Annotated in this window: 53 protein-coding genes, 5 tRNA genes and 2 riboswitches (1 of these 60 running past the window's edge); of the genes, 51 read left to right on the forward strand and 7 right to left on the reverse strand. The window is 30.1% G+C overall.

What is annotated here, in order from left to right; all coding sequences use genetic code 11:
• The 24 genes from VLM92_RS00615 (at nt 1) to fabZ (ending at nt 19,282) form a co-directional block, all read left to right on the forward strand.
• Nucleotides 1-76, forward strand: a tRNA-Val gene (locus tag VLM92_RS00615).
• A 6-nt stretch (nt 77-82) separates the two neighbouring features.
• Nucleotides 83-159, forward strand: a tRNA-Asp gene (locus tag VLM92_RS00620).
• 11 nt (nt 160-170) lie between these two features.
• A tRNA-Asn gene (locus VLM92_RS00625) sits at nt 171-246 on the forward strand.
• Nucleotides 247-323: 77 nt separating this feature from the next.
• Nucleotides 324-398, forward strand: a tRNA-Gly gene (locus VLM92_RS00630).
• A gap of 10 nt (nt 399-408) precedes the next feature.
• Nucleotides 409-485: transfer RNA gene (locus tag VLM92_RS00635), tRNA-Arg, on the forward strand.
• Between the two features lie 138 nt (nt 486-623).
• On the forward strand, nt 624-1,466 hold the full coding sequence (gene cdaA / locus VLM92_RS00640) for a diadenylate cyclase CdaA (protein ID WP_325274419.1): 843 nt from the start codon (nt 624-626) through the stop codon (nt 1,464-1,466).
• Nucleotides 1,463-2,647: a CdaR family protein gene (locus tag VLM92_RS00645; RefSeq protein ID WP_325274420.1), complete on the forward strand. Its 1,185-nt coding sequence runs from the start codon at nt 1,463-1,465 to the stop codon at nt 2,645-2,647. The genes cdaA and VLM92_RS00645 overlap by 4 nt, the downstream gene beginning before the upstream one ends.
• A gap of 455 nt (nt 2,648-3,102) precedes the next feature.
• Nucleotides 3,103-4,005 carry a phosphate butyryltransferase gene (ptb, locus tag VLM92_RS00650; protein ID WP_325274421.1) on the forward strand — a complete coding sequence of 301 codons (903 nt, stop codon included), beginning with the start codon at nt 3,103-3,105 and terminating at the stop codon, nt 4,003-4,005.
• Nucleotides 4,006-4,025: 20 nt separating this feature from the next.
• On the forward strand, nt 4,026-5,120 hold the full coding sequence (buk, locus tag VLM92_RS00655; protein WP_325274422.1) for a butyrate kinase: 1,095 nt from the start codon (nt 4,026-4,028) through the stop codon (nt 5,118-5,120).
• 69 nt (nt 5,121-5,189) lie between these two features.
• Entirely contained in the window at nt 5,190-5,867 is a 678-nt protein-coding gene (locus tag VLM92_RS00660; RefSeq protein ID WP_325274423.1) for an ATP-binding protein, read from the forward strand.
• Between the two features lie 44 nt (nt 5,868-5,911).
• The gene (locus VLM92_RS00665; protein WP_325274424.1) at nt 5,912-6,127 is read left to right on the forward strand and encodes a 4Fe-4S binding protein; all 216 of its coding nucleotides are present in this window, start codon (nt 5,912-5,914) and stop codon (nt 6,125-6,127) included.
• 24 nt (nt 6,128-6,151) lie between these two features.
• A complete protein-coding gene (locus tag VLM92_RS00670) occupies nt 6,152-7,228 on the forward strand; it encodes a 3-methyl-2-oxobutanoate dehydrogenase subunit VorB (RefSeq protein ID WP_325274425.1) in 1,077 nt (358 codons plus the stop codon).
• A complete protein-coding gene (locus VLM92_RS00675; protein WP_325274426.1) occupies nt 7,228-7,983 on the forward strand; it encodes a thiamine pyrophosphate-dependent enzyme in 756 nt (251 codons plus the stop codon). Before VLM92_RS00670 ends, VLM92_RS00675 begins: the two co-directional genes overlap by 1 nt.
• A 1-nt stretch (nt 7,984) precedes the next feature.
• Nucleotides 7,985-8,527, forward strand: coding sequence for a 2-oxoacid:acceptor oxidoreductase family protein (locus tag VLM92_RS00680; RefSeq protein ID WP_325274427.1), 543 nt, complete (start codon nt 7,985-7,987; stop codon nt 8,525-8,527).
• A 176-nt stretch (nt 8,528-8,703) separates the two neighbouring features.
• Nucleotides 8,704-10,050 carry a phosphoglucosamine mutase gene (glmM, locus tag VLM92_RS00685; RefSeq protein WP_325274428.1) on the forward strand — a complete coding sequence of 449 codons (1,347 nt, stop codon included), beginning with the start codon at nt 8,704-8,706 and terminating at the stop codon, nt 10,048-10,050.
• 276 nt (nt 10,051-10,326) lie between these two features.
• Nucleotides 10,327-12,156, forward strand: coding sequence for a glutamine--fructose-6-phosphate transaminase (isomerizing) (gene glmS, locus VLM92_RS00690; RefSeq protein ID WP_325274429.1), 1,830 nt, complete (start codon nt 10,327-10,329; stop codon nt 12,154-12,156).
• A gap of 237 nt (nt 12,157-12,393) precedes the next feature.
• On the forward strand, nt 12,394-13,263 hold the full coding sequence (locus VLM92_RS00695) for a 4Fe-4S binding protein (protein ID WP_325274430.1): 870 nt from the start codon (nt 12,394-12,396) through the stop codon (nt 13,261-13,263).
• An 84-nt stretch (nt 13,264-13,347) separates the two neighbouring features.
• Nucleotides 13,348-14,085: a YwmB family TATA-box binding protein gene (locus VLM92_RS00700; RefSeq protein WP_325274431.1), complete on the forward strand. Its 738-nt coding sequence runs from the start codon at nt 13,348-13,350 to the stop codon at nt 14,083-14,085.
• Nucleotides 14,086-14,106: 21 nt separating this feature from the next.
• Nucleotides 14,107-15,360: a UDP-N-acetylglucosamine 1-carboxyvinyltransferase gene (gene murA, locus VLM92_RS00705; protein ID WP_325274432.1), complete on the forward strand. Its 1,254-nt coding sequence runs from the start codon at nt 14,107-14,109 to the stop codon at nt 15,358-15,360.
• Between the two features lie 75 nt (nt 15,361-15,435).
• A complete protein-coding gene (spoIID, locus tag VLM92_RS00710; RefSeq protein ID WP_325274433.1) occupies nt 15,436-16,464 on the forward strand; it encodes a stage II sporulation protein D in 1,029 nt (342 codons plus the stop codon).
• Between the two features lie 189 nt (nt 16,465-16,653).
• Nucleotides 16,654-17,328 carry a M23 family metallopeptidase gene (locus tag VLM92_RS00715; protein WP_325274434.1) on the forward strand — a complete coding sequence of 225 codons (675 nt, stop codon included), beginning with the start codon at nt 16,654-16,656 and terminating at the stop codon, nt 17,326-17,328.
• Between the two features lie 97 nt (nt 17,329-17,425).
• Complete coding sequence (gene spoIIID, locus VLM92_RS00720) at nt 17,426-17,692, forward strand: sporulation transcriptional regulator SpoIIID (RefSeq protein WP_325274435.1); 267 nt, start codon at nt 17,426-17,428, stop codon at nt 17,690-17,692.
• 126 nt (nt 17,693-17,818) lie between these two features.
• A complete protein-coding gene (gene mreB / locus VLM92_RS00725; protein WP_325274436.1) occupies nt 17,819-18,838 on the forward strand; it encodes a rod shape-determining protein MreB in 1,020 nt (339 codons plus the stop codon).
• 15 nt (nt 18,839-18,853) lie between these two features.
• Nucleotides 18,854-19,282 carry a 3-hydroxyacyl-ACP dehydratase FabZ gene (gene fabZ / locus VLM92_RS00730; RefSeq protein ID WP_325274437.1) on the forward strand — a complete coding sequence of 143 codons (429 nt, stop codon included), beginning with the start codon at nt 18,854-18,856 and terminating at the stop codon, nt 19,280-19,282.
• A gap of 197 nt (nt 19,283-19,479) precedes the next feature.
• On the opposite strand, the gene yyaC is transcribed toward fabZ, so the two are convergent.
• Nucleotides 19,480-19,989 carry a spore protease YyaC gene (gene yyaC, locus VLM92_RS00735; RefSeq protein WP_325274438.1) on the reverse strand — a complete coding sequence of 170 codons (510 nt, stop codon included), beginning with the start codon at nt 19,987-19,989 and terminating at the stop codon, nt 19,480-19,482.
• A gap of 333 nt (nt 19,990-20,322) precedes the next feature.
• A riboswitch (SAM riboswitch) is annotated at nt 20,323-20,429 on the forward strand.
• 226 nt (nt 20,430-20,655) lie between these two features.
• Between yyaC and metK the strand changes: the two genes are divergently transcribed.
• The 9 genes from metK to VLM92_RS00780 all read left to right on the forward strand — a co-directional run bounded on the left by metK (nt 20,656) and on the right by VLM92_RS00780 (nt 34,697).
• Nucleotides 20,656-21,849, forward strand: a complete 1,194-nt coding sequence (gene metK / locus VLM92_RS00740) for a methionine adenosyltransferase (protein ID WP_325274439.1) — start codon at nt 20,656-20,658, stop codon at nt 21,847-21,849.
• Between the two features lie 154 nt (nt 21,850-22,003).
• A complete protein-coding gene (locus VLM92_RS00745) occupies nt 22,004-24,226 on the forward strand; it encodes an ATP-dependent RecD-like DNA helicase (RefSeq protein ID WP_325274440.1) in 2,223 nt (740 codons plus the stop codon).
• A 2-nt stretch (nt 24,227-24,228) separates the two neighbouring features.
• Nucleotides 24,229-25,011: a ComF family protein gene (locus VLM92_RS00750; protein ID WP_325274441.1), complete on the forward strand. Its 783-nt coding sequence runs from the start codon at nt 24,229-24,231 to the stop codon at nt 25,009-25,011.
• Nucleotides 25,012-25,744: 733 nt separating this feature from the next.
• Entirely contained in the window at nt 25,745-26,296 is a 552-nt protein-coding gene (gene hpf, locus VLM92_RS00755) for a ribosome hibernation-promoting factor, HPF/YfiA family (protein ID WP_325274442.1), read from the forward strand.
• Nucleotides 26,297-26,486: 190 nt separating this feature from the next.
• Entirely contained in the window at nt 26,487-29,159 is a 2,673-nt protein-coding gene (gene secA / locus VLM92_RS00760) for a preprotein translocase subunit SecA (RefSeq protein ID WP_325274443.1), read from the forward strand.
• A gap of 15 nt (nt 29,160-29,174) precedes the next feature.
• Nucleotides 29,175-30,285, forward strand: a protein-coding gene (prfB, locus tag VLM92_RS00765; protein WP_325274444.1) for a peptide chain release factor 2 whose coding sequence is annotated in 2 segments (ribosomal slippage) — nt 29,175-29,249 and nt 29,251-30,285 — 1,110 coding nt in all. Because the reading frame shifts where the segments join, the coding sequence is not laid out codon by codon here.
• Nucleotides 30,286-30,386: 101 nt separating this feature from the next.
• A complete protein-coding gene (locus VLM92_RS00770; protein WP_325274445.1) occupies nt 30,387-32,528 on the forward strand; it encodes a Tex family protein in 2,142 nt (713 codons plus the stop codon).
• A 23-nt stretch (nt 32,529-32,551) separates the two neighbouring features.
• A complete protein-coding gene (locus VLM92_RS00775) occupies nt 32,552-33,709 on the forward strand; it encodes an amidohydrolase (protein ID WP_325274446.1) in 1,158 nt (385 codons plus the stop codon).
• 125 nt (nt 33,710-33,834) lie between these two features.
• A riboswitch (FMN riboswitch) is annotated at nt 33,835-33,953 on the forward strand.
• A 126-nt stretch (nt 33,954-34,079) separates the two neighbouring features.
• Nucleotides 34,080-34,697, forward strand: coding sequence for an ECF transporter S component (locus VLM92_RS00780; protein WP_325274447.1), 618 nt, complete (start codon nt 34,080-34,082; stop codon nt 34,695-34,697).
• Nucleotides 34,698-34,773: 76 nt separating this feature from the next.
• Here the strand turns inward: VLM92_RS00780 and VLM92_RS00785 are convergent, their stop codons facing one another.
• Nucleotides 34,774-35,097 (reverse strand): hypothetical protein, encoded by a 324-nt coding sequence (locus VLM92_RS00785; protein WP_325274448.1) that lies wholly within the window; start codon nt 35,095-35,097, stop codon nt 34,774-34,776.
• 383 nt (nt 35,098-35,480) lie between these two features.
• Here VLM92_RS00785 and tsaE point away from each other — a divergent pair, with 383 nt between their 5' ends.
• From tsaE to tsaD, 4 genes are read left to right on the forward strand one after another with little or no spacing between them, the layout of a single operon-like run.
• A complete protein-coding gene (gene tsaE / locus VLM92_RS00790) occupies nt 35,481-35,933 on the forward strand; it encodes a tRNA (adenosine(37)-N6)-threonylcarbamoyltransferase complex ATPase subunit type 1 TsaE (RefSeq protein ID WP_325274449.1) in 453 nt (150 codons plus the stop codon).
• Complete coding sequence (gene tsaB / locus VLM92_RS00795; RefSeq protein ID WP_325274450.1) at nt 35,933-36,649, forward strand: tRNA (adenosine(37)-N6)-threonylcarbamoyltransferase complex dimerization subunit type 1 TsaB; 717 nt, start codon at nt 35,933-35,935, stop codon at nt 36,647-36,649. Before tsaE ends, tsaB begins: the two co-directional genes overlap by 1 nt.
• On the forward strand, nt 36,639-37,094 hold the full coding sequence (gene rimI, locus VLM92_RS00800; RefSeq protein WP_325274451.1) for a ribosomal protein S18-alanine N-acetyltransferase: 456 nt from the start codon (nt 36,639-36,641) through the stop codon (nt 37,092-37,094). Before tsaB ends, rimI begins: the two co-directional genes overlap by 11 nt.
• A 2-nt stretch (nt 37,095-37,096) precedes the next feature.
• Nucleotides 37,097-38,113: a tRNA (adenosine(37)-N6)-threonylcarbamoyltransferase complex transferase subunit TsaD gene (gene tsaD / locus VLM92_RS00805; RefSeq protein WP_325274452.1), complete on the forward strand. Its 1,017-nt coding sequence runs from the start codon at nt 37,097-37,099 to the stop codon at nt 38,111-38,113.
• A gap of 69 nt (nt 38,114-38,182) precedes the next feature.
• Here tsaD and VLM92_RS00810 read toward each other — a convergent pair whose 3' ends face one another.
• Together VLM92_RS00810 and VLM92_RS00815 are read right to left on the reverse strand one after the other, a co-directional pair.
• Nucleotides 38,183-39,559, reverse strand: coding sequence for an MATE family efflux transporter (locus VLM92_RS00810; RefSeq protein WP_325274453.1), 1,377 nt, complete (start codon nt 39,557-39,559; stop codon nt 38,183-38,185).
• Nucleotides 39,560-39,682: 123 nt separating this feature from the next.
• Nucleotides 39,683-41,596: an ABC-F family ATP-binding cassette domain-containing protein gene (locus VLM92_RS00815; RefSeq protein ID WP_325274454.1), complete on the reverse strand. Its 1,914-nt coding sequence runs from the start codon at nt 41,594-41,596 to the stop codon at nt 39,683-39,685.
• A 134-nt stretch (nt 41,597-41,730) separates the two neighbouring features.
• Here VLM92_RS00815 and VLM92_RS00820 point away from each other — a divergent pair, with 134 nt between their 5' ends.
• On the forward strand, nt 41,731-42,360 hold the full coding sequence (locus VLM92_RS00820) for a redox-sensing transcriptional repressor Rex (RefSeq protein ID WP_325274455.1): 630 nt from the start codon (nt 41,731-41,733) through the stop codon (nt 42,358-42,360).
• Between the two features lie 60 nt (nt 42,361-42,420).
• Here the strand turns inward: VLM92_RS00820 and VLM92_RS00825 are convergent, their stop codons facing one another.
• Nucleotides 42,421-42,591 (reverse strand): DUF362 domain-containing protein, encoded by a 171-nt coding sequence (locus VLM92_RS00825; protein WP_325274456.1) that lies wholly within the window; start codon nt 42,589-42,591, stop codon nt 42,421-42,423.
• A gap of 349 nt (nt 42,592-42,940) precedes the next feature.
• Here VLM92_RS00825 and VLM92_RS00830 point away from each other — a divergent pair, with 349 nt between their 5' ends.
• From VLM92_RS00830 to nagE, 11 genes are all read left to right on the forward strand, one after another.
• The gene (locus VLM92_RS00830; RefSeq protein WP_325274457.1) at nt 42,941-43,762 is read left to right on the forward strand and encodes an ATP-binding protein; all 822 of its coding nucleotides are present in this window, start codon (nt 42,941-42,943) and stop codon (nt 43,760-43,762) included.
• Between the two features lie 137 nt (nt 43,763-43,899).
• Nucleotides 43,900-45,201, forward strand: a complete 1,302-nt coding sequence (locus VLM92_RS00835) for a Glu/Leu/Phe/Val dehydrogenase (protein ID WP_325274458.1) — start codon at nt 43,900-43,902, stop codon at nt 45,199-45,201.
• Nucleotides 45,202-45,743: 542 nt separating this feature from the next.
• Nucleotides 45,744-46,856 (forward strand): NlpC/P60 family protein, encoded by a 1,113-nt coding sequence (locus VLM92_RS00840; RefSeq protein ID WP_325274459.1) that lies wholly within the window; start codon nt 45,744-45,746, stop codon nt 46,854-46,856.
• Nucleotides 46,857-47,022: 166 nt separating this feature from the next.
• Nucleotides 47,023-47,988, forward strand: a complete 966-nt coding sequence (gene pyrB / locus VLM92_RS00845) for an aspartate carbamoyltransferase (RefSeq protein ID WP_325274460.1) — start codon at nt 47,023-47,025, stop codon at nt 47,986-47,988.
• Between the two features lie 41 nt (nt 47,989-48,029).
• A complete protein-coding gene (locus tag VLM92_RS00850; RefSeq protein WP_325274461.1) occupies nt 48,030-48,722 on the forward strand; it encodes a dihydroorotate dehydrogenase electron transfer subunit in 693 nt (230 codons plus the stop codon).
• The gene (locus VLM92_RS00855) at nt 48,715-49,617 is read left to right on the forward strand and encodes a dihydroorotate dehydrogenase (protein ID WP_325274462.1); all 903 of its coding nucleotides are present in this window, start codon (nt 48,715-48,717) and stop codon (nt 49,615-49,617) included. Before VLM92_RS00850 ends, VLM92_RS00855 begins: the two co-directional genes overlap by 8 nt.
• 76 nt (nt 49,618-49,693) lie before the next feature.
• Nucleotides 49,694-50,278, forward strand: coding sequence for an orotate phosphoribosyltransferase (gene pyrE / locus VLM92_RS00860; protein ID WP_325274463.1), 585 nt, complete (start codon nt 49,694-49,696; stop codon nt 50,276-50,278).
• Between the two features lie 249 nt (nt 50,279-50,527).
• Entirely contained in the window at nt 50,528-51,262 is a 735-nt protein-coding gene (locus tag VLM92_RS00865) for a GntR family transcriptional regulator (RefSeq protein ID WP_325274464.1), read from the forward strand.
• A 15-nt stretch (nt 51,263-51,277) separates the two neighbouring features.
• Nucleotides 51,278-52,414: an N-acetylglucosamine-6-phosphate deacetylase gene (gene nagA, locus VLM92_RS00870; protein ID WP_325274465.1), complete on the forward strand. Its 1,137-nt coding sequence runs from the start codon at nt 51,278-51,280 to the stop codon at nt 52,412-52,414.
• Between the two features lie 15 nt (nt 52,415-52,429).
• Nucleotides 52,430-53,179 carry a glucosamine-6-phosphate deaminase gene (gene nagB, locus VLM92_RS00875; RefSeq protein ID WP_325274466.1) on the forward strand — a complete coding sequence of 250 codons (750 nt, stop codon included), beginning with the start codon at nt 52,430-52,432 and terminating at the stop codon, nt 53,177-53,179.
• 61 nt (nt 53,180-53,240) lie between these two features.
• Nucleotides 53,241-54,668 carry an N-acetylglucosamine-specific PTS transporter subunit IIBC gene (gene nagE, locus VLM92_RS00880; protein WP_325274467.1) on the forward strand — a complete coding sequence of 476 codons (1,428 nt, stop codon included), beginning with the start codon at nt 53,241-53,243 and terminating at the stop codon, nt 54,666-54,668.
• 180 nt (nt 54,669-54,848) lie between these two features.
• Here the strand turns inward: nagE and VLM92_RS00885 are convergent, their stop codons facing one another.
• On the reverse strand, nt 54,849-55,502 hold the full coding sequence (locus tag VLM92_RS00885; protein ID WP_325274468.1) for a deoxynucleoside kinase: 654 nt from the start codon (nt 55,500-55,502) through the stop codon (nt 54,849-54,851).
• Nucleotides 55,502-56,158: a deoxynucleoside kinase gene (locus tag VLM92_RS00890; RefSeq protein ID WP_325274469.1), complete on the reverse strand. Its 657-nt coding sequence runs from the start codon at nt 56,156-56,158 to the stop codon at nt 55,502-55,504. The genes VLM92_RS00885 and VLM92_RS00890 overlap by 1 nt, the downstream gene beginning before the upstream one ends.
• A gap of 179 nt (nt 56,159-56,337) precedes the next feature.
• On the opposite strand from VLM92_RS00890, the gene VLM92_RS00895 reads away from it, so the two are divergent.
• Nucleotides 56,338-57,213, forward strand: coding sequence for a DNA-3-methyladenine glycosylase family protein (locus VLM92_RS00895; protein WP_325274470.1), 876 nt, complete (start codon nt 56,338-56,340; stop codon nt 57,211-57,213).
• A gap of 18 nt (nt 57,214-57,231) precedes the next feature.
• Nucleotides 57,232-57,671, forward strand: the beginning of a protein-coding gene (gene cls / locus VLM92_RS00900; RefSeq protein WP_325274471.1) for a cardiolipin synthase. 1,051 nt of this gene lie beyond the right edge of the window; only the first 440 of its 1,491 coding nucleotides appear in the window; the start codon lies at nt 57,232-57,234; its stop codon lies off the right edge, out of view.

The following is a 57,671-nucleotide window of genomic DNA, read 5'->3' on the forward strand; positions in this document are numbered from 1 at the left end:
GGGACTATAGCTCAGCTGGGAGAGCACCTGCCTTACAAGCAGGGGGTCACAGGTTCGAGCCCTGTTAGTCCCACCATTATGCGGCCTGGTAGTTCAGCTGGTTAGAATGCCAGCCTGTCACGCTGGAGGTCGAGGGTTCGAGTCCCTTCCAGGTCGCCAATTAAATATGCGGGAATATGGCTCAGTTGGTAGAGCAATTGACTGTTAATCAATGGGTCACAGGTTCGAGTCCTGTTATTCCCGCCAATATAATAGTATGGATCATTAGTGTGCCATGTTGGAAGACGATGATTTGAGTCCTTTTTAGATTTTAAAAATTAAATGCGGGAATAGTTCAGTGGTAGAGCGCAACCTTGCCAAGGTTGAAGTCGCGAGTTCGAATCTCGTTTCCCGCTCCATATTAAATATGGGTGCATAGCTCAGCTGGATAGAGCAACGCCCTTCTAAGGCGTGTGTCCGGGGTTCGAATCCCTGTGCGCTCACCAATAAAAAAAGTTTCACTTTAGTGAAACTTTTTTTTTATATAATTATGGACATTATAAATAGTTTGTATATAGTTAGATTAATATAGTATAATACATAGTGTAAATAATCAAGAACTTATCAAACAGGAGGATAAAACTGTGTTGGATATAAATTCTTTTTTAGGTGATTTTTTTGACATAATTTTTAGAATGACTATAAATGATATAGTTGATATATCTATAGTTGCATACATCTTTTATAAGATATTTATGTTTATAAAAGATACAAGAGCAGAGCAGGTTTTAAAAGGAATATTATTTTTATTAGTAGCAACCCAAATAAGTGAAACTTTTAAATTACATACTCTTTATTGGATATTAGTCAATGCTCTTGAATTTGGAGTTATAGCTGGTCTTATAATTTTTCAACCAGAACTTAGAGCAGGGCTTGAGCATATAGGTAGAGCTAAATTTAATTTCTTTATGAAAAACGGTCCCAATATATCAGAAGAAGCGATTACTAAAACAATAGAAGAAATAGTTGAAGCTTTATATTCATTATCAAGGCAAAAGATTGGCGCTCTTATTATTATGGAAAGACAGACTAAGATAGGGGATATAATAAATACAGGGACTAGTATAGATGGTGAAGCATCAAGGCAGTTATTAATAAATATATTTATCCCAAATACTCCATTGCATGATGGTGCGGTTGTTATAAGAGATTCACAAGTAAAGGCAGCAGCATGTTTCTTGCCATTAACTGAGAGTAAAGACTTGAGCAAGGATTTAGGGACTAGGCATAGGGCTGGAATAGGTGTTAGTGAGGTTTCGGATTGTATATCACTTATTGTTTCAGAAGAAACAGGAGATGTATCTATAGCTAAAGCAGGGAAGCTATATAGAAATATATCCAAAGATAGAATGACAAATATACTAAGAAGTAATCTAAAAACTAAAACAGATGATAAAAACTTTTTTAAAGGTGGTATATTCAGATGATAGATAAATTTGAAAATAATACCAAGATAAAATTAATATCCCTGTTAAGTGCCATTGTATTATGGTTATATGTTATGGCAGTAGTTGATCCAGAAGAAACTAAATTATTTGAAGATATTCCTATAACTATAAATAATATGAACCAGTTAAACGAAAAAAATCTTGTGATTTATCCGGATACTGAGTTAACTACAGATATATATATATCTGGAAAATTGTCAAATATTAAGAAAGTTAAGAAGGAAAATATACATATATATGGTCAAATAAATAATCCTATAGAGGGTAAAAATGAGATATATTTAAAAGCAAGCACATCTGAAAGGGTTACGCATGAATTTAAAAATAGCGTTATGATAGTTAACTTAGAGAAAGTAGTAACAGAAAAAAGAAGCATAGATATACAAGTAGAAGGTAAATCAAAAATAAATATAGATAAGGTAAGCATTGATAAAGGTCAAGATAGTATACGTATATCAGGACCAAGAAGTTTAGTTCAACAAGTTCAAATGGTTGTAGGTATACTAGATGTAGGTTCAAAGACAAATGGATTTTCCGCTGAGATAAGTTTAAGGCCTATAGATGAAGATGGCGATGAGGTAGAAGGTGTGGAATTAGAACAATCATCAGTTATAGTAAATACAACTTTATTGAAGGAAAAAAATGTTCCTATAAAAATAAAATTTGCTGAGGGAAACAATCCTGAAACGAATTTAAAAGATTATACATTAAGTCAGAATAATATAACTATAAAAGGCAAAAAAGAGATTATAGATAAAATTGAATATATAGATACGCAAGTAGTAGATATAAAGGATATAGCTAATAATACTTCAAAAGATATATATTTGAATATTCCAAAAGGTGTAATTGTAGAGAATGAGTATATTACTATAAAGCTAAATACAGTAAGCACAATTAAAGAAGAGTTTGTATATACATCAAAAGAAATTGAAATAAGAAATAATGAAAATAATATAGATATAGCAACTATAAATATACCAACTAGCGTTAAGGTTAGTATTGAGTACTTAGAGAGTGTAAGTAATATAACAAAATCAGATATAGTATTATATATAGATTTATCCCAAGAAATTGCTGAAAGTGAGACATATGATATAAAGTATGATTTAAAATATGAGGTTAAAAATATAGTTGTTAATCCAAATCAAACATTATAATATAAAAAATTTTAAGTAAAGATGCAATAAAAAATATCGTTTTATGTAAAAAAAATGATATTTCTATTGCATCTTGTTTAATTTAGTAATATTATAAAGATAAAGGTAAGTTGTGAATGAATAATCTGAAAAGTTAAAAAAATTTCAATAGACTAGGAAAACGTTGCTAAAACATGTATAATCTAAGTATAAGAATATAAAGTGTAACAATTACATTTAGATTATTAGATTGTTAAAGTATTATGAATACAATGTGCTCTAAATTTAATTGATTGTCAGCATATAGCTACATCCTAAAATAATAAATAAATTATATCTTATAAGAATCTTATACAGATAGGAATATAAGAGATGAATATAATTATTTAAATAATTAAATTATATATTAATTAGTACTTATAAGTAAAAAGTATAAAGATATTTTTTACTAGATGTCAAAAATGAGGTGGGAGTATATGAGAAACTTTGAAGAAGTAATAAAATTTGCAAGGGAAAGAGGCCCTAAAACTATATCAGTAGCATGCTGCCAAGATAAAGAAGTTTTAATGGCTGTTGAAATGGCAAGGAAAGAGAAAATAGCTAATGCTATTTTAGTAGGAGATATAGAAAAAACAAGGGAAATAGCAAGTAGTATAAATATAGATCTTAATAATTATGAATTAATAGATGTACAAGATTTATCAGAAGCATCTCTAAAATCAGTTGAATTAGTATCACAAGGTAAAGCCGACATGGTAATGAAGGGATTAGTAGATACATCTATAATATTAAAAGCAGTGCTAAATAAAGAAGTTGGTTTAAGAACTGGAAATGTATTAAGTCATGTTGCAGTATTTGATGTACAAGGGTATGACAGGTTATTTTTAGTAACTGATGCAGCAATGAATTTAGCACCAGATGTAAATATTAAAAAACAAATCATAGAAAATTCATGTACAGTAGCACATTCATTAGATATAGAAAAACCAAAGGTAGCTGCATTATGTGCTAAAGAAAAAGTAAATCCTAAAATGCAAGATACAATAGATGCAAAAGAATTAGAAGAAATGTGTGAAAGAGGGGAAATCGAAGGGTGTATAGTAGGTGGACCTTTCGCATTAGATAATGCTGTATCATTAGAAGCTGCAAATCATAAAGGTATAAATCATCCAGTAGCAGGTAAAGCAGATATATTATTAGCTCCAGATATAGAAGCTGGAAATATATTATATAAGTCATTAGTATTTTTCTCAGAATCAAAAAATGCAGGACTTATAGTTGGTGCTAAAGCACCTGTAATATTAACTTCAAGAGCTGATAATGAAGAAACTAAGTTAAATTCAATAGCTTTAGGTGTATTAATGGCGGCTAAAGCTTAATATATTAGGGGGTAAGACATATGAATAATGTATTTAGAATATTAACAATAAATCCTGGTTCAACATCAACTAAAATAGCTGTATTTGATAATGAGGATTTAGTATTTGAAAAAACTTTAAGACATTCTTCTGAGGAAATAGGCCAATTTGAAAAAATATCAGATCAATTTGAATTCCGTAAGAAAGTAATAGAAGAAGCATTAGATGAGGGTGGAGTAAAAATATCTGATTTACATGCTGTAGTAGGTAGAGGAGGACTTCTTAAGCCTATACAAGGTGGAACATATGTTGTAAACGAAGCAATGATAGAAGATTTAAGAGTTGGTGTGTTAGGTGAACATGCATCAAACTTAGGTGGAATTATAGCTAAACAAATAGGGGATGAAGTTAATATACCATCATATATAGTAGACCCTGTTGTTGTTGACGAAATGAATGAATTAGCTAGGGTATCAGGAATACCTGAAATAGATAGAAAAAGTATATTCCATGCATTAAACCAAAAAGCTACAGCTAGAAGAGCTGCTAACGAACTAAATAAGGAATACAGTGATAGCAACTTTATAGTAGCTCATATGGGTGGAGGAATATCTGTAGGAGCTCATGAAAAAGGTAAAGTAATAGATGTTGCAAATGCTCTAGATGGGGAAGGACCATTTTCTCCAGAAAGAAGTGGTGGTTTACCAGTTGGAGACTTAGTAAAAATGTGCTTCAGCGGAAAATATACTCAAGATGAAATTAAAAAGAGAATAAAAGGTAATGGTGGATTAGTAGGATACTTAAACACTAATGATGCTAGAGAAGTAGAAGAAAGAATAGCTAATGGTGATGAAAAAGCTAAATTAGCTTATGAAGCTATGGCTTATCAAGTAAGTAAAGAAATAGGTGCATGTGCATCTGTACTTAAAGGAAATGTAGATGCAGTGTTATTAACTGGTGGAATAGCTTATTCTAAGTTATTTACAAGTATGATAGAAGAAAGAGTTAAATTTATCTCTGAAGTTAAAGTATATCCAGGTGAAGATGAAATGATAGCATTAGCACAAGGAGGACTTAGAGTTCTAAATAAAGAAGAAGAACCTCAAGTATATGGTTGCAAGGTAGAGTGCATATAAAAATATAGACAAGGACATTAAACAAATAACATATATGAATTTAATTATATGACTTAATAGGTGAGATTGATGATAACTAATGATAATAGAATAAGAATCATGATAGGACATTATGGAAGTGGAAAAAGTGAATTTGCTATGAACTATGTTACTAAGCTAAGAAGTGAAGTAGATGGGAAAGTCGCTTTATCTGATTTAGATGTAGTAAATGTTTATTTTAGAACAAGAGAGAAAAAAGATTTACTAAAATCTCTAGATATACTTCCTATAGATAGTTGTATAGATGCTCCAACTCTAGATTTACCAGCAATATCAGCGCAAATTGCAACACCAATAAATGATAAATCTTATAATTATGTCATGGATGTTGGTGGAGATAATGTAGGTGCTAGGGTTGTAGGAAGATTTAATCATTTAATAGAAGAAAATGATTATGATATGTTTTGTGTAGTAAATGCAAATAGAGAGCAAACTCAGACTGCTGATAGAGTCATTGATCATATAAGAGCAATAGAAAAATCTTCAGGACTTAAGGTTACAGGTTTAGTAAATAATACACATCTTATTAGATCAACTACTGTAGATGATGTATTAAAAGGTCAAGCATTGGTATCAGAAGTATCAAAGCTATGCAACATACCAATTAAGTATGTTGTATGTATGGAAAACCTTATACCACAGTTACCGACAGATTTAGAAGGGGAAGTATTCCCTATTCAGCTTTATATGAGAGAAGCCTGGATGTAATTTGAGCTCAAATATATAGAAAGATTTTAAGGGGGCATAGAAAAATGGCTAAAGGAAAAGTATTTTTTGATCAAGACCTTTGTAAAGGTTGTGGATTATGCGTAGAAGCCTGTCCAGTGAAAATTGTATCGATGGATAATAGTAAAATTAATAAAAAAGGATATAATCCAGCAACAGTTGCTGATATGGATAAGTGTATAGGATGCACAAATTGTGCTACTATGTGTCCAGATTCAGTTATAACAGTAGAAAGAGACTAATTACAAATAAAGGGGGCAATTTTAATGGCTAAGATACTTATGAAAGGTAACGAAGCATTTGGAAAGGCAGCGATAGAAGCTGGATGCAAATATTTCTTCGGTTACCCAATAACACCACAAAATGAATTACCAGAATACATGTCTAAAGAGTTACCTAATGTTGGAGGAGTATTCGTTCAAGCAGAATCAGAAGTTTCTGCTATAAATATGATATATGGTGGAGCAGGAACAGGAGCTAGAGTTATGACTTCTTCATCTTCTCCAGGGATAGCGTTAAAACAAGAAGGTATAACTTATGCTGCAGGAGCTGAACTTCCTTGTGTTATAGTTAATGTAATGAGAGGTGGTCCAGGATTAGGTGGAATACAACCTTCTCAAGCTGACTACTTTATGTCTACAAGAGGTGGAGGAAATGGAGATTACAGAACTCCAGTTTATGCACCAGCTACTGTTCAAGAAGCCGTTGATATGATAATGGAAGCTTTTAATGTTGCAGATTTCTATAGAACTCCAGTTATGGTAGTTGCAGATGGTATGATAGGACAAATGATGGAGCCAGTAGAATTTAAAGCTCCTAAGACTAGAGAATTACCACCTAAAGATTGGGCAAGTGTAGGAACTAAAGGACAAAGAAAGCCTAATGTAATAAATTCATTATACTTACAACCAGATGAATTAGAAAAACACTGTATAAAGCTAGAAGCTAAGTACAAAGAAATAGAAAAAAATGAAGTAGATTACGAAATGTACCAAACAGAAGATGCTGAATTAGTATTTGTAGCTTATGGTACTACAGCAAGAATAGTAAAAAATGCTATAGATATATTAAGAGCTGAAGGAATAAAAGCTGGTCTTATAAGACCTAAGACTTTATGGCCATTCCCATTCGAAGCATTCAATCAGATACCAGCAGCTAAAAACTTATTAACAGTTGAAATGAGTATGGGTCAAATGGTAGAAGACGTAAGATTAGCAGTTGAAGGAAGAATACCAGTACACTTCTACGGAAGAACTGGAGGAATGATACCAGATCCAGAAGGAATAGCTAACAAAGCTAAAGAAGTAGTAGAATGTGAATTAGCTGTAGGAGGTGCTAGATAATGTCAGTTGTATTTAAGAAAACTCAAGGTTTAACAGATGCTCAAACTCATTACTGTCCAGGATGTACTCACGGTATAATCCATAGATTAGTAGGGGAAGTATTAGAAGAATTAGATGTGCTTGGAGATACTATAGGAGTTGCTCCAGTTGGATGTTCAGTTTTAGCGTATAACTACTTTAACTGTGATATGCAAGAAGCATCTCATGGTAGAGCACCAGCTGCTGCTACAGGAATAAAGAGAATTCTACCTGATAAAACAGTATTCACATATCAAGGAGATGGAGATTTAGCTTCAATAGGTACAGCTGAAATAGTTCATGCTGCAGCTAGAGGAGAAAAATTCACTACTATATTCGTAAATAATGCTATATACGGAATGACTGGTGGACAAATGGCTCCAACTACATTAGTTGGACAAAAAGCTACTACAGCTCCAAGAGGAAGAGAAATAGATAAACAAGGTTTCCCAATAAAAATGAGTGAAATGTTATCTACATTAGACGGAGCAGTATTTGTAGAGAGAGTTTCTGTAGATACACCTGCTAATGTTAGAAAAGCTAAAAAAGCTATAAAGAAAGCTTTCCAAGTTCAACAAGCAGGATTAGGATTTGGTATAGTAGAAGTATTATCTACATGCCCAACTAACTGGGGAATGGCACCAAATGATTCACTACAATGGTTAAGAGACAATATGATGCCATACTATCCTTTAGGGAATATAAAAGATATTGATCTTAATGGGGAGGTGAAGTAATATGTCTACAGCTAGAGTAATATGTGCAGGATTCGGTGGTCAAGGTGTTATGTCTATGGGACAATTACTTACTTATGCAGGAATGCTAGAAGGTAAGGAAGTTTCTTGGTTACCATCATATGGACCAGAAATGCGTGGAGGTACAGCTAACTGTGCAGTAACTGTATCTGATAAACCAGTTGGTTCTCCTCTTATAACAGGAGATGCTACTTGTGCAATAGTTATGAACTTACCATCACTTGATAAATTTGAAGCAGAAGTTAAGCCAGGTGGAAAAATATTAGTAAACAGCTCTCTTATAGAAAGAAAAGTAGAAAGAGATGATGTTGAAGTTCACTATATACCAGCAAATGAGATAGCTTTAGAATTAGGAAATCCTAAAGTTGCAAATATGATAATGTTAGGAGCTTACTTAAAAACAAATCAAACAGTAGAAGTTGAATCAGTTTTAGAAGCTTTTAAAAAGGTATTTGGACCTAGTAAAGAAAAGTTTGTACCATTAAACAAGGAAGCTTTACAAAAAGGTGCAGAGGCTATAAAATAGTATTAAAATTATATAAAAAATTACAAAAAAAGGACAATAGAAATAATTCTATTGTCCTTTTTGATTATATATATTAAAATGTCTTTATGGAATAAACTAGAGAATCAAGAACATTTATATGTATATAATAATATATTATAGTTTGATGAGCTTTTCGTTATGGAAGGAGATTTTTAATGAGAAAATATTTTGGAACAGACGGAGTAAGAGGTATAGCTAATACAGAACTTACTTGTGAATTGGCATATAAATTAGGGAGAGCTGGAGGTTATGTCTTAGCTCAAGGGAAAGAAAAAGTTAAAGTAGTAGTTGGAAAAGATACAAGGATATCTGGAGATATGTTAGAAGCTGCTTTAACAGCAGGGCTTATGTCTGTTGGGTGTGATGTAATTACAGTTGGAGTAGTTCCAACACCTGCAGTTGCATATTTAACAAAAAAATATGAAGCTGATTGTGGGGTAGTTATATCAGCATCACACAACCCAGTTGAATACAATGGTATTAAATTCTTTAACAAAGATGGATATAAGTTAGATGATGAAGTTGAATTAAATATAGAAGAATATATAGACAATATAGAAAAAGTAGAGCATCATCCAGTTGGAGATAAAGTTGGTAAGAAAATACACATGCATGATGCACAAAGAGATTATATAGATTACTTAAAATCTATAATAAATGTAGATTTTAAGGGATTAAAAGTAGTTTTAGATTGTGCAAATGGGGCAGCATATAAAGTTGCACCAATAGTATTTGATGAACTAGGTGCAAGTGTAGTAACAATAAATAGTGAACCAGATGGCAATAATATAAATGATAAGTGTGGATCAACACATCCACAAAAGTTACAAGAAGCTGTTTTGGCACACCAAGCTGACTTAGGTCTTGCATATGATGGAGATGCTGATAGACTAATTGCTATTGATGAGAATGGAACCATTGTTGATGGAGATCATATAATGATACTAAGTGCTATATATTTAAAAAAGAAAAATAAATTAGCACAAGATACATTAGTAGTTACAGTAATGAGTAACATAGGACTTACTATAGCAGCTAAAGAGCATGGAGTAAAACTTGCTACTACTGCTGTAGGAGATAGATATGTTTTAGAAGAAATGAAAAATAGTGGATACAATTTAGGTGGAGAGCAATCAGGACATATGATATTCCTAGATTACAATACAACTGGTGATGGTGTTTTAAGTTCATTAGTACTTGCTCAAATAGTACTAGAAGAAGAAAAGAAAATATCAGAACTAGCAGCAGTAATGACTCAGTACCCACAAGTACTAATTAATGCTAGGATAAAGAATGAGAATAAGAATAGATATATGGAGTATGAAGATATAAAAAGCGAAATAGAAAGAATAGAAAACTTACTAGATGGGTGTGGAAGGGTTTTAATAAGACCATCAGGTACAGAGCCGTTAGTAAGAGTTATGCTAGAGGGTAAAGAGGAAGGTCAAATAAAAGAATTAGCTACAAACTTAGCTAACCTTATACAAGAAAAACTATCGTAATTTAAAAGTGAATACTAAGACAACAAAGTATATCTTAGCATTCACTTTATAAGCGCCAGAACTTAGTAATCAAATAGATATTAGATAACATTAGTACTGAGTTGACGAGGTCAGAGTTTATCGAATTATCGGCGGATGCTCTGCGGTGTGTTTACCATCGTGAGGACTTCCTTAAATCATAGAAGTAATTTTATGGACAAAGGGAAGTTTAAGTGAACAATATGACCTAACTCTAAAAATATATAAAATAATAATATTTTTAGGAGGAATTTTAATATGTGTGGAATAGTTGGATATTTAGGACACAGACAAGCAACAGAAGTTTTAATAGAAGGACTTTCTAAGTTAGAGTACAGAGGTTATGATTCTGCAGGAGTTGCAGTTAACGTTGGAAATGAATTAGAAATAAGAAAGTTCAAAGGTAGATTAGCAATACTAGCAGAAGATTTAGAAAAGAATCCAATAGAAGGTGGATTAGGTATAGGGCATACTAGATGGGCAACTCATGGAGAACCATCTGATGTAAACTCTCACCCTCATTTTAATATGGCTAGAACAATAGCTGTTGTTCATAATGGTATAATAGAAAACTACATGGAATTAAAAGAAGAATTACAAGCAGAAGGTGTTGTATTTTTATCTCAAACAGATACAGAAGTAGTAGCTCATTTAGTTGATAAGTATTATGAAGGAAACTTACTAGATGCTGTTTACAAGGCGACTGAAAGATTAAGAGGAGCATATGCACTAGGTGTTGTATGTAAGGATAATGCACAAGAATTAGTATCTGTAAGAAAAGACAGCCCATTAGTAGTTGGTTTAGGTGAAGGTGAAAACTTCATAGCATCAGATATACCAGCTATATTAAAGTATACTAGAAACGTATACTTCTTAGAAAATGGTGAGTTTGTTCATATAATAGGGGATAAACTAACTGTTTTAAATGAAAATAGAGAAGTTGTTGAAAAAGAAGTTACTGAAATAACTTGGGATGTTGAAGCTGCATCTAAAGGTGGATATGAACACTTCATGTTAAAAGAAATATATGAACAACCAAATGGAGTTAAAGAAACATTAATAAGAAGATTAAATGATAACGAAGAAATTCAGTTAGATGATATAAAAATGACGAAGGAAGACTTGGAAAAAATAAATAAAGTATATATAGTTGCATGTGGTACTGCATATCATGCAGGTCTTGTTGGTAAATTTGCAATAGAAAAGTTTGCTAAAATACCAGTAATAACTGACATTGCATCTGAATTTAGATACAGAGATCCATTTGTAGATGAAAATACATTATTAATATTAGTAAGTCAATCAGGTGAAACTGCAGATACTTTAGCATCTTTAAGATATGCTAAAGAAAAAGGAGCTAGAATATTATCAGTAACTAATGTTGTGGGTTCTTCTATAGCTAGAGAATCAGATGATGTATTCTATACATGGGCAGGGCCAGAAATATCTGTTGCATCAACTAAGGCATACACAACGCAATTAGTATCATTCTATATGATAGCATTGGATTTTGCTATAAAGAAAGGTACTATAACTAGAGAGTTCTACAATGATATGATAGAAAAGCTAAAAGAAATGCCTGAAAAGGTAGAAAAAGCTTTAGAGCAAGAAAGTTATATCAAAGAAGACGTTGCTAAGACATTAAAAGATGCGAGCAGTGCATTCTACTTAGGTAGAGGATTAGATTATAACTTAGCTATGGAAGGTGCTTTAAAGATAAAAGAAATATCTTATATTCATGCAGAAGCTTTCGCAGCTGGAGAATTAAAGCATGGTACAATAGCACTAATAGAAAAAGGAACTCCAGTAATAGCTATAGCAACTCAAGAAGAGTTATTTGAAAAAATGGTATCTAATATGGAAGAAGTTAGAGCTAGAGGAGCATATGTAATAGCTATTGCTCAAGAAAAAAATAAAGAAGTTGAAAAATCTGCGGATAAGGTAATATATATACCAAATGTAGATGATATATTATCAAGTATATTAACAGTTTTACCACTTCAATTATTATCTTACTATGTTGCAGTTGAAAGAGGCTGTGATGTAGATAAGCCAAGAAACTTAGCTAAATCAGTAACAGTTGAATAATAAATATTGATAAAAAGCCGTATATTTATAAAATGTACGGCTTTTTTATAGTAGAAAATTTCATTATGATTAAATTATTGTGCATATTTTGGTAGTTGATGTTTATTTTTTATAATTAAGATAATTAATGGTATCTATAATAAGATTTAATATATAAAATGGATAAATACGGTAGATGATAAAATTTAAGTATGATAACCTATAAGTAAAAATATATATTTGAATAGGGGTGCAGATGTGATAAGTAAAGATGAGATATCAAGACTAAAGGGAGAAGGAATATTAGCACAAAAACAAGAGGGTTATTTTTCTATAAGAATATTAAGTAGAGCAGGAAATTTTACAGCAAAGCAATTAAATGATTTAGCCCAATTATCACAAAAATATGGAAACGGATATTTAGGTGTAACAACTAGGCTTGCAATAGAAATTCCTTGGATTAAATATGAAGATATCGAAAATCTAAAGGCTGATTTAAAAGAAGCTAAATTAGCTCATGGTGGTACAGGAAAGAAAGTTAGACCGCTAGTTGCATGTAAGGGAACTGTATGTCAACATGGTACATATGATACGCAAAAACTTTGTAGTAAATTACATGACAAGTATTTTGGATATAATTTACCTTCAAAAACTAAAATAACATTAGTAGGATGTCCTAATAACTGTGCAAAGGCAAATACAAATGATATTGGTATAGTTGGACAAGTTTATGTTAAATTTAATGAGGATAAATGCAAAAATTGTGGACTATGTACTAAACCATGTAGACAAAAATCTGTTAAGATTGTAGACAAAACATTAGTATGGGATAAAGATGAATGTGTAAACTGTGGAAAATGTGCTCAAGTTTGTCCGTTCGGAGCTATGGAAGTTGATAAGCAAGGAATGGCAATTTATCTTGGGGGAAGAATGGGAAGAGGATATAGATTTGGAGATAAGTTAAATAATTTATATCAAGAAGAAGAAATAGTAGAATTAGTACAAGATATATTAGATACATATAAAGAGTTAGGTAATCCTGAAGAAAGAATATGCAAGGTTATAGATAGAATTGGATTTGATGCATTTGAAAAAGCATTAATGGATAAGAAATGTATAAATGAATAAAAACTAAAGAGTATATAAAGTATATCCTCCTTAAAATTGTCAATAATTCAAGTATAAGTATGATAATTTTAAGGGGGATTTTTTATGAAATTAGTAAAATTAACTATAAGCTTTTTTTTATTGATGTTAGCAGGAATGTTAATATCATATGCAGACATTAAATCGAATAATGAATACTATAAACTTATAGAAACTTTCAATGATACACAAGCAAATTTTAAATTTTATAATATAAAAGCTAACGGAGCCATAAATTATAATATATCAAAAAATGATATGAGAGATATTTGTATAGAAATAATTAATAATCTTGGATTAGAGGAAAGTAATATAAAGTGGGAAGAAAATTGGAATAAGAAAGAAAATCAAATATATGCTCAAGTAAAAACAGACAAGGAAACCATTTCTATAATTGGTATTAAAAAAAATAATACAGAGTCCTATATAATAGTTGACATATTAGAAAATAAAGTATATAAAAATATAGTGGACATTTATACAGTTCTTGAAAATACTCTTAATAAGCATACATATCAATTAGATATAAATACCTGTATATCTGGAGAATACACAAAAAAGTTACAAATAAATAAATATGATGATATTTTGCAGAAAATATTATATAATATGAATGCTGAAGAAATAGATAGAGTAGAGGAAGAAAATTTTGTATCAATAACAGCATATAGTGAAATTTTAAATGAAAATTATTTGGAATATTTGGGAAATAAGACGAATTTGAATATAGGAATGAGGTATAGTGAAGATGATGATAAAACGCTCATCTATATTGCTACACCCATTATAAAATTAGATTATTAATAATGAGGAGAGGTCAATGAGATGTCAAAAATATTAGTTAAGAAGAGTAACCCACTTAAAGGTAGTGTTAAAATAGATGGAGCAAAAAATGCAGTATTACCAATCATAGCAGCAACTTTGCTAGCTAACGGAAAGTCTACTATAAAATGTGTACCTAATTTAAGAGATGTGCATGTTATATCTGATTTATTAAGACACTTAGGAGCAGAAGTAGATTATACAGATAATACATTAACAGTAGATGCGAGTAACATAACTACATGTGAGGCTCCATATGAGCTTGTAAGAAAGATGAGAGCATCTTTTTTAGTTATGGGACCGTTACTTGCAAGATTTAATCATACTAAGATATCTATGCCAGGAGGTTGTGCTATAGGAACGAGACCTATAGATTTACACTTAAAAGGATTTAAGTATCTAGGTGCTACGGTAGAAATGGATCATGGATTTGTAGAAGCTACAACGAAGGGATTAACAGGAGCTAAGTTATACTTAGATTTCCCGTCAGTTGGAGCTACTGAAAATATAATGATGGCAGCTGCTCTTGCAGAAGGAACTACAATAATAGAAAATGCAGCAGAAGAACCAGAAATAGTAGATTTAGCTAACTTTTTAAATGAAATGGGCGCTAACATAAAAGGTGCAGGAACAAACACTATAAAGATAAAAGGTGTGAAAGAATTAAAAGGTGCAGAACATACAGTAATACCTGATAGAATAGAAGCAGCTACGTATATGGTTGCAGCAGCTATGACAAAAGGTGATATAACTGTAGAAAACGTACTACTGGAACACTTAAAGCCAGTAGTAGCTAAGTTAAAAGAAGCTGGTTGTGAAATAGTAGAAATGGATAATGCTGTTAGAGTAATAGGACCAGAAATATTAAAACCAATAGATATAAAAACTTTACCGCATCCAGGATTCCCAACGGATGTCCAAGCTCAATTTATGGCAATGCTTACAATAGCTAATGGAACAGGTGTAGTTACAGAAACAGTATTTGAAAATAGATTTATGCATGTTGCTGAGTTCAATAGAATGGGAGCTAACATAAAAATAGAAGGAAAGAGTGCTATCGTTAACGGAGTACAAAAATTACATGGTGCTAAAGTTAATGCAACAGATTTAAGAGCAGGAGCTGCGCTTATATTATGTGGGCTTATAGCTGAGGGAGAAACTCAAATAGGAGAAATATATCATATACAAAGAGGTTATGTAGATATAGATAATAAAATAACTGCATTAGGCGGAAATATAAGAATAGTAGAAGACTAAAAAAATAGTAGTGCTAAAAGAACAGGGTTGTTCATATACTTTAAGGACAAGGATTAAACCAAGGAGGAAAAGTATATGAAGAACCCGTTAGTAGTTTTGGCAAGTATAGTGGCTTGTTCTATAACTATACCTATACTCATAAGTATAGTATCTTATGATGGGATAGAGGCAACACCTCAAAATCATAAAAAGACCGTTATAAGTGAGAATGTAAATAAAGTGATAAATTATCAAAAAGTAGATAAAAAATCACCAATTATAAATGTATATAATCATAAATTAGGTAAAACTCAGCAAATGGATATTGAAGAATATTTGTGTGGTGTAGTAGCAGGAGAAATGTCTACAGAATTTAATATAGAAGCTCTTAAGGCTCAAGCTGTAGCAGCTAGAACTTTTGTAATGTATAAACAAAAACAAGGAAATTCAAGTAAACATAAAGATGCTGTAGTTTGTACTGATTATAGACATTGTCAAGAATATAAAAGCTATGAGGAATTGAAGAAAAAAAATGGAAGTGAATGGATGAAAAATTCATATTCTAAAATTCAAAGAGCTGTAAAAGAAACTAAAGGGAATATTATAACTTATGATAATGAGCCAATACTTACTTTATATTTCTCAACATCATCAGGTAAAACAGAAAATTGTGAAGAAGTATTTTCACAATCGCAGCCGTATCTAAAGTCAGTTGATAGTCCTTATGATAAAAATTATTCACCTAAATATGTATCTACATTAAAAATTAGTAACAAAGACTTCGTAAATACTTTAAAAAGAAGCTACGGTGGTATACAAATAAGTGAGAATAATTTAAGTAGCCAAATTAAGATACTTGAAACAAGTGATGCAGGTTCTGTAGAAAAAATAAAGATAGGTAATAAAGAAATTAAAGGAACTGATGTAAGAAGTATACTAAATCTAAATTCAGCTAATTTTGATATAATCTTCAATGACAATTACCTAGATTTTATAGTAAAGGGATATGGGCATGGTGTAGGAATGAGTCAATGGGGAGCAGAAGGTATGGCTGAAGAAGGATATAAATATTATGAAATATTAGCTCATTATTATACAGGAACTCAAATAAATGACTTATATTAATATAGAAAAAATAAACTCTATAACTTATATTATCTAATATAAGTTATAGAGTTTATTTTTGTATTATAAACATAGTAAATAAATTAAACAGAGCTTCTATATATAAAATTTCAAAAAAAAACATAAATTGTATAAAAATAGAAATTAAAGATAACAATATAAATACATAAATATATTTGGAGGTGCTGTATGAAGAAAAAGCTATTAGAGAGAGATGGTTTTTACTTAGCATTATTTGCATGTATTTGCTTAGTAGCAGTTGGAGGAGTTTGGTTTACAAAGAACAATGTAGATGAGTTAGCCTCTAATAATGGATTTGTAAATAATACTGATAACAATAGCAAAAATGATGACGAATTGCATTTAATAAAGAAAGAAAATAATGATGCCGTTCCAACTACAACGGATTCAGAACAAAACTTACAACAAGCTAAAGAAAAGGAAAAACAAAAAGAAAGTGACTCTAAATTAAATTTCTTAGGAAAACAAGTTACAAGAGAATACTCAGATAAAGAACCTAGTTATTCAAAAACATTAAACGTATGGGAAATACACAAAGGTTTAGATGTGAGTAATGATAAAGGGCAAGAGATAAAATCTTTATTAACAGGAAAAGTAGTTGATGTATTTAAAGATGATGCTTATGGAATGTCAGTAAAAGTTAAAAGTGATAATGATATTATGGTAGTATACTCTAACTTAGGTGAAAAAATTAAAGTTAAAAAAGGCCAAGAAGTTAAAGAAGGTGAATCTCTAGGTATTGTAGGAGATACATCTACAGTCGAAAGTGAAGAAGGAACTCATGTACATATAGAAGCATTTAAAGGAAAAGAAGCAATAGATCCAATGAGTTTAATGAAATAAAAATATAACAGACTTAATCAAATTTGATTAAGTCTGTTATATTTTTTTGTAAGCTCACATATATATGATTAAGGCTAGTATGTGAGGAGGGGAAGTCTTGAGATCTCATATAGAGGAACGAGCAATCGTTGTAGCAAAATATATACTAGAAAAAAACACCACTGTACGTCAAACAGCGAAAACATTCGGAGTGAGTAAAAGTACGATTCACAAAGATGTAACAGAACGATTAGAGGAAATAAATCCATATTTAGCTAAAGAAGTTAAAATGGTTTTAGAAAAGAATAAATCTGAAAGACACATAAGAGGAGGCATGGCTACTAAGCTTAAATATGAGAAAGATTTAAAAAAAGATGTAGGTTAAAACCTACATTTTTTTATATTATTCTTGACTAAAACAATGTTTTTGTATATTTTGTATTATAGGAGTGTTTTGCAAAAAATAATGAATCGTTTAAATATAGAATATAATACAAAAGGAGTTGGAAAAATGGCGAGAGCTGATATAGGTATAGACTTGGGAACTGCTAATGTACTTGTATATGTTAGCGGAAAAGGAATTGTGTTAGAAGAGCCATCTGTTGTAGCAATAGAAAAAAGGACAAAGTCTGTTTTAGCAGTAGGCGAAGAAGCTAGAAAGATGATAGGTAGAACGCCAGGTAATATAGTTGCTATAAGACCATTGAGAGATGGTGTTATTTCGGATTATGATGTAACTGAAAAAATGCTTAATTATTTCATAAACAAAGTTGTAGACAAAAAAGGTTTTGGAAGATTCTTTATGCCTAGAATAATGGTATGTGTTCCAACTGGAGTTACAGAAGTAGAAAAAAGAGCTGTAGAAGAAGCTACACGACAAGCTGGAGCAAGAGAAGTATATATTATAGAAGAACCTATAGCTGCTGCCATAGGAGCAGGAGTAGATATATCTAAACCAAATGGAAGTATGGTTATAGATATAGGTGGAGGTACAGCAGATATAGCTGTAATTTCCTTAGGAGGAGCTGTAGTAAGTGAATCTATAAAAATAGGTGGAGATAGATTTGACGAAGCCATAGTAAGATATATGAGAAAACAACATAACCTTCTTATCGGAGAAAGAAGTGCTGAAAAAATAAAGATAGAAATAGGTACTGCATATAGGAGAGAAGAAGAAAAAAGTATGAAAATAAGCGGTAGAAACTTAGTTACAGGATTACCAGAATCTATAACTATAAATTCTTCAGAAATGTTAGATGCACTTGATGAATGTGCAGAGCAAATAGTAATAACGACACTTGCAGTATTGGAAAAAACACCACCAGAATTAGCTGCGGATATAAGTGATGCAGGGATAATAATGACAGGCGGAGGTTCATTATTATACGGATTAGATAAAAGAATAGAAGAAAGAACACGAATTAAAGTTATAGTAGCGGAAGATCCATTATCTTGTGTAGCTAAAGGAACAGGAAGTGCACTAGGTTCTTTAGACTTGCTTGAAACAGGAGGTACCTTTAAAAGAAGATAATAGGGAGGTATTTTTATGTTAAACATAGATCAAATAAAAGAGTTAATACCACATAGGTATCCATTTTTATTAGTAGATAAAGTAATAGAGTTAGAAGAAGGAAAAAGAGCAGTAGGAATAAAAAATGTTACAGTGAATGAGCCATTTTTCCAAGGTCATTTTCCAGATTATCCTATAATGCCAGGTGTTTTAATTATAGAGGCTATGGCACAAGTTGGATGTGTAGCCATGATGTCTATAGATGAGAATAAAGGAAAATTGGGTGTATTTGCAGGAATTGATAAAGTTAGATTTAAAAAAGAAGTTAGACCCGGAGATACATTAACTATGGAAGTAGAAATGATATCTTTAAGAAGAAATATTGGAAAAGCTACAGCTAAGGCCTTTGTTGGAGAAGAACTTGCATGTAGTGCAGAGTTAATGTTTGCTCTTGTTCAAAAGTAAACAAAAAAGTCCTAGTGATAGGACTTTTTTTGTTTGAAATTTACAAATTTAGAAGTTATAAAATATTTTTCATTAAAAGGAACTAATAATCTATGTAAGTCAATAGGTGAACAAAGGAACTACGCTCGCACAAAGAGTAGAAGTTTATGTGAAAATATAGTGCGAGGCTGATCCTTCATATAAATAGGAAAAAGAATTTACGTAGAAAGTAATAAGGCTAATGAAATTATTTCTGCTAGCTCTAATATAAAGCTAAGTCTTACATTGTTAAAAGAAAACCTATTATTTTCATCTATCTTATCCACAATTCCTACAATAGAATAATTTCCTATTTGAGGGAGTTTTTTTCCAACACCTTTTCCAGGAAGAATAGGACCTTTTCTAATCTGTATATTACCTATACTACTTTTTGATCCTAAACATGCATCTATAGCCAAGAAGTTTCCATTTGGATGAGTCGTTTTGATATGTTCAATAGATTCGTATATATTTAAAGCATGAATAGGGTTATCTAGTGTTCCGTAAACAGGGTATTTAAAGTCGCTATTATTTAGCATGGTTCCAACTAAAGGACCAAGGGCATCACCTATAGCCCGATCTGTTCCTATACAAACCACAACTATGTTCTCATCAACTAAATCTTTAAGTGTTGAACTTAATGCCTGAATAACATTTTCTTTTTTATAATTTACCTTGGCTAAATACATAGGAACACCCCCCTTAAAAAGAAATATATGAAATTTCGGTCTAAAAAAGACCTATATTAGAGTAGATAAGATATAATATGAAATTAAGTTAAGATAGGATACTATCTAGTTTTATAAGACAAGCAAAAAAATTGAAGTAAAGATATAAAGCTAGTAATTCTAAGGTTTATAATTTTAATATCTAATGAAAAATAAATATAAAAAGTCAAAATTATGGGCAAAATTTGAAAAATGAAAAATAAATATAAAAAATCATTGACATAGTTTTATAAAAATAGTAATATATAAACCAGTGAGACATTTAACATTAAGAACTTAATAACTTTCTTGATTACCTTATCAAGAGCGGCGGAGGGATAGGCCCTGTGAAGCCCGGCAACCACCCATTAGGGAAAGAGGTGCTAAATCCTACAAGACCATGTGGTCTTGATAGATGAGGTTAGTTAATTAACGTATTGATATACTAATTAACCTCTTCTTATATAAGAAGAGGTTTTTTAATTCAATAATGATTACTAAACTATTGCTTTTTAAGATATAATTAAGATTTTAAAATAGACTAGTTTTTATAAGCAAAAACGATTGTTCAAAGTATAAGTAAAAAAGCTTATACAAAATGAAATTTAAAATAAGATAATATGTTATTAATTAAGGAGGAAACAAAAGATGGCAAGACATTTATTTACGTCGGAATCAGTAACAGAAGGGCATCCAGATAAAATCTGTGACCAAATATCAGACTCAATATTAGACGCATTATTAGCAAATGATCCTTTATCAAGAGTAGCTTGTGAAACTACAGTTACTACAGGATTAGTATTAGTAGCAGGTGAAATAAGTACAAATACTTATGTAGATATCCCTAAATTAGTAAGAGAAACAGTAAGAGAAATAGGATATGATAGAGCTAAATATGGATTTGACTGTGACACTTGTGCAGTTATAACTTCTATAGATGAACAATCAGGAGATATAGCAATGGGTGTTGACGAAGCTTTAGAAAATAGAGAAGGTGCAACAGCTGAAGACGAAATAGAAAAAGTAGGAGCTGGAGACCAAGGTATAATGTTCGGTTTTGCTTGTAATGAAACTGAAGAATTAATGCCTTTACCAATATCATTAGCTCATAAATTAGCTAGAAGATTAACTGAAGTTAGAAAGTCAGGATTATTAGATTACTTAAGACCAGACGGAAAAACTCAAGTTACAGTTGAATATGATGGAGCTAAAATAGTTAGAGTTCATACTATACTTATATCAACTCAACATGGAGAAGAAGTTGATAATGATACAATAAGAAGAGATTTAATAGAACATGTTATAAAGGCTGTTATACCAGCAGAATTACTTGATGAAGAAACTATAATATACATCAACCCAACAGGAAGATTCGTTGTAGGAGGACCACAAGGAGATACTGGTCTTACAGGAAGAAAAATAATAATAGATACTTACGGTGGATACTCAAGACACGGTGGAGGAGCATTCTCAGGGAAAGATCCAACAAAAGTTGATAGATCTGCTGCATATGCTGCAAGATACGTAGCTAAGAATATAGTTGCTGCAGGACTTGCAGATAAGTGTGAAATAGAATTAGCTTACGCAATCGGTGTTGCTAAGCCATTATCAATATTTATAGATACTTTTGGAACAGGAAAAGTTTCACAAGAAGTATTAGTAGAATTAGTAAACAAGCACTTTGATTTAAGACCAGGTGCAATAATAAGAGACTTAGAATTAAGAAGACCTATATACAAGCAAACAGCTGCTTATGGACACTTAGGAAGAGTTGATATAGATTTACCATGGGAAAAAACTGATAAAGCAGAATTATTAAGAAAAGAAGCATTAGGACAATAATTTAAGATATATTAAATATTTAAACCCCTTAGAGTATAAACAGGAAAATACCTGTAAAAGATTACTTTAAGGGGTGATTTTATTTTATATAAAAGGTATAATAATTACAACTTAAGTGAAGGATAGAAATATTATTTGTTGTAGGAGAATAAGTATGGAAAGAATAGAAGGAATGGTAAGTGATATAGTATTTAAAAATGAAGATAATGGTTATACAATAGCTCATTTAGCAAATGCAGAGAATGAAGTTGTAATCGTAGGATGTATGCCAACTCTATCTATAGGAGAAAGTATAGAAGTTGAAGGTAAGTGGATAAATCATAAAACTTATGGAACTCAATTTGAAGTAAATAAATTTATGCCAGTAACGCCATCATCGCTAGAAGGAATTTATGTGTATTTATCATCAGGAATAATACATGGCATAGGTGAAAAAATGGCTAAGAGGATAGTGGATAAGTTTGGAGTCAATACTTTAGATATAATTCAAAATACGCCAGAAAGATTAAAAGAAGTAGAAGGTATAGGAAGTAAAAAAATAGATCAAATAGTAAAAAGTTACGAAGAAAATAGAGAGCTTAGAAACATAATTATAGAGTTATCTCCATATGGAATTACGCCTAATTATTGTATGAAAATATATAAGAAATATAAAAATAAAGCCATTGATGTTATAAATAAGAATCCGTATAAACTTGCCGAAGATATAAGAGGAATAGGGTTTAAAATAGCTGATAATATAGCTAGCAAAATAGGAATAGAAAAAAATTCTAAAGATAGAGTATCTCAAGGAATTTTGTATGCATTAAATCAATCTTTAAGTAGCGGACATACTTACCTACCTGAACATATTTTAATACAAGAGGCAGTGAAATTATTAGAAGTAAAATCACCTATCGTTGAAACTTGTATAATGGAACTAGCATATGACCAAAAAGTTCACATAGAGAAAATGAATGGAGTAAATCTAATATACTTAATCCCATACTATTTATCTGAAAATGGAGTTTGTAAACAAATAATAAAATTATCCCAATGCGAATTTAAAGATTTAAATATAGATATAGAAAAAGAAATCATAGTTGTAGAAGAACAAGATAATATTAAATTAGCTGAGAATCAAGCACTAGCAGTTAAAGAAGCTATAGAAAGCGGAGTAGTAATAATAACTGGCGGTCCAGGAACAGGTAAAACTACAACCATAAATACTATAATAAAAATATTTGAAAATAATAACCAAGAAGTAGTACTAGCAGCTCCCACGGGAAGAGCAGCAAAAAGGATGAGCGAAACGTCTGATAAAGAAGCTAAAACTATACATAGGCTACTAGAAATGGGATATACAACTGACAGTGATGAACTTCAGTTTATGAAAAATGAAGAAGAGCCTATTAAAGCAGATGTAATAATTATAGATGAGGTATCTATGGTAGATATTTTACTTATGTATAGCTTACTAAGAGCAATAAAGCCAGGTACTAGAGTAATATTAGTTGGAGATAGTGACCAGCTACCATCAGTAGGGGCAGGAAATGTACTAAAGGATATGATTGATTCTAGTGTAATAAATGTGGTTAGATTAAATGAAATATTTAGACAAGCTCAAGAGAGCATGATAGTAGTAAATGCCCATAAAATAAATAATGGAGAGCCGCTACATTTAAATTCTAAGGGAAAGGATTTCTTTTTCATAAAAAAAACAACGAATGAAGAAATTCTAAAAGAAATAGTTGGGCTAGTACATGAAAGATTACCCCAATTTTATAATTTAGATAAATTAAAGGATATACAAATACTTTCATCAATGAGAAAAGGGGATTTAGGAGTAACTAATCTTAATATTGAATTACAAAAATACCTTAATAAATCTGAAAAATTTAAAGTTGAAGAGAGTTTTCAAAAAAGGCTTTTTAGAGTTGGTGACAAGGTTATGCAAATAAAAAATAACTATACTAAAAAGTGGGAAAATGAAGATAGAAGTGATAGTGGAGAAGGTATATATAATGGAGACATTGGATATATATATCATATAGATAAAGATAAAAGAACTATATATGTAATATTTGATCAAGTTAAAATAGTTGCATATAAATATGATGAATTAGATGAACTGGATCATAGTTTTTGTACAACTATACATAAAAGTCAAGGAAGTGAGTTTCCGGTAGTAGTAATACCTATAACTTGGGCACCTCCAATGTTACTTAGCCGTAATTTATTATATACAGCAGTAACAAGAGCTAAAAAACTAGTTGTATTAGTAGGGGATGTAAAATACTTAGAGTACATGATAAAAAATAATAGGACAAATGATAGATATTCCAATCTAGATTATAAATTAAATAAGTTTAAGGAAGAGGGGCTTTTAGTTAAGTAAATATGAAAAGTTATTTAAATGAAAAGTATAGCATATTTAAAAATATAACTAATATACTCTTAGAATTTATATATCCAGAGAATATAAGCTGTATCATATGTAATAAACCTATAAATAAAAATAATACATATTCAATGTGTAGAAGTTGCTTTATGGAGTTGAATTTTATATTGGACGGTTGCATTAAATGTGGAAAGCCAATAATAAATCATTGTTTGGAAAAACAAGATATAAGTGGATGTAGTTATTGCTTTAGTAAAAGTTTTTATTTTGATAAAGCGATCTCCTGTATAGAATATACTGAGTTTAGTAAAAAAATAATATTTGGCTTGAAATATAATAATAAGACTTATATGAGTAGGTATATAGCTAATATAATGAAGGAAAAATTAGAAATAGAAAATATAAAATTCGATTATATACTGTTTGTACCTTTGCACAAAAAGCGTCTTAAAAAAAGAGGTTTTAACCAAGCTCAAAAGATAGCTAAATATTTAGGAGAATTGATGGATTTACCTGTCATAGATAAAATATATAGGAAAGATTACACAAGAAGATTATATAAACTTAGTAAGGAAGAAAGAAAAATAGAATTAAAAAACGTATTTATATTAAAAAATTCTAGCTATGATTTGAAAAATAAAGATATTCTTATTATAGACGATATATTCACAACAGGATTAACTGTAAATGAAATATCTAAATTGCTTAAGCTAAATGGTATAGGTAAAATATTTATTATGACATTCTTAACAAGAAGTAATGATTGTTATGTTACGGAATAATTTTCTATTGACATATTAATCTTAAAATATTAAAATGGATAAGTGATATTTAGGTCTGTGGTTGAAAGTCCAAGCCAGTCGCAGGCAAAGGGATCCACGTAAGTTAACACTAAAAATTGGGTTAATGATCATGGTGCGGCTTAGAAGTAAGACCTACCGGTATAAAATCGAGAGAGCTAGTAGTGCGGCGAACCCAAGCGAACCCTCCAGTAGGCGAGTGTGGGGTCAAAAACCAGGTCAGCTAAATATCCTAAAGTACCTTTATAGGTGCTTTTTTTATTGTAAAAAATTAACGTAATTATAAATACTTAATAAAAAATATTTATAATTAAAACATATAAATTATATATTTAATAACAGGATGTATAAAATATAAATGAAATATATAAAAAAATTTTACAATAAAAAGATAGATAAAGTGTGAAATTATGACATTAATTCACAAATTAATAACAAGAGTTGTTGATATTTGTGGATATATATATGTGTATAAATAGCTTTAAATACACAAAAACATGAGTTATTAACAAAACTATCCACATTATCCACAAGGACGATGTTGATAGTAATCCACACAGAATATACATAAATTAATTTGAAATTAATCTTATTTTAGTTGAATATAATAAATTATAAAAGCTAACAATAAAAATAAAGGATTCTATAATTTAAAATAGAATATATTATTAAGTATAAAAAATTTATACTGCTATAACTGAAGGGAGATGTTCTTATGAATATAATAATATCTGGAAAACAAATGGAGCTAACAGACGGAATAAAAGGTGCAATAGAAGAAAAAATCGGAAGATTAGACTACTACCTTCATCCTGAAACAGAAGTAAAAGTAACGGTTAGTGCAAAAAAAGCTAGACAGAAAATAGAAGTAACAGTAATCCCTATAAGTGGACCAATAATTAGAGCTGAAGATATAGAAGAAAATCTATATGCAGCTATAGATGTTGTGTATGATAAATTAAATAAACAATTAAGAAGATATAAAAATAGATTACAAGATAGACATCAAAATCATGAAAGTATAAGGTTCCATGGAGAAAATTCATCAGAAGTAGAACCTGACTTTGATGGTGAAGATGATAAATTAGATATAGTAATAGAAAGAAATAAAAAGTTTGATATGAAACCTATGAGTGCTGAAGAGGCTGTATTACAAATGGAATTAATTGAACATGATTTCTATATGTTCAGAAATATAGACACAGATGAAATTTCTATAGTATATAAGCGTAGAAATGGTGGATACGGAATGATAGAGCATGAATAAGATAATTTAAATTAATTAAAAAGCTATCGATAAATTTAATTATCGATAGCTTTTTTAGATGAAATTATATTACATAAAAAAAGCATGCTTTTAGATAGAAGTTGTAATGACAAATATACAATATTAAATATATTATTTTTATGGTAAAATGTATAATAGTATAATAAATGCGCGAGGAGAGATGCTGAACATGGGTTTTTTAGATAATTTATTTAACATGGCAGATAAAAAAGAATTAAAAAAGTTTAATAAAAAAGTTGACGAAATAGATTCCTTAGAGCCTAAATTTGAATCTATGTCAGATAAAGAGCTTAAGAATATGACTGACATATTCAAAGAAAGATTAAATAATGGAGAAAGTATAGATAGCATATTACCAGAAGCTTTTGCAGTAGTTAGAGAAGCTTCAAAAAGAGTACTGGGAATGAGACACTATAGAGTACAGCTTATAGGTGGTATTGTTTTACATCAAGGTAGAATAGCAGAGATGAAGACCGGTGAAGGAAAGACGTTGGTTGCAACGGCACCAGTATATTTAAATGCTCTTACAGGAAAAGGAGTACATGTAGTTACAGTAAATGACTACTTAGCAAAGCGTGATAAAGAGCAAATGGGTAAAGTATATGAATTCCTTGGAATGACAGTAGGAGTAATAGTTCATGGCCAAAATCCTCAAGTTAGAAGATCTCAATATCAATGTGACATAACTTATGGAACAAATAACGAATATGGATTTGATTACTTAAAAGACAATATGGTAATACATAAAGAACAAATGGTTCAAAGAGAATTAAACTATGCTATAGTTGATGAGGTAGATTCTATACTTGTAGATGAAGCTAGAACTCCTCTGATAATATCTGGACCTGGTGATAAATCTACTCATTTATATGGAGATGCTAATACTTTTATATTAACATTAAAACCGGAAAATTATGAATTAGATGAAAAACAAAAATCAGTATCTTTAACTGACTCAGGAATACAAAAGGCAGAGGTTTACTTTAACGTAGAAAATATAACAGATGTAGCTCACATGGAACTATATCATCATATAAATCAAGCTCTAAAAGCTCATATTATAATGAAGCGTGATGTTGATTATGTATCTAAAGATGGAGAGATAATCATAGTAGATGAATTTACAGGAAGACTTATGTTTGGTAGAAGATATTCAGAAGGATTACATCAAGCAATAGAAGCTAAAGAAGGATTAAAAATACAAAGAGAATCTAAAACTTTAGCAACTGTTACATTCCAAAATTATTTCAGAATGTACAATAAGCTTTCTGGGATGACAGGTACAGCTAAAACAGAAGAAGAAGAGTTTAAAGCAATATATAAAATGGATGTTGTTCAAATTCCTACAAATAAGCCAATATTAAGACAAGACTTACCAGATGCAGTATATAAAAATGAAAAAGGTAAGTTTAATGCAGTTGCAGAAGATATAATAGAAAGACATGCATATAAACAACCTATACTTGTAGGTACTGTATCAATAGAAAACTCGGAACTATTATCACAGCTTCTAAAAAGAAGAGGAGTTAAGCATGAGGTACTAAATGCTAAGCATCATGATAAAGAAGCAGAGATAATAGCACAAGCTGGTAGATTAGGTGCAGTTACTATAGCAACTAATATGGCAGGCCGTGGTACAGACATAGTATTAGGAGGGAATCCTACATTTTTAACTAAAAAAGAAATGAAGAGATTAGGATATGATGAGTCGGTAATAAACAAAGTAGATGCATCTTTAGAGGGAATAGCTGTTGAAGGAAATGAAGAATTATTCGCAGCTAGAGCAGAATACGAGAAATTATATAAAAAGTATAAAGGACAAATTGAACAAGAGCAAGCTGAGGTTGTTAAAGCTGGTGGGCTAGCTATAATAGGTACAGAAAGACATGAATCTAGAAGAATAGATAATCAGTTAAGAGGCCGTGCAGGACGTCAAGGTGACCCAGGTAGTTCAAGATTCTATATATCATTACAAGATGATCTTATGAGATTATTTGGAAGTGATAGAATATCTACAGTAGTAGAAAAAATAGGTCTTGAGGAAGACATGCCTATAGAGCATAAAATGTTAACTAAATCTATAGAAAGTGCACAGAAAAAGGTAGAAGGTAGAAACTTCGGAATAAGAAAACACGTACTTCAATACGATGATGTTATGAATAAGCAAAGAGAAATAATATACGCTGAAAGAAGACGTGTATTAGAAGGTGAAAACTTACAAGAACAAATACAAGGGATGATACATTCTTTAATAGAAGATGCAGCAAATATATATACTCAAGAAGAAGGATTTAATGTAGATGGATTTAGAGATTATCTATATCACTTATTTATGCCAAAGGGAAGTATAGAAATACCAGATATGGAAAAACTTAATACGGCAGAAATAATAGAAGCAGTTTATGAAATAGCAATGAAAATTTATAATGCAAAAGAAGAAAGAATAGGTTCAGAAAGAATGAGAGAAGTAGAAAGAGTAATATTACTTCAATCAGTTGATAACCATTGGATAGACCATATAGATGCTATGGACCAATTACGTCAAGGTATAGGACTTCGTGCAATAGGACAACAAGATCCAGTAGTTGCGTATAAAATGGAAGGTTTTGATATGTTTGATGAAATGACTAAGCATATTAAAGAAGACACGATAAGATACTTATTCAATATAACTATAGAAGAACCTGTAGAAAGAAAGCAAGTTATAGATGTTAATCACCTATCATCTAATATAAACGATGAACCAGCAAATAAAACTGTTAAAAAAGATGATACGATAGGTAGAAATGACGAATGTCCTTGTGGAAGTGGAAAGAAATATAAAAAGTGTTGTGGAAGATAATTTTGGAGGACTTAAATGTTAAATTTACAAGATTATAGAAATAGTGTGGAGAGTATGTCTTCAAATATAGAAGAATTGAGGGCTTCTCTTTGACATTGATTCATTATTAATTAAAATAAATCAAAATGAAGAAAAAATGAATGAGCAAGATTTTTGGAATGACAATGAAATTGCTCAAAAAATTCTTCAAGAGAATAAATTACTTAAAGAAACAGTAGATGCGTATAATAATTTAACAGAGGCTTTAGAGGAGATAGAAATTTTAATAGAACTAGGATTAGAAGAAAATGATGAATCTATTGAAAAAGAAATAGATCAGTCTATATCAAATCTTGAAAAAGAAATAGACAGTTTAAGAATAAAGACTCTTTTAAGCGGTGAATATGATAAAAATAATGCTATATTATCTATAAATGCAGGAACTGGTGGATTAGATGCTCAGGATTGGGCACAAATGTTACTAAGAATGTATATAAGGTGGGGAGAAAGTAAAGGCTATAAGGTTAAAATATTAGATATGATATCAGACCCTGAAGCTGGAATAAAAAGTTCAACCCTACTTATAGAAGGACTTAATGCATATGGATACCTAAGAAGTGAAAAAGGAGTACATCGTATAGTTAGAATATCACCTTTTGACCCATCAGGAAAAAGGCATACATCATTTGCATCTATAGATGTTATACCAGAGTTAGATGATAGTATACAAATAGATATAAATCCTGCTGATTTAAAAATTGATACATATAGAGCTTCTGGTGCAGGGGGTCAGCATGTAAATACTACGGATTCAGCAGTAAGAATAACACATATTCCTACAGGTGTTGTAGTACAATGCCAAAATGAAAGATCTCAACATAAGAATAAAGACACAGCAATGAGAATGCTTATGGCAAAACTTATAGAACTAAAAGAGCTTGAGCAAAAGGAAAAGATAGAAGATATTCAAGGTAAATATTCTCAAATAACTTGGGGAAGTCAAATAAGGTCATATGTATTCCAACCATATAAATTAGTAAAAGATCATAGAACTAATGCAGAAATGGGAAATATAGATAGTGCGATGGATGGAAATATAGATTTATTTATAAATGAGTACTTAAAAATGAATAAATCAAAAAAATAATTCAAATAAGGGCTTGGGAATTTAATTCTCGAGCCTTATTTTAAAGATATTTAAAATTAAATCATAATGCATATAAATTTCAACGAAAGAAGAGGGTTAATATGAATATAAATGAAATTTTAAAAAAAGAGTTTAATCTTAGAAATGAACAAATCAATAATACTATAAAGCTTATAGATGATGGAAATACAATACCTTTTATTGCTAGATATAGAAAAGAAATGACTGGTGAAATGAGTGATGTTACTTTAAGAGAATTTCATGATAAATTAATATATTTGAGAAATTTACAAAGTAGAAAAGAAGATGTAATAAGAATAATTGAAGAACAAGGGAAACTTACAGGTGAAATAAAATTAAATGTTGAAAAAGCTAATACACTTCAAGAAGTAGAAGATATATATTCCCCATATAAACAAAAGAAAAGAACTAGAGCAACTATAGCGAAAGAAAAAGGGCTAGAAGGATTAGCATCAGCAATATTAAATAGTAATATAGAAAATTTAGATTTAGAAGCTAAAAAATACATAAATGAAGAAAAAGAAGTAAATTCAATAGTAGACGCTATAAAGGGCGCAAGAGATATAATAGCAGAAGTCGTTTCTGATGATGCTAAAATAAGAAAGTACATAAGAGATCTTGCTTTAAGAGAAGGTATAATAGCTACAAAAAACTCTAAAGAAGAAAAATCAGTTTATGATATGTACTATGATTATAGTGAAGCTGTAAAAACAATAGTACCTCATAGAGTATTAGCAATAAATAGAGGAGAAAAGGAAGAATTTTTAAAAGTAAAAGTTGAAATAAACAATGATAAAGTAATAAATCACATAATAAATGAATATGTAAACAATGACAATTTTAAAAATAAATCAGAAATAGTCAATGCAATAGAAGATGCATACAAAAGATTAATATTCCCTTCAATAGAAAGAGAAATAAGAAATCATCTAACAGAAATAGCACAAGAAAGAGCTATAAGTGTATTTGGTCAAAATATAAAAAGCTTATTACTACAGCCGCCAGTAAAAGATAAAGTAGTTATGGGATTTGATCCTGCCTTTAGAACAGGATGTAAGATAGCGGTAGTTGATAAGAATGGTAAACTATTAGAAACTACTACGGTATATCCTACAGAGCCGCAAAACAACGTAGAAGGTGCAAAGAAAACATTAAAGATATTAATAGAAAAGCATAAAGTAGATATAATAGCAATTGGAAATGGAACAGCCTCAAGAGAATCAGAAAAATTTGTATCAGATATGATAAAAGAAATAGACAGAGACATTCAATATATAATTGTAAGTGAAGCAGGAGCATCAGTTTATTCTGCATCTCAACTTGCGAGTGAAGAACATCCAGATATAAATGTATCGTTAAGAGGAGCAATATCTATAGGCAGAAGATTACAAGACCCATTAGCAGAACTTGTTAAAATAGACCCTAAGAGCATTGGAGTAGGTCAATACCAACATGATTTAAATCAAAAGCGATTAGAAGGTGTATTAGGAGGAGTAGTAGAAGATTCGGTAAATAGTGTTGGAGTAAATTTAAATACAGCATCATATTCATTATTAGAACATATTGCAGGGATAAGCAAAAGCATAGCTAAAAATATAATTGAATATAGAGAAGAAAATGGAGATTTTACCTCAAGAACTCAACTAAAAAAAGTAAAAAGATTAGGACCTCAAGCATTTACTCAATGTGCAGGATTTATGAGAATACTAGATGCAAAAAATCCTTTAGATAACACAGGAGTACATCCAGAAAGTTATGATACATGTAAAAAAATGTTAGAAATACTTGGTTATTCACTTAAAGATATAGAAAATAAAAATATAGAAGATATAGATTCTAAAGTTAACGAAATAGATATAAAAGAATTAAGTGAAAAATTAGAAGTAGGCCAGGTGACATTAAAAGATATAATAGCAGAAATAAAAAAACCTGGAAGAGATCCAAGAGAAGAAGGTATAAAACCTATATTAAGAACTGACGTATTAAAAATAGAAGATATTCAAGAGGGAATGATACTAAAAGGAACTGTAAGAAATGTAGTAGACTTTGGTGCATTTGTTGATATTGGTATAAAGAATGATGGATTAGTTCATAAATCGCAAATGAGTAAATCATTTGTTAAAGACCCAATGACTATAGTTACAGTAGGAGATATTGTAGATGTAAAAGTTATAGGCGTTGATATGAACAAACAAAGAGTAGCTTTATCAATGAAGATATAAGATATATTAGGAGGAGAACATATATGATATTCATAAAAAATGGAATAATAAATACAATAACTAATGGAACAATACAAGAAGATATACTTGTGCAAGATGGGAAGATAATAGAAATAGGAAAAAATATAGTAGCACCATTGGATGCTGAAATTATAGATGCAGAGGGAAAATTTATATTTCCAGGATTTATAGATGCACACACGCATTTAGGATTATGGGAAGATGGTATGGGATTTGAAGGTGCAGATGGAAATGAAGAAACAGATCCAATAACTCCACAATTAAATCCTATAGATGGAATTAACCCGATGGATAATACTTTTAAGGAAGCAGTACAAGGTGGTATAACATCGGTATGTACAACTCCAGGGAGTGCAAATGTAATGGGGGGACAATGTATAGCTATAAAAACTTATGGTAGAAGAATAGATAACATGGTTATAAAAAATCCAGTTGCTTCTAAAATCGCCTTTGGAGAAAATCCCAAAAGCTGCTATGGAAGAGATGAAAAAACTCCTCAAACTAGAATGGCAATAGCATCTCTTTTAAGAGAAAATCTAAAAAAAGCAGAAGAATACTTAGAAGAAATGGAACTATACATGGAACATGAAGACCATGATAAGCCAGAGTATGATATAAGAATGGAAAGTTTATTACCAGTATTAAAAGGAGAAATACCTTTTAAGGTTCATGCACATAGGGCTGATGATATATTCACAGCAATACGAATTGCAAAGGAATTTGATATAAAACTTACATTAGACCATTGTACAGAAGGTCATCTTATAGCCGAAGAATTAGTTGAAGAAGGATATCCGGTTGTAATAGGACCGTCATTATCAGAAAGATCTAAAATAGAACTAAGAAACTTAACTTTTGATACAGCAGGTATACTTTCTAACGCAGGAGTTAATGTATCATTAATGACAGATCACCCTGTAATACCAGTACAATATTTACCAATGTGTGCAGGGATAGCGGTAAAACATGGTATGAAAAAAGATAGAGCATTTGAATCGATAACTATAAATCCTGCTAAAACTTTAGGAATAGAAGATAGAGTTGGTTCTATAGAAGTTGGAAAAGATGCAGATATAGTTATTTGGGATGGGTGTCCACTAGAAATTCAAAGTAACGTGTTATGTACCATTATAAATGGTAAAATAGTTTATAAAAAATAATTGAGAATATATATGCAACAATTAAAAGGTTTTATATAATAACTACTTATATTTAAATAAGTAGTTGATTTTACATAAATAATTGAATATTATATAAGTATAAATAAGGAAAATTAAATAGCACGATAGATCTTCGGGGCAGGGTGTAATTCCCTACCGGCGGTATAGCCCGCGAGCTACATTTGTAGCATGATTTGGTGGAATTCCAAAGCCGACAGTATAGTCTGGACGAGAGAAGAAGCAAATTTTTTGCATTGTCTATTAATATAAATCATGTATATTATATAACTTGTACTCAAAAAATAAGCTCGAAGATAGATCTCTTCGAGCTTTTATTTTTCCTAATAATAAAATTAGGAGGTTGTATTTTATGCAAGAAACAATTAAAAGTAATAAGATATTTAAAACATCTACTTTAGTAAAGGTAGGTATATTAGGAGCAATAGGATATATACTAATGTTTATATCTGCTCCACTACCAATGTTATTCCCAGAATTCTTAAAAATAGATATATCTGATTTAACAGCATTATTAGGAGGCATAGCATTAGGACCAATAGCAGGAGTTACAATATCTTTCTTAAAAAACTTATTACAGTTCATAACGGGATTTTCAACAACAGGAGGAGTTGGAGAATTAGCTAATTTTTTAATAGGTGGATCTTTTGTATGGGTAGTATCATTCATTTATTCTAAAAAAAATAATATCAAAGGTGTAATTACGGGGCTTATACTTGGAACTATAGTTATGACTACAGTAGGATGTATAGCAAACTATTTTATAATATTACCTTTCTACGAAACAATGGGATGGCCAATAGAAGCTGTAGTTGCTATGGGAGCTGCTATAAATCCTTCGATAGTAGATAAATTGACTTTTGTAATATGGGCTATAGCTCCATTTAACTTATTAAAGGCAATGTTAATATCTTTATTAACATTACCAATGTATAAGAGAACAGAAAAAGTTTTAAATAAAGTTAAATAAATATTTAAATATAAAAAATCCCAAGTACATATTATCGGATATATGTATTTGGGATTTTTATGTTTAGAATAGTCTATTAAAAATATTTCCAATAAGCTATTAAACTAAAAATAGCAGATATAAGTGTATAGAGTAGTGATACTATAAAAGGAATATTAATATGGAAATCTATAAAATGAGTATTTGTACGAGAGTCTTTATGAAGTAGGTGTTTAAATCTAACGTTTGATAGCTCTGTAGTAAATCCACCTTCGCTAGAAAAGAAACCTATAATAATAGTGGATATTAGACCAGTCATAAATGATAATTCTAAAAACGGTAGTTGTAAGAATTTAGATAAGGAAAAATTCAGGACTAATAATATGAAGATAGATAAGAAAGCAGAAATAAATTTTTTCAATATGGAGCCCCCTACATAATATTTATAATTAATGTATATGCTGAATTATAAGACTTAAGTTACATAGAATCAATAAATATATATTGTTTTATATATTAAAAAGCACTTACTTTTAAAGTAAGTGCCTAGGGGAATAAGAAATATTTAATATTGGGGGAGTAAATATCTCTGATATTTTAATTATGATCTATAAAATGAAATAATATACATAAATTTTATAATTAGATGTTATTTATTGATTATAGTTATAAATACTTTATAATTATAGACTGTTATAATATAATAATATCTAGCCAACAATTATAATTAAGGGATATTGATATGAGAACTATTTAAATAAAATATATGAAGTTAATTTGATAAAATATTACGGAGATGAAATTATGGTTAATATATATTTAGAAGATGAAAATAAAACAAAAGAAATTGGATATAAATTAGGAACACTTTTACAACCAGGTAGTGTAATATGCTTAATAGGAGATTTAGGAGCGGGAAAGACTACTATGACTCAAAGTTTAGCAAAAGCTTTAGAAGTTGATGATTATATAACGAGCCCAACATTTACGATAGTAAATGAATATGAAGGAAAAATACCATTATATCATTTTGATGTATACAGAATAGGTAGTAGTGATGAAATGTATGATATAGGATATGATGATTACATAAATGGAGAAGGTGTGTGTATAATAGAATGGGCAAATCTAATAGAAGACATACTTCCAGATGAATATTTACATATAGAATTAAGATATAAAGATATGTCAAGAGAGATGATATTAAATCCAGTCGGAAAAAAATATGAAAAGATAGTTGAGGAGCTGACAAAATAATGAAGGTTTTAGGTATAGATACATCTTCAATGGCTACAAGTGTAGCTGTAATAGAAAATAATAAGTTAATATGTGAATACACAATAAATACTAAAAAAACGCACTCTCAAAAGCTTATGCCAATGATAGAAAATATGCTTAAGATAAGTGATATAAATGTTAATGAAATGGACATGATTGCAGTATGTGAAGGACCGGGTTCATTTACAGGACTAAGAATAGGTATGGCTACTGCAAAAGCTATAGCACATGTGAATAATTTACCTATAGTAGGTGTAAATTCAGTAGAGTTATTATCGGGTAATATGAATTTATGTGATAAAAAAATCTGTGCAATATTAGATGCACAAAGAACTCAAGTTTACATGGGTAAATATAAATTTGAAAATAATGAGTTAGTTGAAATAAAAAATGTTGATGTAGTTGAAATAGATGAGTTAATAGAAGATTTATCAACTAGCAACGAAGAATGGATTTTAGTTGGAGAAGCTGTTTATAAATATGAGGACAAACTTAAAGAAGTGGAAAATATATACATACCAGCTCCTTCTCATAATGTAAGCAAGGCAAGTAGTTTATGTACGATAGCGGTGAACAAATATAATAAAAATATAGATGTTTATGATTGTTATAGCGTAAAACCTATATATATAAGAAAATCTCAAGCAGAAGTTCAATATGATGAAAAGATGAAGAGGTTAAATAATGGAAAATAATTTAATTATAGAGAAAATGACATCGAAAGATATTGATGGAGTTTTTGAAGTAGAAAAAAACTGTTTTGTACACCATTGGTCTAAAGACGCATTTAAAAAAGAACTTAATAATGATGTTGCAAGATATTTAGTAGCAAAGATAGATGAAAAAGTAGTCGGTTATGTTGGTATATGGTTTGTAATGGATGAAGGACATATAACTAATGTAGCAGTTCATAGTGACTATAGAGGTAAAAAAATTGGTGATGAATTAGTTAAAGAGTTAGTAGAACTATGTAGACAAAACAATATAGTATCGATGACTTTAGAAGTAAGAGTATCTAACATAGTAGCTCAAAATCTGTATAAAAAATATGGATTTAAGTTAGCTGGAATTAGAAAAGAATACTATAGTGATAATAAAGAAGATGCTATGATAATGTGGAATGATGTAAAGGCGGTGTAGGCATGAAAGATATAATAACATTAGCAGTAGAAAGTAGTTGTGATGAAACAGCTGTAGCAGTTTTAAGAAATGGTAGAGAAGTACTATCAAATATAATTAATACTCAAATAGATTTACATAAAAAGTTTGGTGGAGTAGTACCTGAAGTAGCATCAAGAAAACATATAGAGAATATAGATGGAGTGCTACAAGAAGCTTTAGATAAAGCTAATATTACATTAAATGATATAGATCATATAGCAGTAACTTATGGACCAGGATTAGCAGGAGCATTGTTAGTAGGATTATCTCATGCTAAGGCACTTGCTTTTGCTTTAAATAAGCCTCTAGTAGGTGTTAATCATATAGAAGGTCACGTTAGTGCAAATTATATAGAACATAAGGATTTAAAGCCACCATTTATAACGTTAATAGTATCAGGCGGACACACTCACTTAGTAGAAGTAAAAGACTATGGGGAGTATGAAATTCTAGGGAGAACTAGAGACGATGCATCGGGAGAGGCTTTTGATAAAATAGCTAGAGCTATGGGCTTAGGGTACCCAGGCGGACCAATAATAGATAGATTAGCTAAGGAAGGAAATAAAAAAGCAATAGAATTCCCAAGAGCTTATATAGATGAAGGATATGATTTTAGTTTTAGTGGAGTAAAGTCATCCGTCTTAAATTATTTAAATGCTAAAAAAATGAAAAATGAAGAAATAGTTGTTGAAGATGTAGCAGCATCATTCCAAGAAGCAGTTGTAGAAGTTTTATCTAAGAAAGCTATAAAGGCAGCAACTGAAAAAGGATATGACACAATAACACTTGCTGGTGGAGTTGCATCAAATTCAGCACTTAGAGAAAAAATTACAGAATTAGGAAAAGAGCATAATATAAATATAAAATATCCATCATTAATTTTGTGTACGGATAATGCAGCTATGATAGGATGTGCAGGATATTATAATTTCATAAATGGAAGAACTCATGATATGAGTTTAAATGCAGTGCCTAACTTAAAGATAGGTGAGAGATAATATTATTCTACAATTATAAAAAGGTTAATCCATAAAATTATGGGTTAACCTTTTTAAGCAATTGATTATTTAATTCAATTCTTTAACTATATTAGCGGCCCATTTTTTAGAAATTGCTCTTGGAACACCGAATATAAATTTAAAGATTTCTTCTGCATAAGTAAGTAAAACTAAAATATAAATAGGAGCTCCATTAAATGCAGCCAAGAAAGTTAGCGGTATTGAAGCAAACCACATACATCCTAATTCTAAGAAAAGAGCATACTTAGTATCTCCACCGCTTCTTAATATTCCTATAACTAATAATGTGTTAAATGATCTAAGACCCATCATTATACCCATTATAAGAAATATTTTTGTGATATCTGGAGCCAGGCTTTCAGATACACTGAATATTTTTAACAATAGTGGTATATTTAATATTAGTAAACCACCAAATATTAATCCTGTGAAGAAAACAATAATAGAGAATTTTTTAGCATATACTATTGCTCTATCTATATGATCTGAGCCAAGTTCATTTCCTAACATTATAGACGAACCTATAGCGATACATACAGCAGTTATTATAAAGAAATTTCCAGTACTTGTAGCTATTTGACTAGCTGCAATAGCAGAAGTACCAGCCTTTGCGTATGCTACTGAATATAAAACTGTACCAACAGCCCATGCACTATCATTTAAAAATATAGGTACACTCTTTGATAAGAATGAGCTTGCGAAGGTTTTATCAATAAGCTTTAAATCGATTAAACTGAATTTCAATATATAATCTTTTTTAGCAAAATAAACATATCCAATAATTAAAATTAATTCTATAATTCTGGCTATAACAGTTGCCAAAGCAGCTCCTTTTACACCTAACATAGGAAGACCTAAGTTACCGAATATAAGACCATAGTTAAGAATTATATTAATAATTAGTGCTATTGAACTACAAAACATTCCAAGTTTAGGATTTCTAACTCCTCTTGAACTCATACTAAATACGGTACTAATTGCAATAAGCGGATAGCAAAGTATCACTATACTAAAATACTCAGTGCATAATTTAATTACCTCAGGATCATAAGAAAAAATATGAATGATAGTAGTTGGCATAATTAAAGCTGGTATAAAGAAAAATGAACTAAGTAAAATTGCTAAAATTGTACTAAATCCAGTAACTTTACGGATATTAGTTACGTCACCTTTTCCATAAAACTGAGAAATAAAAACTCCGGCACCACCTGTAATACCTGATAGTGACATATTAAATAAGAAGAAAAATTGATTTGCAACTCCTATTGAAGCAACAGACGCTTCTCCTAAGCTACTTATCATAACTGTATCGATTACATTTACAGAAGTAGATATAAGTTGTTGTATAATAATTGGAATACATAAAGAAATAAGGATTTTATAAAATCGCCTATTATCTTCAGTTAATGAAAACAATCCCTGCAAAATATCACCTCTCTATTAAATTATCATGATATAAATCATATCATAATACACTACTTGTGTAACTAAATAAAAAATAAAAATTTATACAAATAATACTAACCAAAAAGAAGCCAAATTTGGCTTCTACATAAATTCTTCCCATTCTTCATAAAGAGAAGATAGTTTATCTTCTAAATTTATTTTTTCTTGGCTTACTTCCTTAGACTTTTGGGGATTAGAATAGACTTCTTCCTGGCATAGAAGTATATCTATTTCTTCTATTTTAGATTCAGTTTCTTCAATTTCTTTTTCTATATTTTGTATTTTGACTCTATTTTTCTTATCTAATTCTCTTTGTTCTCTTTCTTTACGTTTTTCATCTTTAATTTTAGTTTTAGTTTTTTCTTCTTTTTCCTCAATTATGCTCATTTCTTGAACTTGTTTTTTCTTTTCTATGTAGTAATCATAGTTTCCTAGGTATTCGGTAATTCCATTTTCATCTAGTACTAAAACTTTATCGACTACGGTATTAAGGAAATATCTATCGTGAGATATAGTAAATACAGTTCCGCTATATCCGTATAAAGCTTCTTCAAGGACTTCTTTAGAGTCTATATCTAAATGGTTAGTAGGTTCATCAAGAAGCAAGAAATTTGCATTTGATAAAATTAATTTAAGTATAGCGACTCTAGCTCTTTCACCACCACTTAAAGTAGAAATTCTTTTAAAGACTTCTTCACCTTCGAATAAAAATGCCCCCAACATACTTCTTAAAGTAGTTTGAGTTAAGTGAGTATTATTCTCCCATATTTCATCTATTATTGTATTATTCAGATTAAGTGTTTTTTGTTCTTGATGGAAATAAGAAACATTTACGTTAGTTCCAAATTTAACATCACCAGTTAGTGGAGTTAATTCGCTCATGACTATTTTGAATAATGTTGATTTTCCAATACCATTTGCACCTATAAGTGCTACTTTTTCACCTCTATAAATATCTAAATCAAGATTTTTAAATAATATTCTTTCTCCGTATCCCATAGACACATCTCTTATTTGTAGAACATCATTTCCGCTAGTCACTGAAGGGTTAAACTCTATCCTTGCTTTTTTTCGATAAGCTTCGGGTTTATCTAAAATATCTACTTTTGCAAGAGCCTTTTCTTTACTTCGAGCTCTTTTTAAATGTTTTTCTCTCCCAAAAGCTTTTAATTTTTCTATTGAGTCCTCTTGCTTTTTTAAATCTTTTTGTTGGTTTTCAAATTTTTTCTGTTCTAATTCTTTTTCAATTGCAGATGCTTCTATAAAGTCAGAGTAATTTCCATTATAGGTTTTTAATCTTTTATTATGCATTTCAAAAACTCTATTTACTACTTGGTCTAGGAAGTATCTATCGTGCGAAATTAAAATAACGGTACCTTTATACTGTTTCAAGAATAATTCTAGCCACTCTATTGCTTCAGAATCTAAGTGGTTAGTAGGTTCATCTAGTAAAAGAAGAGTAGGTTTCTTTAAAAGAAGCTTACCTAAAAGGACTCTAGTTTTTTCCCCACCAGAAAGTATACTAATAGGCTTATCCATATCAGCATCGGTAAAACCTAGACCTTTTAAAACGCCTTTTGCCTCAGATTTATATCCATATCCATTCATTTCAGAAAATGATTCTAATTTATGAGAATACTCATTCATAAGTTTATCAAACTGTGAAGAATTTAGATTAGAACTTTCTTCAGCTATTTTTAGTTCTAAATTTCTTAAATAAGACTCCATATCTATTAAATCTTTGAAAATTTCTAGAATTTCTTCAAATATAGTATTATTAGAATGGAAATCAGTATTTTGCTCTAAATATCCTATCTCACAATCTTTTGAAGTATATATTTCTCCACTATCGTGACCATATATACCTGAAATTATTTTGAATAGAGTAGTTTTACCAGTACCATTGATACCAATTATACCAATCTTATCACCTTCGTTTACAGTAAAGCTTATATTTTCTAGTATAGAATCTATTCCAAAACTTTTATTTAAGTTATTACATGACAAAACAATCATAAATTTATACCTCCTTGAACTACCTAAAATTATAATGTTTTGCTATAATATAATCAAGGATATTACATTATGTTTTGTAAAATACAGTAAAATATTAAGGACTAACTAAAAAACATATAGTAGGAGGTGAAAACGTGGGAGCTAAGAATATATCAATGGCAGTAATAAGAAGACTACCAAAGTATCATAGATACCTTGGAGACTTATTAGACAAGGATATACAAAGAATATCGTCTAAGGAATTGAGTGATATAATAGGTTTTACAGCGTCTCAAATTAGACAGGATTTAAACAATTTTGGTGGATTTGGTCAGCAAGGTTACGGGTACAATGTAGCTGCACTTCACAATGAAATTGGGAAAATACTAGGACTAGATAGAAAATATAATGCAGTACTTATAGGGGCAGGAAATTTAGGTCAAGCAATAGCTAATTATTCAGGATTCAGAAGAGCAGGATTTGAAGTGAAAGCTTTATTTGATGCTAATCCAAGAATGATAGGGTTAAAAATAAGAGATTTTGAAGTGTTAGATCCAGAAAACATAGAAGACTTTGTCAAGGAGAATGACATAGATATTGCAATGCTATGTATCCCAAAGAATGGGGCTCAAAATATTGTAAATAGATTAGTAAGTGTAGGTATTAAAGGTATTTGGAACTTTGCACCTATAGATTTAGAAGTGCCTAAAGATGTTATAGTTGAGAATGTAAATTTAACAGAGAGTTTATTTACATTATCCTATTTAATGAAAGAAAGTGAATAATAAAAAAGCTATCATTGGTAGAAAATCTACTTTGATAGCTTTTTGCTTTGTATACAAATATTACTCAGGTTGAGGAGCATCAACAGGACAAACTCCTGCGCAAGCACCACATTCAACACAAGTATCTGCATCTATAAGGTATTTGTCATCTCCTGCAGATATACATTCAACTGGGCATTCGCTTTCACAAGCACCACAGCTTATGCAAGCATCGTTTATTATGTAACTCATCTCAAAATCCTCCCTTAATTAATTATTTTATTCAGTAATATTATAACAAAAATTCTACAAATTAACAATTAATTAATTCTACAATAATGTTAATATTATGATACACAAATTTAAATATAAAAAATTAAAGGGTAATTTAAAAATGTACTATAATATTTGTAAAATGATAATCATCATAGATAAAAATGGAAAGAATTAAAGATGATGTTAGATGAAGCTAAAACATAAGTATTTATAGATTATACACACTTTTTAGGCCTTAAAGGGAATAGTGAATTCTGATATAATGTATAATATTAATTTAAGAAATAGTTAAAAATAATATAAGGAAGGTATTAAGGATAAATAAATGAAAATATATGCATTAGTAGGTCCTAGTGGTACAGGTAAAAGTTATAAAGCATTAGAGTTAGCATATGAAAATGAAATTGAGTATATAATTGATGATGGACTTCTCATACATAAGAATAAAATAATAGCAGGTATATCTGCAAAACAGGCAAAAACGGTTATAGAAGCTGTAAAAAGAGCTATATTTAATGATATAAATCACAAAGAATCTGTAAAATTAAAAATACAAGAAGAAAAGATTGATAAAGTTTTAATACTTGGAACTTCAAATAAAATGATAAATCAAATTATAGAAAAATTAGAAATAAAAGAACTTTATAAAATAATAAATATAAAAGATATAAGTAGTAATAGAGAAATATCTATAGCCAAAGAATCTAGAAAAAGAGGGAACCATATAATACCTGTTCCAACTATTGAAATAAAACCAATTGCAAGTGGATTAAGTATAAATTCATTAAAAAGATTTTTTAAAAGAAATAATAATACATGCAAGCTAATAGAAAAAACTATAATAAGACCAACCTTTAGCTACATCGGTAAATTTTTCATAAACTCTAATGTAATAGAGCAGATTATAAGCTATGAAACTAGCAAATTTAAAAAAATAGATAAAATTAATAAGATAGAAGTAACTAATTTAAATAATAGTATAAAAATATTTTTAAATATTAATATAAATGACATTACACAAATAAAAGAAAGTTTTGAAATACAAAAAAAAATAAAGGAAAATGTAGAAAAAACAACACTAATTAATGTAGAAAAAGTTGACATATATATTAATAGATTAAAAAGGGATTATATGTCGAAAAGTTAAAAAATAAACGATTTCAAAGTAACTAAACTAAAATAAATTGTGTTATAATCAAGTTGTAAGTTCGGGAAAGGGGTTTCTTGAACTGAGATTATTAATAATATAATATTTTAGATATAATATTTTAGGGGGGCTTTAAAATGGCAGAAAAAACTTTAAATGTATTTGAAATCGCAAGATTACAAGTTAAAAATGCGTGTGATAAATTAGGAGCAGATTCAGCGGTATATGAAATATTAAAAAATCCAATGAGAGTTATGGAAGTATCATTCCCAGTTAAAATGGATGATGGAACAACTAAATCTTTTACAGGATATAGATCTCAACATAACAATGCATGTGGACCTTTCAAAGGTGGTTTAAGATTCCATCCAGCTGTATGTATGGATGAGGTAAAAGCTTTATCAACATGGATGACATTTAAGTGTTCAGTAGTAGGAATTCCTTATGGTGGTGGAAAAGGTGGAATGGCTATAGATCCAAGAGATTATTCAGAAGCTGAATTAGAAAGAATATCTAGAGGATTTGCAAGAGCAATAGCACCAATCATAGGTGAAAAAGAAGATATACCAGCTCCAGATGTTAATACAAATGGACAAATAATGTCTTGGATGGTAGATGAGTATGCTCAAGCTACGGGAGAATTCCAACCAGGTGTATTCACAGGTAAACCAGTAGATTTTTATGGTTCTTTAGCTAGAACAGAAGCTACAGGATATGGTGTTGCTATAATGGCTATGGAAGCTGCTAAAAAGCTAGATATAGATTTAAATAATGTAACGGTAGCAGTACAAGGTTTTGGAAATGTTGGAAGTTATGCAGGTATGTACATAGAAGAAGCAGGTGCTAAAGTTGTTGCTGTAGGTGATCATACGGGAACTATAGTAAACAAAAATGGAATAGATATGAAAGCATTAATGGAGTATAGTAAAATAAATAGAGGAATAAAAGGGTTCCCAGGAGCAGAGCTTACTGAGGAAGATATATTAACTATGGATGTTGATATATTAATGCCATGTGCATTAGAAAATCAATTAACTTCTAAAAATGCAGAAGATGTAAAAGCTAAAATAATAAGTGAAGGTGCTAATGGACCGACGACTCCAGAAGCGGATGAAATATTCTTCAAAAAAGGGATAACTTTAATTCCAGATATATTAGCTAATAGTGGTGGAGTTACTGTATCTTATTTTGAATGGGTACAAAACTTAAGTAGATATAATTGGTCATTTGAAGAAGTTCAAACAAAACAAAAGAAATTAATGGTAGATGCATTTGAAGATATATGGAGTTTAGCAAAAGAATATGAAGTGGATATGAGAACTGCTGCATATATGATGTCTATAAAGAGAATAGCAGATGCTATGAAGATGAGAGGATGGTATAGCGATACTCCTCAAACAGAAATAGTAGAGGAAAAAGCTATGTTAGCAACTGAATAGGTATAAATATAAAGATAAGAAGTGGTTATATAACTGCTTCTTATTTTTATTTACAAGAAGATATTGCATAAAATCAAATTTTATATAAAAATATTTTCAATAAAGTAAAATTAAGAAATATAACTTGGACAAAACGTTTGCAAAAATTGCTATTGATGAATTGATTTACAATATGAATTTGAACATTAAAAAAGCACATAAATAAGTTATTTATGCGTGAAAATGGGTTAAAACCCATAAAAACCTTTACATTTACAGGGTTCTAATATATAATCAAATAAAAGAATGTATATTTAGGTGATACATTGGATAAAATAATTAATTAGTTAATTTTAAATATACAATTTATATGCAAGATGTAAATTTAATAAATATAATAGATTAATATAAGAATACTACATAAAATGTTACGATAGATTACAAAAAAGTTACAAAAAAATTTACAACATATCTTGTGTATTAGTATTTTATCCTAGATAAGCTTCACCTATAAAAATAGCACGTAAGATAACTTATGGTGAATTTTTGGAGGGAATAATATCATGAAGAGAAAAATATTAGTACCAATGTTTGCGTCAGTTATGGCGTTATCAATGAATTCGGTTGCAAATGCAGATGAAGTTGAAAATAAAAATATTGAAAATAAAGAAGAAAATAAAAGCACAATATTAGATTTAGGTGAATATGAAGATGCTACTTATAAAATAGCTGCTATTAAAGATGGAGTAGCTGTAAAAATAAGAGAACAAGGATCTGTTCAACATGTAGCTTATACTGGAGATGAGTTCAAAGTAGTAGGAACTCAAGGAGAATGGGCCAAGGTAGTTGTTGGAGATGGTGAAGGTTGGATACCATTAAGATTTGTAGATATAAAAGAAGCATATGGATATACAACTGCAAATAAAGTAAACTTTAGAAAAGAAGCAAGTGTAGATTCTGAAATAGTAGAAGAATTAGAAATAGGAAGTACTGTAAAGGTTTTAGAAAATAATGGAAGTTGGATAAAAGTAAAAAAAGGTGAAAATGAAGGATACATAAGCTCATTATATGTTTCAGATGAAGCGCCAGCGATAGAAGTTGAAAAAGAAGTAGTTCAAAATACAGAGAGCAGACAAGCTTCAAATAATGATAGAACTTCGAATAATACGTCTAACTCAAATAATAATAGAACTTCGAATAATACGTCTAACTCAAATAATAATGGTGGACAAGTTGAAAAACCTAGTCAAAAACCACCGCAAAATAACAATGGATCATATAATCCACCAGCAAGTAATGCATCTGTTGCACAAGCAGTAGTAAATTTAGCGTATTCTAAATTAGGTTGCCCATATGTTTGGGGAGCAGAAGGTCCAAACAGCTTTGACTGTTCAGGTCTTACTTCTTATGTTTATAGAAACGCAGCAGGAATTACGATACCAAGATCATCAAGTGCTCAAGCAGGATATGGTAAAACAGTAAGTAAATCGAATTTACAACCAGGAGATTTAGTATTCTTCTCTACTAATGGTACAGGAAGAGTAAGCCACGTTGGTATATATATAGGTGGTGGAAAAATGATACATTCTCCAAAACCAGGAAAATCTGTAAGCGTTGTAAGTATAAATTCTTCTTACTATGCATCTGCATTTGTTACAGCAAAGAGAGTATTATAATTATATGAAATTAAGGCCGCTTATTAAATAAGCGGCTTTTATATTATAAAAAATTTAAACTGGATACTAGAATATGTTGACAATGGATAAAAAAGGTGCTAGAATTCAATCAGAATAAAAAATACTTTTAAATTCAGTCCAGAGAGGCTGAAAAAGGAGGATATATATGTTATTACAAGGAAGAAACTTAATCCAACCAGAGGACTTTTCAGTAAAAGAAATCGATGAAATATTATCATTATCTCAAAATATAATTGACGCTCCGTCAAAATATTCCCGTATATGTGAAGGTAAACTATTGGCTACATTATTCTATGAGCCATCAACAAGAACAAGGTTAAGCTTTGAAGCTGCAATGTGCAGATTAGGTGGAAGTATTGTAGGTTTTTCTGAGCCTAACTCATCATCTGTATCAAAAGGAGAATCATTAGGCGATACTATAAGAACTGTAGCATGTTATGCAGATGTAATTGCAATGAGGCATCCAGTAGCAGGTTCAGCAGCACAAGCAGCAGAGTATTCAGAAGTACCTTTTATAAACGCGGGAGATGGAGGGAATCAACATCCAACTCAAACACTAACAGATCTACTTACTATAAAATCTCTTAAAGGAAGTTTAGAAAACCATACAATAGGACTATGTGGAGACTTGAAGAATGGAAGAACAGTACACTCTTTAGTTAAAGCTATGGCTAGATATAAAAATACTAAATTTGTGTTTATATCACCAGAAGAATTAAAAATGCCTGATTATATAAAAGACGCTATACAAAAGCAAGGTCATGCATATTATGAAACTAATAACTTAGATGAAGTTATAGGGAGCCTAGATGTTTTATATATGACAAGAGTACAACAAGAAAGATTTGAAGACAAGGCAGAATATGAAAGATTAAAAGACTACTATATATTAAACAAATCAAAAATGCAAAGAGCATCAAAAAATATGCTAGTAATGCATCCATTACCAAGAGTGAATGAAATAGATATGGATGTAGATACTGATGATAGAGCTGTATACTTTAAACAAGCTAAATACGGAATGTTTGTAAGAATGGCATTAATAATGAAACTTTTAGGAGTGAAAGATGTAGCAGATAGCTTTCAAGAAAAAATGTTAGAGTGTATATAAGAACTCATACTAAATAGCATATGACAAAAGGGGAGATTTATATGTATAAGATTTGTGAAAATAGATATGTAGGCGAAGATATGTATCTTATGAAAGTAGAAGGTAAATTTGAAGGGAAAATGGGTCAGTTCTATATGTTAAGAGCATGGGATATGTTTCCACTTCTTTCAAGACCTATAAGTATACATGATATAGATGAAAATAGTATAACATTTCTATATAAGGCTATAGGAGAAGGAACTCAAATACTAAGTAAGTTAAATCAAAATGATACGATAAAATTAGAAGGTCCTTATGGGAACGGATATGAAAAGGTAGAAGGTAAGGTAGCTTTAGTAGGTGGAGGAATCGGAATAGCTCCATTATACTTAGTAGCCAAAAATATAAAAAATTGTGACGCTTATCTTGGATTTAGAAATGAAGCTATACTAGAAGGTGAATATAAAGCGATTTGTAATGAAGTTCATATAGCAACAGGAAAAACATTTGTAACGGATATTTTAGATGTTGAAAAATATGATTATATACTAACTTGTGGACCGACTCCAATGATGGAAAAATTAGTTAATATGGTAGAAGGAACTGATACGAAAATAATGGTATCTTTAGAGAATCATATGGCTTGTGGAGTGGGAGCATGTTTAGTATGTACATGTAAAACTCAATTTGGAAACAAAAAGACTTGTAAAGATGGTCCTGTATTTTGGGGAGAGGACGTGATATTTAATGGCTGATTTAGGTGTAAAATTTGGAAATATAGACTTTAAAAATCCGCTTGTAATGGCATCAGGTACGTTTGGATTTGGAAAAGAATATAATGAAATTTATGATATACAAAAATTAGGTGGAGTAAGTAGTAAAGGACTCACGTTAAATAAGAGAGATGGAAACATAGGCATGAGAGTTTGTGAAACTCCATCGGGCATGATGAATAGTGTTGGTCTTGAAAATCCTGGCGTTCAAGGATTTATAGATAATGAACTACAATTTTTTAAAGACTTAGATTTAGTAAGAATAGCTAATGTAGGTGGAGGAACTTTAGAAGATTATCTACAAGGTGTACAGTTATTAAATGATCAACCAATAGACATGATAGAATTAAATATATCCTGCCCAAATGTTAAAGCAGGGGGAATGGCATTCGGTATAAAAAATGAAGTAGCGAGAGAAGTGGTAAGAGAAGTAAGAAATGTTACAAACTTACCTCTTGTAATAAAATTATCTCCAAATGCAGAAGACATAATAGGCATGGCGAAAGTATGTGAAGAAGAAGGTGCTGATGGAGTATCTTTGGTAAATACATTTAAAGCAATGGCTATAGACATACACAAAAGAAAGCCTGTATTTGAAAATATATATGCAGGATTGTCTGGACCAGCAATAAAGCCAATAGCACTTAGAATGGTTCATGAAGTTTGTAAAAATGTTAATATACCCGTTATGGGAATGGGCGGAATAACAACAGCTCAAGATGCTATAGAATTTATCATGGCAGGTTCAACATGTATACAGGTTGGAACAGCAAATTTTATAAATCCTAAAATAGGTCTTGAAATAATAGATGAAATAGAAGAATTTATGATAAAAGAAGGAATAAAAAATTTAAATGAAATAAGGGGAATATTATAAATAAAAATTTAGATGAAAAAATTTCATTTATACAGAATTAGAACAAACAAAATGATAAAATTTGGAGGGCGTAAATATGAGTAGCGTAGATATAGTAGATATATTAAAAAAGAGCGATGCATTACTAGAAGGGCATTTCTTATTATCTTCAGGAAAGCACAGTAACAGATATATACAATGTGCGAAGGTATTAAGATTCCCACAATATGCTGAAGCGGTATTAAGTACAGTAGTTGAACAAATAAAAGATTTAGAAATAGATTTAGTAGTTGGACCTGCAATGGGTGGAGTTATAGTTTCTTATGAACTAGGAAGACAATTAAACAAAGAAACTGTATTCACTGAAAGAAAAGATGGAGTAATGGAGCTAAGAAGAGGTTTTGAAGTTAAGCCAGGAGCTAGAATAATAATAGCGGAAGATGTTGTTACAACTGGGAAATCAACTATAGAAACAAAAAAAGCACTAGAAGCCTTAGGTGGAGAGGTTATAGGTGTTGCTTGTATAGCAAATAGAACTAATGATAATATAGGAATGCCTATATATAGTGCTATAAAACTAGATATACAAGTACATGATGCTAATGAATGTCCATTATGTAAAGAAGGAAGCCTAGAATTAGTTAAGCCAGGAAGTAGAGAATTCAAAGAATTAGGAATGTAGTTTACTACATTCGTGAAATTTTTAAATTGTAAGGGTGTTATATTGAATAAAAAAATGACCTATTTATAGGTCATTTTTTTTATTTACAAGAAATTTGAGGCGCTGCATGGATGAATAATTTAAACGGTATGAGTAACATGAATTTTCAGAATAAAATAGTATTGACAGGGAAAACTATTTCGTATATTATATTGGTATATACCAAATGGTATATACCAATATAAAGTATAAAATAGAAAAGGTGAATATATGAAAATAGTAGATAAAAATATAGATGAGCCTCTTCATATTCAGTTATCTCAAATAATTAAGGATATGATTATAAACAAGGAATTAGTAGAAGGAACTTACTTAATACCAGAAAGAGAATTATGTAAACTTCAAAATATAAGCAGAATGACAGTAAACAAAGCAATTCTAAACCTTGTAAATGAAGGATTATTAGAAAGAAAGCAAGGAAAAGGTACATTTGTAGCATACAAAAAGCAAAAGTATCAATATCAAAATTTAAAAGGTTTCACAGAAGTTATGAATGAAAAAGGATTTAACGTAAAAAATAAAATCTTGAATTTTGAAATTAAGACTCAAAGTGAAAATATAAGGGAAATATTAAATATAGAGGACAAAAATGAACTAATATTTAAGATTGAAAGACTTAGAATTATTGAAGATAAACCTTTTGCATTAGAAACGGTTTATATACCACAGAAAATGTGCTTTGACTTGAATGAAAAATTAGTAGAAGAAAATTCTTTATATACACTTTTCAAACAGAGATACAATTATAAAACAAAGAAAGCAGTTCAAACTATAGAACCTATAATGTTAAATAAATATGATGCAGATACTTTAAAACAAGAAGTAAATTCATTAGCTTTAAAATTTTATAGATTAGTATATACACAAGATGATGAAATTTTAGAGTACACAATATCTAGATTTACTAGCGATAAATACCAATATCAAATTGTGTTAACAGACTAGGTGGTGAAATAAAACATGAAAGTAATTGTAAATGGGAAAATAATACAAAAAGATTGTATTCTAGAAAATAAGGTATTAGTTTTTGATAAAAAAATAATAGATATATGTGATAAAGCACCTAAAAACTGTGAAGTAATAGATGCAAAAGAAATGTATGTTTCTCCTGGACTTATAGATATACACATTCATGGTAGCAAAGGATCAGACACAATGGATGGATCCTTAGAAGCTATAAATATCATAAGTAATAGTATGATTGAAAATGGTGTAACATCATATTTACCTACTACAATGGCTATGGACAAAGAATGCGTGCATAAGGCCTTTGAAATAATAAAAAAGGCTATGAGTAATCACAGTCAAGGTGCTACTGTACTAGGCGTTCATATGGAAGGTCCTTTTATAAATGAATATTATAAAGGAGCTCAAAATTCTGAGTTTATAATAAAACCAAGCTTTGAGTTTATAAAAGATTATACAGATATAATAAAAATAATTTCATATGCACCAGAAGTAGATAAAGGCTTTGAATTTACAAAGGATATCAAAAAAAATACAGATATAATATTATCAATATGTCATACTAATTCAACCTATGAAAATGCAAAAGCAGCTATAGAACTTGGTGCATCAAATATAACACATTTATTTAATGCTATGTCTCCTTTAAATCATAGAGATCCGGGAGTTGTGGGGGCAGCCTTAATGACTGATGTTTATTGTGAGATGATAGCGGATAAAATACATACAAATAAGGATATATTCCAATTTGTATTAAACAATAAAGGCAAAGAAAAGATAATTTTAGTTACAGATAGTATGAGAGCAGGATGTATGGAAGATGGAGAATATGAACTAGGTGGACAAGTAGTATACGTAAAAGAAAATAGTGCAAGATTAAAAAATGGAACACTTGCAGGAAGTGTACTTACTTTAAATAAAGCAGTTTATAACTTTTTTGAAAGTACTAATTTAAAAATACATGAGGCAATAGCTTTAGCATCAATAAATCCTGCCAAATCTATAAATATAGAAAATAAAAAAGGAAGTTTGGATATAGGAAAAGACGCAGATATTTCATTATTTGATAAAAAGATGAATTGCTATCTTACAATAGTAGAGGGTAAAGAGGTATTTAACAAAATAATTTAAATTGTAGGTGAGAATATGAGGATAATAGTTTGTGAAAATTATGAAGAAGTAAGTAAAAAAGCAGCTCAAATGATTTTAAGTCAAGTAACGCTAAAGCCAAATTCTGTTTTAGGACTTGCAACAGGAAGTACCCCTGTAGGGATGTACAAAAACCTTATACAAATGAATAAGGAGAGATATATAGATTTCTCAGAGGTGAAAACGTTTAACTTGGATGAGTATTATAATTTACCAAGAACAAACGAGGAAAGTTACTATCACTTTATGTACGAAAATTTATTTAATCATATAAATATAAATTCAGAAAATGTAAATATACCCAATGGTATGGCAGAAGATATAGAAGCAGAATGTGCTAGATACGACGAGGCTATAAAAGAATCTGGAGGAATAGATATTCAAGTACTTGGTATAGGGAACAATGCTCATATAAGATTCAATGAACCAACTGTGAACTTTGAAAAAGGAACCCATTTAGTAGAACTAGATGAATCAACAATACAAGCAAATTCAAGATTTTTTGATGATATAGATGATGTACCTAAAAAGGCAATAACTATGGGTGTAGGAGCTATTTTTAAAAGTAAAAAAATAATGCTATTAGCATGTGGCGAAAATAAAGCAGAAGCAATATATAATACAGTTTATGGGAAAGTAATACCAGAAGTACCAGCTTCAATTCTCCAATTCCACAATGACACAATTATTATATTAGATAAAGCAGCAGCAAAACTTCTTAAAAAAGAAGATTACAAAACAGCTTAACTTAGATATATAGGAATACCTTACTATATAATTAATACTAAAAACTAGGAGGAGAAAAGACATGATAAAGTTTTTACAAAGAATAGGTAAATCACTTATGTTACCTATAGCAGCATTACCAATAGCAGGTATAATGCTAAGATTAGGTCAAGCAGATGTAATAGAAGCACTAAAATTTATACCATTTATTGGTTCGATATTACCGTTCTTTGGTGCAGCAGGGGGGGCATTATTTGATAACTTACCATTATTATTTGCATTAGGTGTGGCAGTAGGATTATCAGATGACCAAAATGGGGCTTCAGCTTTAGCAGGGGCTATATCTTATTTAACATTAACAAAAGTTACAAGTCAGTATTGGACTATGAATTTTAATCCAGAAATAGCCTCAACTTTAAATATATCATTCTTAGGTGGTATACTAGCAGGGATAATAGGTGGATTATCTTATAATAGATTTAGAGGTGTTAAATTGCCTGAATTTCTAGCATTCTTCGGAGGAAGAAGAGCAGTTCCTATAATGGCAGGTTTAATATCTGCAATAATAGCAATACCACTTGGCATGGCTTGGCCAACTATTCAAGCTGGGTTAGGAAGTGTATCAGCAGGAATAGCAGGAATGGGTGCAATAGGTGTAGCATTGTTCGGATTCTTTAACCGTTTATTAATACCAATGGGTCTACACCACGTGTTAAATTCATTCTTCTGGTTCCAATTAGGTGACTTTAGTGGAAAATCGGGAGATTTAAATAGATTCTTCGTAGGAGACCCTACAGCAGGACACTTCATGGCAGGGTTCTTCCCAGTAATGATGTTTGGTTTACCAGCATTAGCTCTTGCAATATACTTTGCAGCTAAAAAGGAAAAGAAAAAAGAAGTTGCAGGTATGCTTTTATCACTTGCACTTACATCATTCTTAACAGGTGTTACAGAACCGTTAGAATTCTTATTCATATTCTTATCACCAGTATTATTAGTAGCTCATGCATTACTTACAGGTGTATCAATGTTTATAACAGATAGCTTAGGTGTACTTCATGGATTTACATTTTCAGCAGGTGCAATAGATTATTTAATAAACTTCAAATTAGCAACTAAGCCAGTATTAATATTATTAATAGGTTTAGGAATAGGTGCAGCATATTTCTTCGTATTCTATACATTAATAGTTAAGTTAAATTTACCTACTCCAGGTAGAGAAGACGAAGAAGTTATAGAAAATACAGCTATAAAAGATTCTGATGAAGCAGTTGCAAAAGCATATGTAGAATTCTTAGGTGGAGAAGATAATATCTCTAAAGTAGATAACTGTGCAACTCGTTTAAGATTAGAAGTAAAAGATGCTTCAAAGATAAAGGAAAAAGAATTAAAATCTATAGGAGCTAGAGGCGTGGTTAAATTAAGTAATACGAGCGTTCAAGTTATAGTTGGAACAAAGGTTGAGTTTGTTGCAGACGGAATGAAAAGTTTAATGAAACAAAAATCATAATAAGATTACAATAGATGGTATGTGATTTATAAATCATATACCACTTTTTTATAGCACATAGGAAATTATATTCATTTTAAAATTGTGGATAGATATAATTTTAGTATATGTACTTCAAAAAGGTATTCCTGATAAATCTTCAATTGAAGACTTTTTTACATTAAAAAAGGGAATGTATTTCTACATTCCTAAAATTTTTTTTATTTCATTACATAACATATCAAGATGTTCTGGGTTATTTATTAAATCAATCTCATTTATATTTACATATAAAACAGGTGATTGATCATATTCGTGTATCCATCTCTCGTATCTATTGTGAAGATTGGTCCAATAACCTATATCAACAGCTCTTTCCATCTCACGTCCTCTAAGACCTATTCTATGAACTATAGTATCTATAGAACCATCTAAGTATATCATTAAGTCCGGCCTTCTTAGATGGGGTACCATATCGTTGAATAAATCTCTATAAGTTATATAATCTCTTTTGCTCATTTTCCCATTATCAAATAAGTTTCTAGCGAATATTTCAACGTCTTCATATATACTTCTATCTTGTATGTTATTTAATCCATTGCTATCTATTTCTTTTTGTTGTTTAAATCTTTGAGCTAAGAAATATAATTGTAAATGGAATCCCCATTTTTCTTGATCTTTATAAAAATCTTCTAAATATGGATTTCCGTCAACTTTTTCGTAGTGAGTTTCAAATCCAAGTCTTTCTCCAACTAATTTTGTTAAAGTAGATTTTCCCGCACCGACATTTCCTGCTACTGTTATGAATAAATCTCTATTTAAAGGTTTATTACATTGATTTACTAAATTAAACATTATGTCTGTCCTCCTAAGGCCTTTATTGCATCTTCTACATTATTTATTATAAATTGTCTATCTTTTTCGTTATTTAAGAAATCCAGATTTGAATTATCAACTTCTATAATTATAGGTTCTTTACCCATGAAGTTGTGTTTTATAGATAGTGGATTGAAATAATACTTATATTCTGTGCTTAATTCGTGTATATAATTTCTATCCATTTGTCTTTCGAAGCTTCTATCTCTCATAGCGATTCTTTTCATTAAAACGTCTGTTTTAGAATGTAAATATATTATTATATCTGGTTGAGGTAAATCATTAACGAATATATTATACATTTGCTTATATCTATGGAATTGCATTTTATCAAGAGTTATTCCTGCGAATATAAGGTTTTTTATAATGTGGTAGTCACTAACTACACCCTGCGACTTACTTAATGCGTTTTTTTCGATATCTTCTAATTGTTTTACCCTATTAAATAGAAAAAATGCTTCTGTTTGTAAAGCATATTCTTTAATATCTGTATAAAATTTTGATAAGAAAGGATTTTCTTCAACTATTTCTCTTAAAAGAGTATAACCAAAATGTTGATTAAGTATAGTTGCTAATGTAGTCTTTCCTACACCAATAGCCCCTTCTATGGCAATAAACACGCCTCTGTTATTCATCTAAAATCACCTTCTAAAAATAATGTCTTATGTATTTTATCAAAAAAGTTTTTTAAATTCTACCCTAGACTTTTTAAAATAAATTTGCATATATAAAAAAAATCATTTAATTTATGTAAAATTTGGGTAAATTAAAAGTATTGATAATTAATATAAATACCCAAAGAGGAGACAATATAATGAACGTTTATGAAAAAAATAATTCTGTTATATTAGAGGGAGTAGCAGATTTTGATCCGAAGCATATATTTGAATGTGGGCAATGTTTTAGGTGGCACAAACAAGAAGATGGATCGTACACAGGTGTTGCAAAAGGAAAGGTAATAAATGTAGCTAAAGTTGATGATAAAATTTATTTAAATAACACTAATTTAAAGGATTTTAACAATCTTTGGTATAATTATTTTGATTTAGGAACAAATTACACAGAGATAAAAAATTCTCTAAAAAATATGGATGAATATCTTGATAAAGCAACAGATTTTGGTTGGGGTATAAGAATTCTTAAACAAGATGGTTGGGAGATGCTTATTTCATTTATAATTTCATCAAATAATAGAATTCCTATGATACAAAAGGCTATTGAAAATTTATCAAGAAATTATGGAAAGTATATAGGAAATTATGAAGGTAAAGAGTACTATGCATTTCCAACGCCGCAAGAATTAAATAACGTTTCTCAACAAGAAATAAGAGCATGTCAAACTGGTTTTAGAGATAAATATATAAAAAGTACAATAGAAAATGTAATGAAAAATAATGAAAATATATCTGAATATACAAGTTTGAGTACAGAAGAGTGTATAAAAGAATTAACTAAGTTCAATGGGGTAGGACCTAAAGTAGCTGACTGTATAGCTTTATTTGGGATACAAAAGTATGATACGTTCCCTGTAGATGTTTGGGTTAAGAGAGTTATGCAAGAATTCTATGTAGAAGATAATATGAGCTTACCGAAAATAAGAAAATATGCAATAGACAAATTTGCAGAGTTATCAGGGTTTGCGCAACAATATTTATTCTATTATGCTAGAGAACTTGGTATAGGAAGATAGATAAAAGAGGGATTAGCCATGAGTATTGGAGGATTTTTGTTTTTAAGCTATTTAATAGTATCATATTTGGCTGCAGCGATAATTTCCATGTCTATTATACTTGAGAATAGAGACCCCGCTAGAACTGTTACATGGTTATTAATATTTATATTGCTTCCAGGAATAGGATTAGTAATTTATGCAGTTTTTGGAAGGAACATAAGGAAAAGAAAGCTGTTTAAGACGCAAAAATTAGCAAGTAATATAAAGGAAGAAAAATTATTCGAAAATCTAAAAGAAATAGAAGAATTAGTAGAATTAGAAAAAGAATCAATAAAGAAAAATAAATTATTAAATGAAAGTGAATGCGAATATACGAAGAAAAGAGTAATAAGTCTTTTATTAAATACAGGGATGTTTCCATTTACAACGAATAATAATATAGACGTATATATAGACGGAAATCAAAAGTTTGATAA

The organism is Romboutsia sp. (assembly GCF_035470145.1).
Taxonomy (GTDB): domain Bacteria; phylum Bacillota; class Clostridia; order Peptostreptococcales; family Peptostreptococcaceae; genus Romboutsia_D.

What these genes read in the sequence shown, in the direction of transcription:
- VLM92_RS00660 (WP_325274423.1), top strand. Translation starts at nt 5,190, where the DNA reads ATGATAACTAATGATAATAGAATAAGAATCATGATAGGACATTATGGA.
- VLM92_RS00675 (WP_325274426.1), top strand. Translation starts at nt 7,228, where the DNA reads ATGTCAGTTGTATTTAAGAAAACTCAAGGTTTAACAGATGCTCAAACT.
- VLM92_RS00670 (WP_325274425.1), top strand. Translation starts at nt 6,152, where the DNA reads ATGGCTAAGATACTTATGAAAGGTAACGAAGCATTTGGAAAGGCAGCG.
- VLM92_RS00865 (WP_325274464.1), top strand. Translation starts at nt 50,528, where the DNA reads ATGAAAATAGTAGATAAAAATATAGATGAGCCTCTTCATATTCAGTTA.
- rimI (WP_325274451.1), top strand. Translation starts at nt 36,639, where the DNA reads ATGGAAAATAATTTAATTATAGAGAAAATGACATCGAAAGATATTGAT.
- VLM92_RS00885 (WP_325274468.1), bottom strand. Translation starts at nt 55,502, where the DNA reads ATGTTTAATTTAGTAAATCAATGTAATAAACCTTTAAATAGAGATTTA.
- VLM92_RS00780 (WP_325274447.1), top strand. Translation starts at nt 34,080, where the DNA reads ATGCAAGAAACAATTAAAAGTAATAAGATATTTAAAACATCTACTTTA.
- buk (WP_325274422.1), top strand. Translation starts at nt 4,026, where the DNA reads ATGAATAATGTATTTAGAATATTAACAATAAATCCTGGTTCAACATCA.
- VLM92_RS00770 (WP_325274445.1), top strand. Translation starts at nt 30,387, where the DNA reads ATGAATATAAATGAAATTTTAAAAAAAGAGTTTAATCTTAGAAATGAA.
- VLM92_RS00890 (WP_325274469.1), bottom strand. Translation starts at nt 56,158, where the DNA reads ATGAATAACAGAGGCGTGTTTATTGCCATAGAAGGGGCTATTGGTGTA.
- hpf (WP_325274442.1), top strand. Translation starts at nt 25,745, where the DNA reads ATGAATATAATAATATCTGGAAAACAAATGGAGCTAACAGACGGAATA.
- VLM92_RS00715 (WP_325274434.1), top strand. Translation starts at nt 16,654, where the DNA reads ATGAAGAAAAAGCTATTAGAGAGAGATGGTTTTTACTTAGCATTATTT.
- nagA (WP_325274465.1), top strand. Translation starts at nt 51,278, where the DNA reads ATGAAAGTAATTGTAAATGGGAAAATAATACAAAAAGATTGTATTCTA.
- VLM92_RS00775 (WP_325274446.1), top strand. Translation starts at nt 32,552, where the DNA reads ATGATATTCATAAAAAATGGAATAATAAATACAATAACTAATGGAACA.
- mreB (WP_325274436.1), top strand. Translation starts at nt 17,819, where the DNA reads ATGGCGAGAGCTGATATAGGTATAGACTTGGGAACTGCTAATGTACTT.
- metK (WP_325274439.1), top strand. Translation starts at nt 20,656, where the DNA reads ATGGCAAGACATTTATTTACGTCGGAATCAGTAACAGAAGGGCATCCA.
- pyrB (WP_325274460.1), top strand. Translation starts at nt 47,023, where the DNA reads ATGTTATTACAAGGAAGAAACTTAATCCAACCAGAGGACTTTTCAGTA.
- yyaC (WP_325274438.1), bottom strand. Translation starts at nt 19,989, where the DNA reads ATGTATTTAGCCAAGGTAAATTATAAAAAAGAAAATGTTATTCAGGCA.
- VLM92_RS00825 (WP_325274456.1), bottom strand. Translation starts at nt 42,591, where the DNA reads ATGAGTTACATAATAAACGATGCTTGCATAAGCTGTGGTGCTTGTGAA.
- glmM (WP_325274428.1), top strand. Translation starts at nt 8,704, where the DNA reads ATGAGAAAATATTTTGGAACAGACGGAGTAAGAGGTATAGCTAATACA.
- tsaE (WP_325274449.1), top strand. Translation starts at nt 35,481, where the DNA reads ATGGTTAATATATATTTAGAAGATGAAAATAAAACAAAAGAAATTGGA.
- pyrE (WP_325274463.1), top strand. Translation starts at nt 49,694, where the DNA reads ATGAGTAGCGTAGATATAGTAGATATATTAAAAAAGAGCGATGCATTA.
- nagE (WP_325274467.1), top strand. Translation starts at nt 53,241, where the DNA reads ATGATAAAGTTTTTACAAAGAATAGGTAAATCACTTATGTTACCTATA.
- VLM92_RS00840 (WP_325274459.1), top strand. Translation starts at nt 45,744, where the DNA reads ATGAAGAGAAAAATATTAGTACCAATGTTTGCGTCAGTTATGGCGTTA.
- nagB (WP_325274466.1), top strand. Translation starts at nt 52,430, where the DNA reads ATGAGGATAATAGTTTGTGAAAATTATGAAGAAGTAAGTAAAAAAGCA.
- tsaD (WP_325274452.1), top strand. Translation starts at nt 37,097, where the DNA reads ATGAAAGATATAATAACATTAGCAGTAGAAAGTAGTTGTGATGAAACA.
- VLM92_RS00700 (WP_325274431.1), top strand. Translation starts at nt 13,348, where the DNA reads ATGAAATTAGTAAAATTAACTATAAGCTTTTTTTTATTGATGTTAGCA.
- VLM92_RS00835 (WP_325274458.1), top strand. Translation starts at nt 43,900, where the DNA reads ATGGCAGAAAAAACTTTAAATGTATTTGAAATCGCAAGATTACAAGTT.
- glmS (WP_325274429.1), top strand. Translation starts at nt 10,327, where the DNA reads ATGTGTGGAATAGTTGGATATTTAGGACACAGACAAGCAACAGAAGTT.
- fabZ (WP_325274437.1), top strand. Translation starts at nt 18,854, where the DNA reads ATGTTAAACATAGATCAAATAAAAGAGTTAATACCACATAGGTATCCA.
- murA (WP_325274432.1), top strand. Translation starts at nt 14,107, where the DNA reads ATGTCAAAAATATTAGTTAAGAAGAGTAACCCACTTAAAGGTAGTGTT.
- VLM92_RS00850 (WP_325274461.1), top strand. Translation starts at nt 48,030, where the DNA reads ATGTATAAGATTTGTGAAAATAGATATGTAGGCGAAGATATGTATCTT.
- ptb (WP_325274421.1), top strand. Translation starts at nt 3,103, where the DNA reads ATGAGAAACTTTGAAGAAGTAATAAAATTTGCAAGGGAAAGAGGCCCT.
- VLM92_RS00750 (WP_325274441.1), top strand. Translation starts at nt 24,229, where the DNA reads ATGAAAAGTTATTTAAATGAAAAGTATAGCATATTTAAAAATATAACT.
- VLM92_RS00665 (WP_325274424.1), top strand. Translation starts at nt 5,912, where the DNA reads ATGGCTAAAGGAAAAGTATTTTTTGATCAAGACCTTTGTAAAGGTTGT.
- VLM92_RS00830 (WP_325274457.1), top strand. Translation starts at nt 42,941, where the DNA reads ATGAAAATATATGCATTAGTAGGTCCTAGTGGTACAGGTAAAAGTTAT.
- VLM92_RS00855 (WP_325274462.1), top strand. Translation starts at nt 48,715, where the DNA reads ATGGCTGATTTAGGTGTAAAATTTGGAAATATAGACTTTAAAAATCCG.
- VLM92_RS00895 (WP_325274470.1), top strand. Translation starts at nt 56,338, where the DNA reads ATGAACGTTTATGAAAAAAATAATTCTGTTATATTAGAGGGAGTAGCA.
- secA (WP_325274443.1), top strand. Translation starts at nt 26,487, where the DNA reads ATGGGTTTTTTAGATAATTTATTTAACATGGCAGATAAAAAAGAATTA.
- VLM92_RS00680 (WP_325274427.1), top strand. Translation starts at nt 7,985, where the DNA reads ATGTCTACAGCTAGAGTAATATGTGCAGGATTCGGTGGTCAAGGTGTT.
- VLM92_RS00645 (WP_325274420.1), top strand. Translation starts at nt 1,463, where the DNA reads ATGATAGATAAATTTGAAAATAATACCAAGATAAAATTAATATCCCTG.
- VLM92_RS00745 (WP_325274440.1), top strand. Translation starts at nt 22,004, where the DNA reads ATGGAAAGAATAGAAGGAATGGTAAGTGATATAGTATTTAAAAATGAA.
- tsaB (WP_325274450.1), top strand. Translation starts at nt 35,933, where the DNA reads ATGAAGGTTTTAGGTATAGATACATCTTCAATGGCTACAAGTGTAGCT.
- spoIID (WP_325274433.1), top strand. Translation starts at nt 15,436, where the DNA reads ATGAAGAACCCGTTAGTAGTTTTGGCAAGTATAGTGGCTTGTTCTATA.
- VLM92_RS00815 (WP_325274454.1), bottom strand. Translation starts at nt 41,596, where the DNA reads ATGATTGTTTTGTCATGTAATAACTTAAATAAAAGTTTTGGAATAGAT.